Raw genomic sequence first — 52734 nt, 5'->3', positions numbered from 1 at the left:
ACATGCCGACCACCTTCAACTTCTTTCAGAACCCGCAGGATCTGAGTTTCAGTGAAACGCGCTTTCTTCATGATGAGCCTCCGTTGGTTGTATTTTAACCAGAGAACTCCATTACGCGGTAAGACTAAATTCAGGGGGGACTACATAGCGAACGGTATTTGAGACGCCAGTATCTCTTACCGTTGGGATTAACCAGCGGGTAAAGACCACCACCATCGGCCAGTTTGTAGGACTTCTCTTTGGGTTTTGCAGTTTCAACCTGACGAGCAGTCAGCCTCATTGGGGGTACCTCTCAGTAGGGGTACAATTATACCCCCATCCATACCCCCACATTAAGGTTGACCGACGGGGAGTACCATTGAGTTCAATAGACTAATATAATGCTATAACCTCTGATTTATCGAAGAAATTTGAGTTAGGTAGAGTTCAGGGGAGTTGGATTTGGAGCGGGTGAAGGGAATCGAACCCTCGTATGCAGCTTGGGAAGCTGCCGTTCTACCATCTCAACATTGTACATACAACTGTACCTGATGCTGTGATTCTATAGGATAGGAATCATGAAAATCAAGGCAAATCAATACCTTTTTATAAGCAATTCTGGATTATGGATCTTCCAAATTTTCGTACCTAAGTACATGCGCCACATGTTCGATAACAAGCGGGCGTGGCGCAAGTCAACTGGCACAAAAGACATATTGAAAGCTCGCCACTTTAGAAATCATATGCTGATTGAATTCAACAACCTTAAAGAAATGCTGAATCCAGACCGCGAAGACATTCGTATTCAGAACGCTATTACCACGCTACATACAGCCATCAAACAAGCCAAGAATTCGCCTGTAGCAGTCTCACCTGCTCCCATGCTGGCAGCAATTCGCGATGAATACATGCAGGTTTATAGCCAACGTCGGGCGTTTTCAACGTTGAGTAAATCAGCACGGGCAGTTGAGGTATTTTTGCAAAGCATCGGGAAAGTAGATATTGCATTGAACAAGATCGGGCGGCGTACTGTGACGGATTTCATCGAGACACAGCAGCAATCCGCACCACAAACGGTACAAAACTGGCTTACATCCCTGGGCAGTCTCTACGAGTTTGCAAAGCGTCGTGATGATGGAATCCCAGACAGCAATCCCTTTCATGGTCACAACCTGGAAGCACGGCGCACAATCGAAAGCTACCAACCCTTTGAACCTGGACAACTGCAAATCTTAATCAAGGAAGCAGACGAAACGATGAGGGATTTAATTTTGATGGGGCTTTTCTCGGGCTGTCGCCTCGATGAACTGGCAAGCCTGAAACGAGTGGATATTGTCATGGTAGAAAACGTTCGCTGCTTCTTCATCAGTAAAGCAAAAACGGCGGCGGGTGTGCGTCATATCCCTGTCCATTCTCAGTTAATTGGTATCGTGGATAAACTTCTGCGCCAGAACAACGGCGAATACCTTTTTGCACAGTCAAATAAGATAACCCGGAAGGATGGGAAGAAAGGCCCGTGGTTCTCTCAAGCCTTCACACGCTTGCGACGTCAGGCATTACCAGCGGCAACAGATCGGCAATGCTTCCACAGCTTACGTGGGATGTTTATCACTTGTTTAGACCGTGCAGGAGTGCCAGAACAAAGGATCGGAGCCATCACCGGGCACACAGAGCAAAAGGCAAAAACGGAAGCATTTCGCACCTACAGCCAAGGGGCCAGCATGAAAGAACTTTCAGAGTATATTGAAATGATAAATTATAAAATTTAATAAATAATGTCCTCTCTTGAATTGTAGAGAGGATAATTTTTATCTTGTCGTTCTTCTCTTCACAACAATTTCGTTTAAAATACGATTGTTAATTTTTTCTTTCCAAGCAAGCTGCTTATCAGTCAATTTTCTCTTATTCATTGTTTCAACAAGAAATTTATATTCAGACTCATGCAGAAAACCTTTTGTTTGCGCATAACTGATCAATGCTTCGTTAGCATTTGCCTTTCTATTGTCCTTAATTCTCTTTAGACCGTCGAAAAGTGTGCCAGTATCAATATTCATAAAACGGTTGATGCACACGTTACCTACATATGTAGTCTTACCATTTCTCTTATTTTCAATATAACAGTGTTCTTTAATCGACTGGCCACAAGGACAGCTATCCATCTCTTCCGAAACTTCAACGGAATGAAGTTTCCACTCGGTTTTCGCAATTTCGAAATAACTTGATTCGGACAAGGATATAATGTGTTCTTTTAATTTTTCAAAGTTGTGACTTTCCATAAAAGTCTTCCTGAATGATTGAAAAACATACATCTATATAAGCATCACCCACAAAAAAATCAAGGTCATACCTAAGATATTGCAATACCTGATATAAAAAGACCGGATGGTTTCCCATCCGGCTTAGTTTACTTCTTTCAGTTTTTGTTCAGTCGCGTAGTGCAGGATCGCAGCCTCAAGGCCATGCGTCGCCACGCGAGATAAAAATGTGCTGCGGTGTACGCCAAACGCTCTGGCGAGCGCTGACACGTTCAGCAAGTTGGCATCGTCCAACGTCTTAACCTTGACCGACAGCACCGGCGAGTTTCCCACGCCAAGGATTTTCAATTGCATATTTTTACCTCTCCATAATGACGGAGGGGCCGAAGATGGCCCCCAAAACCGTTAGCCCGTGGGTGTCTTATCCCGTTGGGCTGTTATCTCACCTGATTAAGAAGCATCGTTGGTGATGGCTGTCACCAGGTCGGGGCGGAATGCCACAGGGAGCATTGAAAATTCGCTGGAAAGCGTGATATTTCTGTACGCATCGGTGCTGCTATAGATGCGGAAATCCACTACGTCAGCAAATGCCAATTCCAGATTGCGGCTTGTTGGGCCTACCAGGTTGGTAAAAGGCGATGCCTGATCAGCGCTTAACGGCTTCTCGAAGACCGGAACCATGAAGCCCTGATCTGCCCCGATGCCGTAGAAATCGGTATCGGACATTTCGACAACAGTTACGTTATCCAGAACGAAATAGCTGAATGCCGGGTTGATCTCTTTATTGAACACCAGGCCATCAGGATCAAGCACACCATACTGCACAAGCTGGCGAACCGATGGGTTAAAACGCAGCTTCTTGAACAGATTGGAACCCGCGAACAGGTAGATGCCTTTCAGCAGGGAAGCAAGGCCCCCCATGCGGCGCTTCATGGCGCTGACCTCATCGGACAGGGATTCTAACGGATCAGCAGCAACCCCGGTGTAGATGGTTCCGGTGCTCTGGTCGTAACCAAATTCCTCTGACCAATCCAGGATCGGGCCATCAGCGGTGTATTCCATATCGGTGACGCGATGACGGAACAGGCTTTCAGCAAACATGCGTTCACGAGTCGCAGCGAAGCGTTCATAGTGAGCCAGGCTTTTAGCAGTTACAGCGTCCAGGACGTTGGCCTGTAGCGAAGAGCCGATCTTACGGTACGGCTGCACATCAGCAGCAGTGATCACATCCTGGGTAGGGAACAGAGGAAGCTCGATCAGATGGTTAGCTGCTTTTGGCTTCGGTGTGCTTCCCCATTCGCTGGAAAATCGATTTGATGCCGGTGCGATGGTGTCAGCCTGAGCGTTCAGGATGTCCAGACTACTTTTAAACTGGTCAGTAACGTCACGCTGGAAAATGTTCAGGTTGGTTAGGATGCGATTTCGGGCCGGAACGTTAGCAAAGGTCGAACTGTAATCGACGTATGAAAAATCTTTTGTAAGAGCCATGTTGTGATGTCCTTATCGGTAAAATTATTGAGCGTCGGCCTGAGCTACGCGGATATTGCCGGATGCAGTCAGAGCAGCAATTGCAGCAGCGCCTACAGTCGCGCCCATAACGGCGATGACGGTTTCCGGGCGGATGTAGACGCCACGGTCAGCAACAATGATGTTTGCATCTGTACCAGCGCGGTGATGGCTCAGAACCAGTAATGCATCGTTGCCGGAGGTAAATGCGGTGCCATCGGCCTTAATGACCGAACCGGGCTGCACTTCGACGGCCAGGTTTGGGATGTTGACTGTTTTCACTGCAAAATTAGCGTCGGCCTGGTAGGTCACGACATCATTAAAGGTGCGTTGGGATTCGCCCATTTTCATAAAGGTCACTCCATAAAGTTGTTGTTCTGTTGTTCGGTTGTTGGCTTCTGGGCCATATCGTCATTATTGACGGTGTGCAGGTGAAAAAATGCCGTCCCATTGGACGGCATCTCTTTACTGGGTCAGTTCAGCCCGGTAATGCCGGGTTAACCTTTGGTTAACGGCAGTTCATGCCGCTGCATCAGAAAAAAGTAAGGCGGTATCAACCGCCCCGGAGGACAAGGAGAATGTACATCTTTTGTTTTTCTGATCTGGGAAAGGGTGAGCGGCGGCACGTCCATTGAAGGGCAAGGAGTCCCAAACGTGACGCACTCAAGGCCAGTTTGCATCATGACAAGATGGCCCCCTGAGGAGAGGGACGTAGTACGGTTGTTACACCGCTGGCAAACCCCGAACGCAAGGCTAATCACGCTCAGAATTATTCCGTGTTTCAGCAGAGTAAGACGCGGCTGAATGAATAAGCGGCACTGGGAAGCAAGGATGGCCCGTGCGAGGTATCCAGGAGGCCAGCGCCTGAGAGGAAATTACGTAAACATGTCTGTAGTACGCAGTTTGTTGCCATACGCAATAATCACCTTACGTATAATTTTACCATGAAACTATAACTTTAGCAATCAAATTTGCCGTTAGATTTGACGGTACTTAGTTCAGTGATCGCCGTAACAGTCGGCAGAATTGACGGAGGGGCAGAAAGCCCCAGAAAGAGATAGACCTCAGCGTGTTATAGGCTGGAATTTTGTTTCCTGATGATGTCCCGGATTGTCTCTTCTCCGATCACATATTCCCAATCCTCCATTGCTCCATATTCACGCATCCAAGGGGTAATCTCCTCAGCGGTTGCAACCACCTGGCCTTTAAGTTCATCAACGATATAAAACCGTCCAGAGCTTTTAGCGGCCTCGGTGTTAGCTTTGTTCCGCCTGATTGATTTCCCTTGTTTCTTTAAAAACCTTTTCAACCTCAACATAGCAGCATGCTCAGTCATGCTTGCAGCTACTGTCATTGTTTTCTCGATCATAATCCCACCACACTGATAACATAATAAATTGATTATATGATAATGTGATAAGATGATAACAAGGTCAATAATAAAGTTTATTTTTGTAACTGATGGATGATGTCACCGTAGCGGTCTGGGTCAGCCGCTTGGAATGCTCGTGCTGCTTCACGCGCACGGCGGAGCGCTTCCTCATCCATAACATGAGGTGTAAAGGCACCGGCCCCCAAACTCTTCTTGATGCGGTTGGCCTTCTTTTTTTTGCTGGTCACTGGCGCAACTGCGGGCGCTGTTGTTGGTTTCCAATCAGGGTGGCGGGTCAGGTAGTCATCAACAGCGCTTTTTACAGCATCCTGCCGCTGTTCTTCTTCCAGTTGCTCTGGAGTTTTCCCCAGAAGCGCGGCGGCAATGCCTTCTCTGACTTTTTGCAATTTTGTTTTCATTCTTAGGGTTCCTGTACAGGGCCAGCCCGTCACGGGCGCAGCGATACGCCAGCCATGCAACAGGCAGGTAAGATAAAATTTCGAGTAGGGTTAAATGTTGGGTCAATGTGGGACTTTCAGGCCGTCGCGATCTGACTCACGGTTGCGGCCTTGTTCGTGGCCCTGCCTTGCCTGCCTGGTTCTTACTGATGCGTCTTACCGGGTTTATCTGGAACGGTTTAAAACGGCTCGCGGCTTTCCGTTCACACACCAGGCGATACTCCACGTAGAGCGGATCATCATATAGCGGGAACCGTGGAGCCATTGCTGCATCGGTGACGCCGTTCTGCCTGAGTGACATCACCACCCAGTACAGTGACAATCCCAGTGCCGTGCAGATATGTGCGAGCGTCTCACCCTCGTTAAATGAGGTCAGCGCTAAATGGGCATTGGTGTATTCGTTCGTTTTCGCGAATCGGCGGCAAGCCGGGTTATAACTGTTGTCGTACAGTTCCTGGACTTTTTCCAGTGGAAGCCTACAGATCAGCGCAACCCTTCCTGGAAGCATTCCGGCAATGAGGAGATGTTTGCACTTCTGCATGATATCGCCGTTGCGGCAACGCCGTTTATACAGGCGAGTCAGGTCTGGGAGTGGTTCGGGAAGATCTTCTTCTGTTTCGTTCTGGGTGGCGGTCAGTGCCTTGCGTTTCTCAATCAATATGTCCTCTGCAATTTAAAGTTTTTTTCAGCTTCCGTTTCTCTGGTTTTGAGATGTTTACCAATCAGACTGTCAAGGTCATCGCCTGATACACACCACATTACGCCGTATTCGTCCATGCCCTCGCCGTTTCCAAGGTCGAACCAGCAGAGAAGATCATCGAGCGGGGCTATAACACGGCCTGCGGTTTCTTCTGGCTCTCGCTTCTCAGGTGGAAAAGGCCGGTCATTTTTGAAGGTCTTATATTCCTGCTGTGGCTCCTGCGGCGGCTTCACCTCATTATTATCATCGGCACGATCATTGCAGCCGTTGTCGTCATTGGATGCCGCGCTATCGCGCTGTTCAACACTCGCCGGGGCAGGCTTAGAGGCCAGGTCAGAATGCTGGCCTGCGGGCTGGTTAGCGAGCGTATCAGTGGCTGGTGTAGCAGCGGTTTCTGCCTGTGATGCCTGTGGTTCTGCCTGCATTTCGGTGCAGCCCGGTTTAACTTCGTTAACGTCACCAGGTGACGCAGGTTCGGATTTGCCATTTTCCTGTTTATCCTCAGTTTTCGACCCTTGCTGCTTTGATTTTTTTGTCTTTTGACCGCTCACACGCTCATGATCATAAGATGGTTTACCATTAGGCAATTCCTGGAAGATGAATTCCAGATTGTGCGCCACTTCATCAACCGGCTTAACGAAATACTCACAAGAGTGGCCTGATTTCTTCGCCTTAGGTTTGATCCAGTGGATAAGCCCAAGCGCTTTGAGATCCTTTTTGACCTTCTTGAAAGTGGTATTTTTAACATCACACCGAATCTCAAGATTTTTGTCTGAGTCGTAGTAATGACCTGTGGACTTGCCAGCGGCGATATTTTTGGGATTTGTCAGACCACGGAATTGATCTCCCAGATGCGAGTAAACCATCCTGTGGTCATTCGTCATTCTGATCACCTCGCCCGTGTCCTTCACAACAATCTTGTGAGCCGTGAGACGTTTGGCAGTGATAAGGGATGGCTCGGTGATTACATTAGTTTTTTCTACTTCTGTCATTTGGTTCTCCTTCAATGGATTTCTTCAAGTTGATTCGGATGCGTTCTGCCTCGGCATCCACAAGTTTATTGATGAGCGTTGCAACAGGTGTCCCGGTTCTGCGGCACTCGTGCATGATTACGTCCATCGTTGAATTGCTAAACGTCAGTTTCATGGCGTTCCTCCTGTGTGTCAGACATGCGGATTCGATCCTGCTATCGCGGGTAGCGATCAGGATTCCGGCGGCCTTGTGGCCTGCATTTTTGGTTGGTTTGCCCTGTGTGAGGCGATTTGGTTAATTCGGCATTGCGCCGGATGGGTCACACTGTCGTAGCTGTCAGGAAGTTGACCGCAACGCTTTTACCGTGTTGTTCCAGGTTCTCCACACCGTGGGTGGCAACCAGGAACATGATCACCTGCTCGGGCGTCATATCCAGATTGAGTTTTTCACGGTATAGGCGGCGATAGCTCTGGAGCACCGGGGCTAATATCTCAGTCAGTGACTGACCGTCAGCAAACTGCCTGGATAGCGGCTTGAGGATCGTCTTGACTGCACGGGCGCTCTTTGCCTTCTTCTTTTCCTGTTTCAGGATATGAAGTGCAACGACAATCTGCGGGAACTTCGCGTGTGCAGCGTCAGCACCACCACTTCGGCTAATGAAAGACCAGAGCGCGGTTTTGGTGTACGTGCCGTAAAGGATCGCATCTGCGATTTGCTCGCCAGTCATAGTGGCAGGGGTGATGCGTTGGGATTTCGGTTTGTTCATTTGGGTTCTCCGTTGAGTTATTAAAATTTTTCTCGGAGGTTCTTCGTGTAACCCATTTAGTCAGGAGCCATCACCGGGCGGCAATGCACCTTATTTGTTAATAACCATTGTATCAGCAATGCATGCGAATAGCAAGTACAACAAAGGCATGCATTGATTTCGCTATTTTAATATGACACACGTGTGATTTCAATGTCAAGCGCTTTTTAATTAACGCTAAAACGCTCTGTATCGCGAACTGCTACGTCCTGATGTCTATCCGCTACTATCGTATTACACGAGGTGTTACAGCGTCGCCCAGGCCCCTCTCGTTAAGGATTTGATAGTGTTACGTATAGTTGGCACGAGTCTTGCTCGTCACCCCCAACCCACACCCTCGCGCCCGCTTGACTCTCGACCTACGGTCTCGTGACAGTGTTTCCAAATTACTGCGCGGGCTGTCGCCCTTGCTGCCCAAAAGGTGGCTGGCCTCTCCCGGTCAGGGAGAGATTAGCCGGGCACCGCATGGGCGATGGATATCGCGAAGCGTGGAGCGGCTGCGACTGAACAAGGTCAGAAAGAAAGATAGCCATCACAATGGCAATCTAAAGAGGTGTGGATGTTGACCTGTTGTTGAGCCGTTGCGTTCTCTTCCCGGCCAGGGAAGTAGATGGGAAAAGATCTTATTAGGGAGTTATGATCTTATTTTACTTTACGTGCTTATTGGTGGTCGTCTGGCGACCTTACAAACGCATTTCTATGGTCGTCTGGCGACCTTACAAATAGTTATATGGTCGTCTGGCGACCTTACAAAGTTCAAGGGGCATGTCGTTCCGACCCCAGTAATGCTGAAATCTGGCAAGTCAGAATTGCCGCCGAGTCAAAACGTCGTCGTGTTGGTGGCGCATCCGCTGGTGATGTAGAAACAGACGCACGATGTGCTGTCGGACCTCAGGCGATCTTTTCTCAAAATAAATAGCCTGATAATAATAAACAAATGCAAATAAGTCCCCGATATCTCGCCCCATCCGGGCCAGACAGGGACACTCTCCGCGTGTGTGTGGTCAAGTGGCGATCACATCTATGGTGTGTGGTACATGTGGAGGGGCCTGAGAGCCAGCCGGGGCGCATGTTCGTTAAATTTGTCTGCTGATATCGTAGCTTGCCCCTTCAAGGCGGTGCTAAACCGAATCCATTCAATACGCCCCATTTCTCTGAAAAAAATAATTCTTCGCCAAAAAACTGAAACGATGAGAATCGCCTCGCTTTTCAGCCCGATTTTCAGGCACGCGGGACGCGCTCTGGAGGGCGCTGTGATTGTGGTTATCGTGACTCAGGTCGAAAGGGAAAACGTCGTGGTATGCATCTGGTAAAGCGTGAAAGGGCTTGTCGGATGGTGGCGGCTCTGAGGATTTCAGGCAATAAAAAACCCCGCCGGAGCGAGGTCAGAGAGACAAAGTAAAATCGTTGTGTATTTCAGGTTTAGGCAGCAGGTTTTAGACGGTAGAAGGTAGCTCGACTGATTGACAATTCCGCCATCACTTCTTTAATGGTCATGCCTTTTTCGAGCAGCACTTGCACATCTTCAACGGTTGCCTTATTAGGCCTACCGCAATGGATGCCGTCATCCTGGGCACGTTTAATACCAGCGGTTCTACGCTCTGCGATCAAATCTTTTTCTAATGCAGCCAATCCAGCCATCATGGTTAGCATCGCTTTACCAACGGGGGTGGACAGGTCGAACCCTTCACGCAAACTGATAATCTTCACGCCTTTGGACTGGAGAGCCTCCACAGTGGAAAGCACATCAATGGTGTTACGGCCTAAGCGGTCTATACCAACCACAATCAACGTATCGCCTTCGCGAACATAAGCCAGAAGATCACCGAATCCTTTACGCTCTGCCGCCTTCACACTTCCGCTTGTGGCTTCATCGCAGTACCACTTGCTAACCTGGTAACCTGCATCAGCGATCTGTTGCTTTTGGTTCTCTACTGTCTGTTCGTTGGTGGACACACGCACATATCCGATGATTGATGTCATGATAGCTCATTGTCTCAAAAGTAAGTCTCATTAATATAGTATTCTCAAAATACAAAATCAACCTTTTAAGACAACCTCAAGGCGCATTCTTTCGTTAAGTAAAAATGTCTCAAAAGGAAGTCCTTTTAAGACCGTGACGCATGGCTGTTGTGCCGCTGGTGTTGCACTGCACTTGTTACCATTTGGTGTAGGGGGAGATATCATCCTAAGAATCTGGGTAGAAATCGAGAACGGTTCTCTATGGCCTGACCACATAGATATTTTCAAATGATCGGCGATTTTTACGATAGGCCGGGAGCCAACGCCTGACAGATCAGATATATAGCGATTAGGATATTTCCATCAATCGATGTGTATTGGAAAGGGAAAGTGGCTTTCATTACGTAAATGTTGTGCCATGCATACCCCATGGATTATTAATTTGTTTATAATCTGACTAAAACCAAGACAGCAGAAATGAAGTTGCCAAAATCAGATTAAAAAGACCATAGTTGTAACCAAAGATAGGAATAATTCCCATTAAAAACTATCATTCTCCGAGCTGCTATTCACAAAGTATTTTGAAGGTAACTAATGATCGAGTTCATCACAAAACACATAGATACGATAGGTATACTTATCTCTGCTTTTGCAGCGCTACTTACAGCAGTTGCAACTTTCTTTTTATGGAGAGTAACAAGGCTCTTGGCTGACGAGACTAAAAGGATGGTAGACGCCTCAGCACAACCTCATGTGGTTGTAACACTTGAACCAAATCCTTGGGTCGCTTTTTACTTTGATATTAATATAGCTAACACAGGAAATGCTCCGGCCTACAATATTGAAGTTTTATTTGATCCTCCTCTTGTTAATGCGGAACACAGAATAAATAGAGATATACCGTTTAGCAATGTCAGCGTTTTAAAAAATGGGCATTCACTCAACAGCAGTCTTTGCAAATATGAACAAATTAAAGATCAAGTTTATTTAGTCAGTATAAGTTGGTCGAAACATCCTGGTTCTTCTGAAAGAGAAAAGAATGAATACTCTTATGATATGGCATCATTTGAGGGAGTCAGTTATTTAGGAGCAAGAAATCCAATGACGCAAATAGCTGAACAAATGAAAAAACTAAGGGAAGACTGGAGACCTGTATCGCAAGGGAATAAGAAAATAAAATCGGACGTTTACAGCCAAGATGATAGAAACGAAGATTTAAGGTTGAGCGAGGAGCGTTATCGAGAGTTTTTAAGGGAACGTGAACAAAAAAAAGGGAATATTTAAGAAAACATTGTAGTAAACAGGAGGGGGATCCCCCTCCCTTAAAAAGCCTTAACACGTTAGATCTGCTACTTTTTTCGCTGTAACTTGCAACCTAAAACTGGCATTTTCTGCAACATGACCTTCAAGTAGATAGCCATTATTACCTTCATCACTAATTGAAAGGATAAGGTGAAAGTTATTGAGGGGACCGAACACAGATTGAGCATTGGAATTAAACTGTCGTACGCTTAGTTTTATCTGGTTACCTGAAAATTTTCCTTGGTAATAAAACCCAAAATCTCCCCCGTTAACAGCATCGTTGTTGACTGACACAATCCCGGAACCATAATCTTGATTGTTGCTTCTAAAATTAACTGCATACAGTCCGTTTTTCATGATGTCTTCCACCTTAAATAACTATTTAATGTTACTGTTGATCACAAACCACACGGAATTCACTCATTTTCTAAAAGATAGTACTTTAAAAATCCTACCGAAGAGGGTTGTTTTCTCTAATGAATTCAACTCAACTAATTCGACGTTGATTGATGAAAGGCAAACCTCCACTTTCTCCATAGCTTCATTGTGAATAAATTTCAGCCCATTTCCATAATCAGTTGCAATGGCAAGAGTATCTTCCAAGTCCGATAGGTGAGCATCGAGTTTAGTCTCATTATATAAAGCATTTTTCTTGATAATATTTTCAATGATCTGATTGTTATATTTAAAAGAGTCTACCAAACTACGGGCGCTGCTATAAAACGCTACTACAGATCTTAAAGTTTCTTCTTTAACTGTGGTTAGATAAAAAGCATTACTTTCATAGAAGGAGAAATTATTTTGAGTAATAGGAAATATTAAGTTAAATGGTCCACTGCCATCATATTCATCCAGGTGTTTTGCTATTCTGGACTGGTAAACTTCCAAGATCGTTATAATTTCTGTTTTCACCCCGATCAGAACATTACGTCTTTTTTCTTTCGAATCATTTTCATAATTCCTTTCTTGTCGCCTGCCATCAATTACAGTACCCCACAATGTGAACAAGCCACCGATAATTGCACCTATAAGCCCTGAAGTAAACTCGCTTCCCATAGCACCCCCACTTATACATAAATAAATTAACCTAAAAGCCGAGATTCGCATGTTTTGGAATACATCAGCAATTATTTTCCCAAAGTTATCATCTCTGGTCGAAGTTTTACACTGATATGAAATATTGGAGCACTCACTTAGCTAATTATACGGGACACATCACTATGAGCAACCCAAAGTTGCATCTAACAGGCAGTATTACCTTTTCAAACTAAATCCATTTTTACATACTTTACATGTCCAGTTCGGGGGATACATATTGCTGCCAGCCCAATAATTTAAATGTATCACTTTGCCTTCATTCTCATAACATATCGGGCAAAAAGCAGTTGTATCTCCTTCTTTCCAATACAGAAGCCCATCATATTTTAGCTCGTTCTTACCTTGTAACTTATCTTTGAGATCTTGTATCTCTTCGTCCTTACTTAATAAAACCGCTTTAAGACTAACAAATTCACTTTTGACCTCTACAAGGTCGTCAAGCAGGTCAATCAAAGTATTCCGCATTTCAGCAGCCGTAAGCTCATCATCTCCTTTTTTGCGTAGATTACGGACTAAATCAACCGATTTGTTAACAAGCTCAAGAGTACCTGAGATAGCAGCAAGAGAAGCTGGATCAGCCATTTTTACTTCCTTAATGAGTCGATTGGATTGCTCGAAATTATATCAAAAACTTTCATTGATATCAGAACTCAGCCAATTTTTGGTTTTCAAAGCAATAGGCACCATAAAGCGCCGTGTTGGGTATACCAACATAAAGTGCCGTAGGCGTAACATTAAGGGTTTGTCAGTTAACCGCTCTCTTATCGAGTACCGATCATTTATGGCTCGGTGAACACCACGGCAGAGCCAGATCCTTTCCCGATCTGGTTAGGCTTTCCAACATTTGCTCGTTTATCCACTGCAATGTCATCACGACAGGCAGGAATGGGACACCGCGCTAAGTGTGGAACGGTTAAAAGTTTAGGGAGTTTGTCGTGGTGGTGACTGCTTGGTGATGGCTTTTTGTTCTTGTTGTGTTATCGCAGTAAGAACGTGGAACGACTGCCAGCGTGATGATATGCTCCCATAAACCACAGACCAATCACGCGACAGGTGCGGGTGTAGTTCAATGGGTAGTTTAAGTTGTACCGAGAGTATCCGGGCAACGTAACTAACTGATAAATCGTAACTCGTTGATTTATCAGGAGATTGGAGCGGGTGAAGGGAATCGAACCCTCGTATGCAGCTTGGGAAGCTGCCGTTCTACCATTGAACTACACCCGCAGGGGAAGTGCGACTGGCATTATAACCCTCTGCCGTCTGCTGGCAAGGGCTATACCACTAACTGCCTGAGTTTTGAGCACAATCCTTATATTCAGGCGATAAAAAAGGCCGCCTGGTCACTGTACCGAGCGGCCTTTATGCCGTTGTTTACCTCTGTGCCGTCACGACCAGACGACAGCGAGGCACCGTCAACGCGATTATTTCTGCGGACGCAGGGCCGGGAACAGGATAACGTCGCGGATGGTATGGCTATTGGTGAACAGCATAATCATCCGGTCGATACCGATACCCAGGCCGGCGGTCGGCGGCAGGCCGTGTTCCAGGGCGGTGACATAGTCTTCGTCATAAAACATGGCTTCGTCGTCACCGGCGTCTTTGGCCGCAACCTGGTCAGCAAAGCGCTGGGCCTGGTCTTCAGCGTCATTCAGCTCAGAGAAGCCGTTGCCGATTTCACGGCCACCGATAAAGAACTCGAAACGATCGGTAATAAACGGATTATCGTCGTTGCGGCGCGCCAGCGGTGACACTTCAGCCGGGTATTCAATGATAAAGGTCGGCTGAATCAGCTGGCTCTCGGCGGTCTCTTCGAAAATCTCGGTCTGGATACGCCCCAGGCCCCAGCTCTTTTCGATTTTGATGCCCAACGAACTGGCGAGCGCGCTGGCCTGCTGGACATCGTCCAGGTCGGTGACGACCGTTTCAGGACGGTATTTGCAAATGGCTTCTCTCATCGTCATCTTGGCGAACGGCTGACCGAAGTCGAAGGTCTGCTCGCCATACTGAACCACGCTGCTGCCCAGTACCCGCTCGGTCAGGGTGCGGAACAGGTCTTCAGTCAAGACGATAAGGTCGCGGTAATCGGCATAGGCCATATAGAGTTCCATCATGGTGAACTCTGGGTTATGGCGCGGCGAGATACCTTCGTTGCGGAAATTGCGGTTGATTTCAAACACCCGTTCAAAACCGCCGACCACCAGGCGCTTAAGGTACAGTTCCGGCGCGATACGCAGGAACATATCGATATCCAGCGCATTATGGTGGGTGACGAACGGACGGGCCGCCGCGCCGCCGGGGATGCTTTGCATCATCGGCGTTTCCACTTCCATAAAACCGTTATCAACCATAAAACGACGGATTTCAGCCATGATGCGTGAGCGTATCACGAAGGTGTGGCGGGATTCGTCATTGGCGATAAGGTCCAGGTAACGCTGGCGATAGCGAGTTTCCTGATCGGCCAGGCCGTGGAATTTGTCCGGCAACGGGCGCATGGCCTTGGTCAGCAGGCGGATTTCGCTGCAGTGAACCGACAGTTCGCCGGTGCGGGTCTTGAAAAGCTTGCCCTTGGCGCCGAGGATATCGCCCAGATCCCATTTCTTGAACTGGTCGTTATACAAGCCTTCTGCCAGATCATCACGGGCGACATACAGCTGGATTTTGCCGCCCACATCCTGCAGGGTAGCAAATGACGCTTTGCCCATGATGCGGCGGGTCATCATGCGGCCGGCAATGCTGACGTCGATATTCAGCGCTTCCAACTCTTCATTGGTTTTATCGCCATACTCCGCATGCAGCCTGTCGGAAACGGCATCGCGACGAAAATCATTAGGGAACGCAATGCCTTGCTGGCGCAGCAGGGCCAGTTTTTCGCGCCGTGATTTCAGTTCGTTATTTAAATCCAGCGCCTGAGGGGCACCACCCTGTGTTTGTGATTCAGACATCTTGGTTCCTCATAGCCCGGCTTTGAGACTGGCTTCGATAAATTTATCCAGATCGCCATCCAGTACCGCTTGCGTATTACGGGTTTCGACACCGGTGCGCAAGTCTTTGATACGTGAATCGTCCAGGACATAGGAACGGATCTGGCTGCCCCAGCCGATATCCGATTTGGTATCTTCCAGCGCCTGTTTCTCGGCGTTTTTCTTTTGCATCTCAAATTCATAAAGCTTGGCTTTAAGCTGCTTCATCGCCTGATCTTTGTTCTTATGCTGGGAGCGGTCATTCTGGCACTGGGTAACGATATTGGTCGGCAAGTGGGTAATCCGCACCGCGGACTCAGTCCGGTTGACGTGCTGGCCACCGGCACCAGAGGCACGGTAGACGTCGATACGCAGATCGGCCGGGTTGATTTCGATATCAATATCATCATCCACTTCCGGGTAAACAAACGCCGAGCTGAAAGAGGTATGACGGCGGCCGCCGGAGTCAAACGGGCTTTTACGCACCAGGCGATGCACGCCGGTTTCGGTACGCAGCCAGCCAAAAGCGTAATCGCCGATGATCTTGATGGTAACTGACTTGATGCCGGCCACTTCACCGTCGGACTCTTCGATGATTTCGGTCTTGAAGCCCTTGGCTTCAGCCCAGCGCAGGTACATGCGCAGCAGCATGCTGGCCCAGTCCTGCGCTTCAGTGCCGCCGGAACCGGCCTGGATATCCAGGTAGCAATCGGCGCTGTCGTATTCGCCGGCAAACATGCGGCGGAATTCCAGCTGGCCCAGCTTGTTCTCGAGCTGGTCCAGTTCGGCCTGGGTTTCGTTGAAGGTGTCTTCGTCGTCTTCTTCCACCGCCAGTTCCAGCAGGCCGGCGACATCATCCAGGCCCTGAGTCATCTGATCGATGGTATCGACTATCGCTTCCAGGGAAGAACGTTCCTTGCCCAGCGCCTGAGCGCGTTCAGGTTCGTTCCAGACATCAGGCTGTTCAAGCTCGGCGTTTACTTCTTCAAGGCGTTCTTGCTTGAGATCGTAGTCAAAGATACCCCCTCAGAACAGCCGTCCTTTCAGACAGGTCCTGAATACGGTTTTTTACCGGATTAATTTCAAACATGGATTAGTTAGCTCTTAAGAGAGATGGAGTGCGTATGATCCGGCTATTCTAACGGATCCGCAGTCATCTTTGTAGTATCTTGCAATTACTGTGGCCACAGATGCTGGATTAATAATTGCACATTGCGATTGCCGCGGTATTCATTAACGTCCAGCCGATAGGCCAGTTCAACGGTGTTGATACTGTTATCCGGCCAGAGGCGGGTATCGACATTAAAAGCGATACCATCCAGCAGCGGCCCACCGCCCAGGGGTTCAACCATCAGCTTGAGGTGTTTCTCACCCACCAGCTTCTGCTGTAAAACCTTGAATTTGCCGTCAAACAGCGGTTCAGGGAATGCCTGCCCCCAAGGTCCGCCTTCGCGCAGCAGCTCAGCGGTGGCGAGGGACAACTCCATGGCGCTGAGTTGGCCATCGGACCAGATAACCCCGTCCAGCATTGACGGGTCCAGCCATTCGTTGACCAGACTGGCAAAGCGCTGCCTGAAAAGGTCGAACTGGCCTGGTTCCAGGGTGAGTCCGGCTGCCATCGCGTGGCCGCCAAATTTTTGCATCATGCCGGGGTATAGGGTATCCAGCCGCTCCAGCAAATCGCGCATATGCAGCCCGGCAATCGAGCGACCGGAGCCTTTGAGCAGCCCATCCCCTGCCGGAGCGAAAGCGATAACCGGTCGATGAAAGCGCTCTTTGATGCGCGAGGCCAGAATCCCCACGACGCCCTGATGCCACTGGTCATGGTAGATAGCCAGGCCATAGGGCATTTCTGCCCGGGTTTGCTCCATACTGCTGCATAGCGCCAGGGCTTCGGCTTCCATACCCTGTTCGATTTCCCGGCGAGTCTGGTTCAAGGCATCCAGTTCAGCGGCCAGCATTCTGGCTTCCGCCTGGTTATCGGTCAGCAACAGCGACACGCCGACCGACATGTCATCCAGCCTGCCGGCCGCATTCAGGCGCGGCCCCAGGGCAAAACCCAGATCTGAGGAACCCAGGCGCGAAATATCGCGGTTTGCCACTTCGGCCAGCGCGCGGATACCGGGCCGGCAGTAGCCGGCGCGGATACGGCTGATGCCCTGATGGACCAGAATACGGTTATTGGCGTCCAGCGGGACCACATCAGCCACCGTGCCCAGCGCCACCAGATCGAGCAGATTGGCAAGTTTGGGCGGCTGAAGGCCTTGCTCGGCAAACCAGCCGCTGGCCGATAGCTTTGCCCGCAAGGCCAGCATTAGATAGAAAGCCACGCCGACGCCGGCCAGGGACTTTGATGCAAATTCACAGCCAACCAGATTGGGGTTAACAATCGCATCCGCCGCCGGCAGGGTTTCGCCAGGCAGATGGTGGTCGGTCACCAGCACCGGGATACCCTTCTGGTGCGCCAGATCCACGCCGGCATGGGAGGAGATGCCGTTGTCGACGGTGACGATCATCTGGGCGCCGCGGGCAGCGGCCTGCTCAACGACTTCCGGACTCAGACCGTAGCCATCTTCGAACCGGTTTGGCACCAGAAAATCGACCTGCCGCGCCCCCATCTGACGCAGCGCCAGCACCATAAGCGAGGTACTGGTAGCGCCATCAGCGTCAAAGTCGCCGACGACCATCAGCCGGCGATTATCCGCCAGCGCGCCGACCAGCAACGCCACCGCGTCATCAATGCCGTTCAGGTCACGGTAATTGAGCAACCCGCTGACGCTACGCTCAAGCTCGGCGGGGCTGGTTATGCCGCGCTGGGCGTAGAGCCGTTTCAGCAGCGGATGAATCTCCCCGGCAATAACAGCCGTGTCGCCGGCTGGTCGGCGGCGTAATTCGGTTATGATTTTCACGGCTTTCCTTAGTCGCCGGTGACGTCACCCGTCGCTTGCTGAGCAAGCATGGCCGACAGTTCTTTCGGACTCTGATAACCCGGGATCAGGGTGCCGTCTTCCAGCAGCATGGCCGGTGTGCCCTGGATACCGTACTGTACGCCGAGGGTGTAATGTTTGCTGATGTCAGTTTTACAGGTGGCGGCAGATATCGCATCGCCCTGCATGGCTTTATCAAAAGCTTGATTCCGATTGGCGGTACACCAGATTGAGGTCATGTCTTTTTCCGCCTGAGAATTAAGTCCCTGACGCGGGAAAGCAAGATAGCGAAGGGTGATGCCCAGTTTATTGTATTCGTCTATCTGCTCATGAAGCTTGTGGCAATAGCCGCAGGTGATATCGGTGAAGACGGTAACCACATGCTTTTCCTGCGGCGCTTTATAGATAATCATCTCGTTTTGCAGCGCGTTCAGCCGCTTGGCCAGCAACTGATTGGTGGTATTGACCGGATGGTTGCCGGCGACGTCGAACATCGGTCCCTGGATGATATGCCGTCCGTCATCAGAAACGTACAGCACACCGCTGTCGGTCAGGACGGTTTTCAAACCGGCCACGGGTGAAGGCTGGATATCGACATGATGGACGCCGAGTCGGTCGAGTGAATGAGAAATGGCTGCATCATCGGCATGGGTCAGGCTTGAAAATGCCAGCGCAGCGAAAGAGAGCAGTACCAGGGTTTTGTTCATTTTAAAAATCCTTATTTCTGAGCCCGGGTAAGGGTAAAGTCATTGCAGACACCGTCAGTCCGCGCCAGTGCGATGCTGTTTATGCGCGGGGATGATGCTGCTGATGTAAGAGTTTCAGTCGTTCGGTGGCCACGTGGGTGTAGATTTGCGTGGTGGAGAGATCGCTGTGTCCCAGCAAAAGCTGTACCACACGTAAATCGGCTCCGTGATTCAACAGATGAGTCGCAAAAGCATGACGCAACACATGCGGAGATAAACGCTCGCTGTCGATGCCGGCAAGGATCGCATAATGCTTGATACGATGCCAGAAGGTCTGTCGGGTCATTTGCCGGCTTCGGTTACTGGGGAACAGCACATCCAGGCTTTGCCCGTTCATCAACCACGGGCGGCCGTGTTCCAGATAATACTCTATCCAGTACACCGCCTCCTCGCCGAGGGGGACCAGCCGCTCCTTATTGCCCTTGCCGATAACCCTCACCACTCCCTGGCGCAGGCTGACGTCGCTCAGGGTCAATCCGACCAGCTCAGAAACGCGCAGTCCGGTGGCATACAGCAGTTCAAGCATCGCCTTATCGCGCAGTTCAATGGGCTGGTCGATGGCGGGGGCTTCCAGCAGGGCGCTTACCTGGGATTCGCTCAGGTCTTTAGGCAGCCGCTGGGGCAGTTTAGGCGCAGCCAGGCCGGCGCAAGGATCATCATCCCGTTGCTTTTCCCGATAAAGATATAAAAAAAAGCGGCGCATGGCGCTGAGCAGGCGCGCAGAACTTGTGGCCTTGAAGCCTTTATCCAGCCTCTCGGCCAGGAAAGCCTGTAAATCCGCAGCCCCGGCATGGATAAAATCAACCTGGTTGCGCTTTAGCCATTCAGCAAGGGTCTGAAGATCCTGCCGATAGGCCGATAACGTGTTCTCAGCCAGGTTGCGCTCAAGCCATAACGCGTCGAGAAATTGCTCTATGAATGCATGATCCTGCTGCTGCATGTGTTCCCCGTTCTGGTTTATCGCCAGTGTCATTATGCCTGATGAAGCGACAAATCTGGTACACTTGATGTCATCAGGTTGCCAGGAAGAGTATGAGTAAAAATGAAAGTCGGTTTGTTTTATGGATCCAGTACCTGCTATACCGAAATGGCCGCCGAGAAAATCCGCGATATTCTCGGAGAGGAATGGGTTGAGCTGCACAATATCAAAGACGTCTCCCCCACGCTATTTGAACAGTATAACGTACTGATTCTGGGGATTCCTACCTGGGATTTCGGCGAGATACAGGAAGATTGGGATGCGGTCTGGTCGACCCTTTCCGGGCTGGACCTCTCAGGTAAAATCATTGCCCTCTACGGTATGGGCGATCAGTTGGGCTATGGCGAGTGGTTTCTGGATGCCCTGGGCTATCTGCATGATGTGCTCAAACCCAGCGGAGCGCAGTTTATCGGCTACTGGCCTACCGCCGGCTATGAATTTACCAGCCCCAAGGCGGTGACGCCGGACGGTAAGCATTTCGTCGGGCTGGCGCTGGACGAAGTCAACCAGTACGATTTGAGTGATGAAAGGCTGCAGCAATGGTGTGAGCAGATCCTAACCGAAATGGCGGAACTGCTCTAGGTTGAAATGAAAACCGTGCGGCTCAGTCCAGGTCTGAGGTCCTGGTCGGCTGGTTTAGCAGGATATGCCGCAGGCTGCGCCACTCCTCTTTGTCCATGCTGTCTGCCGCCAGCCACAGGCGGCGTTTCTTGCCGCTATCGACCTGACGCAGCGACAGCAGCATACCGCCTTTAAGCATCCAGGCCTGACGGGTCAGCCCCCACTCCTGACCATGCCAGTTGAGTCTCCTTTCACCGGTTAATATCAGCTCGCCGCGACAGGCCATGATGCTCCGCTGACTGCGGATGCATTCAAATACCACCAGCAGCACCAGTGTCAGCCAGAGCGGGCCGTAGTTTTCCGGCCACGGGGACAGCAGGATTAGCAACAGCAGGATGCCGTGGGCTGCCAGCGAAAAAATCTGACTGCGCCAGGAAACGCGCAGGTCACATCGCCAGAGGGCCACGGGCTTTATTTCGCTGTTGTATCAGGTTGATCATTTTCTTCAGTCCGTCATCGGCAGGTTCGCCGTGGTTCATCAGCCAGTTGAACAAATCCGGGTCGTCGCACTCCAGCAGGCGGATAAACAGTTTTTTGTCTTCGGTGCAAAGACCATCATAGTCATGGTCGAAAAAAGGCATTATCGAAATATCCAATTCGCGCATTCCGCGGCGGCAGGCCCAGTGAACACGCGCTTTATTATCGATATCCATAGTGATCCTTTACTCGGTAACCTTAAAGAATGGGGCACAGTTTACCGTGTTTTACTCGGGTTTATTATATAAAAGGACACATTTCGACATGTTCTGCCGCGGGGTTTGACGGATAAGGGCACAAATGAACACATAACGACCACAATAACCGCTTGCAAACCCGGAAGGGTCTTTTACCATTAGGTTATTGTTTTTCCTCTACACAGGAATACCTCATGTCGTCACCCGTCGCTATTGAAAGCGGTTTACCCAAGCCCGCAGCCGAACTTCCCCTGACGTTGATTTCGCTCGATGATTGGGCCCTGGTCACCGCCAGCGGTGCGGAAGCGGTCAAATATCTCCAGGGCCAGCTTACCTGCGATGTAGCCGCCATCGGCGATCATCAGCATGTGATTGCCGCGCATTGCGACGCCAAAGGCAAAATGTGGAGTACCTTGCGTCTGTTTCATCACCAGGGCGCTATGGCCTATATTGAACGCCGGGCGCTCAGAGAGACGCAGCTTACTGAAATCAAAAAGTATGCCGTCTTCTCTAAAATCACCTTTACCGCCGACGATAATCATTTGCTGATTGGCGTCGCCGGTCAGCAGGCCCGCCAGGCATTGAGGGAAGTGTTCCAGACCTTGCCCGATGCGCTTAATCAGGTTGTCGAGCAGCAGGACACCACCCTGCTCCATTTTAGCCATCCGGCTGAGCGTTTTTTACTGGTCACCACCCCAGCGCGTTTGGAAACTCTGCAGGCTGCCCTGGCGGGTAAGGCTGCCGAGGCCGATAGCCGTCAATGGCTGGCGCTGGACATCGAGGCTGGCCTGCCGGTCATCGACAGCGTGAACAGCGTGCAGTTCATCCCCCAGGCCACCAATCTTCAGGCGCTGGAAGGAATAAGCTTTAGCAAAGGCTGCTATGCCGGCCAGGAAATGGTGGCCCGGGCAAAGTACCGCGGCGCCAACAAGCGAGCCCTTTACTGGCTGGCGGGCACCGCCCATCGCCTGCCTGAAGCTGGAGAGGACCTGGAATTGCAGTTAGGGGAAAACTGGCGCCGGACCGGTACCATCCTGGCCGCCTGCCGGCTGGCCGATGACCGCGTCTGGCTGCAGGCGGTACTCAATAACGATCTTGAGGCCGGCAGCAGGCTACGGGTCAAGGATGATGTAGCCGGCGCGCTGACTATCCAGCCGCTGCCTTACCTGCTGGACTGAAGGCAGGCTGATGTGAGAATGCAGCCTGACACTATGGCAGGCTGGTTCATGAATGCAGCGTTGTGCCAAGGCGGCTGATCCTTGAATGCAGCCTTGTGCCAGGGCGGCTGGTTCATGAATGCAGCCTGACACTATGGCAGCTTTGGCCCATAACGCAGCCTGATCCCTGCCTTTATGGCGGGGATCACCTCAAACGTACAGATAAATAGACAGAAAATGGCACAGACTGCCGCCAAGCACAAAGCCGTGCCAGATGGCATGATTATAGGGTATCCGTTCGCAGACATAGAACACCACGCCCAAGGTATAAATAATCCCCCCCGCCGCCAGCAAGGCAATCCCACCTGCAGGCAGGCGCAGCGCTAGCTGGTAGATGACCACCAGCGACAGCCAGCCCATCCCGACATAGGTTATCAGCGACAGGACCTTGAACCGATGGGAAAACAGCAATTTGAATACCACTCCCAGCAGCGCCATCCCCCAAATGACCCACATCAGCCCTTTTGCCAGCGGCGAGTTCAGGCCCACCAGCAGAAACGGCGTGTAGGTGCCGGCGATCAGCAGATAAATAGCGCAGTGATCCAGTTTTTTCAGCCATCGCTTGGCCGGTGGATGTCCGATGGCATGGTACAGGGTTGATGCCAGATACAGCAGAATAATGCTGCCGCCATAGAGGCTGTAGCTGGTAATGGCGGTGATACTTGCGCCGGTCTCGCCGGCCTGATCCAGCATCAACACCAGGCCGATGATGCCCAGCACTACCCCGATACCGTGGCTGATGCTATTAGCGATTTCTTCAGCCAGCGTATAACTGTTAGCTAATAGTTTGTCAGACATTAAAATAATTTCCTCAAATTTATCAACCTTAAATTGCAACGCACAGTCAACAGCTACTCTAACCCGCACCAGGTTCAGTGTACATCTGTAAGCTTAAATTTAATGTGAGCGGTTATGTTTAAAGCATCGGCGATTAAACATTCGAAAAGCAGCGGCAGATGGCTTAAAATAGCCCACTTTAATGGAGTTAGGCGGAGGAAACATGGCCGAGAAATTACCTGCACTGGCATTTGGGGAATTAACCGATGTCGTAAGATTCCTGATGGAAATCGACAAGCTGAAAAGCATCCAGCGCCGCACCAAAGTGCTCGGCACCGATCGCCAGGAAAATACCGCTGAACATAGCTGGCATTTCGCGGTGGCGGTTATGGCATTGGCCCCCTATGCCGGTGACCAGGTTGATATATTCAAAGTACTGAAAATGGCCGTTATCCACGATATCGTCGAGATAGATGCGGGTGATGTGCTGGTATACGATTTGGTTGCCCGCCAGGCGATACACAGCGAAGAAGAAGCGGCGGCGATAAGGTTGTTCGGCATGCTGCCGGATGCCCAGGGGAAAGAATTTCATCATCTCTGGCACGAGTACGAAGCCGGCGAAAGCGCCGAAGCTCAATTTGCCTTGATGATTGACCGCCTGATGCCGGTACTGATGAACCTGCATAACCAGGGGCAAAGCTGGGTTGAAAACGGCATCCGCCTGGAACAGGTGCTGTCGCGCAATGCGTTTATCGCCGATGTTTACCCGGCGCTATGGGATCACTTGAAAAACCACCTGGACAAGGCTCACCAGAGCGGCTGGCTGAAATAAGCCCGCCTTTGAGCAGTTGTTCGCTATGGCACTATCACGTCGCGATTAGGGTGTACTTTACATCATTCCGTTTAGTGGCTTTGAAGCACTTTTAGTGATGAATTTCTGAGTGCTTGCCAGCAATACTGCCTGATGAATACCTCCGGATGATATGCTTGCACAGGTGTTGATAATGACACTGCCAGCCCGGCATGCCTGCTAAGCCGGACTGACAGCCTGCCCCCTTCTGCTACTGATAATCGCTAACCGGCACGCAGGCGCAGAACACATTGCGGTCGCCGTAGACATCATCCAGCCGTTTTACCGTTGGCCAGTATTTGTCACCGAAACCGGCCGGGAATGCGGCAATTTCGCGGCTGTATGGATGAGACCACTCTCCGGCCAGTTCGGCCTGGGTATGCGGCGCATTGACCAGCGGGTTATCCTCGGCGGGCCATTCACCCTTAGCCACCTGCTGGATTTCCGCCCGGATGGCCAGCATCGCGTCGATAAAGCGATCCAGCTCAGTCTGGCTTTCGGATTCAGTCGGCTCCACCATCAGGGTGCCGGCCACCGGGAAAGACATGGTCGGGGCATGGAAACCGTAATCAATCAGCCGCTTGGCGATATCCATTTCACTGATGCCGCTCATCTCCTTAAGCTCACGAATATCCAGGATACATTCATGAGCCACCCGGCCATCGCGCCCGGTATACAGCACCGGGTAAGACGACTGCAGACGGCTGGCGATATAGTTGGCATTCAGAATCGCCACCTGGCTGGCCCGTTTCAGGCCCTGGGCTCCCATCATGCGGATGTACATCCAGCTTATCGGCAGGATCGATGCGCTGCCGAACGGCGCGGCTGAAACCGCCCCCTGCCGGGTCAGGATATCGTCGATCTGCACCACTGCATGGCCCGGCACAAAAGGTGCCAGATGGGCTTTTACGCCAATCGGCCCCATGCCCGGTCCGCCGCCGCCGTGCGGGATACAAAACGTTTTGTGCAGATTCAGGTGGGACACGTCGGCACCGATATAGCCGGGAGAGGTAATTCCCACCTGAGCATTCATATTGGCCCCGTCCAGATACACTTGACCGCCGTACTGATGGACTATCTGGCAGACTTCCCGGATGGTCTCTTCATAAACGCCGTGGGTGGAAGGATAAGTCACCATGATGCAGGAGAGCTTATCCCCTGCCTGCTCGGCCTTCTGACGCAGATCATGCAGATCAATATTGCCGTTTTTATCGCAGGCCACCACCAGCACCGACATCCCCGCCATCTGGGCGGAAGCCGGGTTGGTGCCATGGGCGGAACTCGGAATCAGGCAGATGGTGCGCTCAGCATCATTGCGGCTTTCGTGATAGCGGCGAATCGCCAGCAGACCGGCATATTCCCCCTGGGCGCCAGAGTTAGGCTGCATGCAAAGCGCGTCATAACCGGTCAGTTGAACCAACCAGCGTGACAGCTGACTGATCATCTGCTGATAGCCAGCCGCCTGTTCGGCCGGGCAGAATGGGTGCAGCTCGGCAAACTCGGGCCAGGTAATAGGGATCATCTCGGCCGCGGCGTTCAATTTCATGGTGCATGAACCCAAGGGGATCATCGCCTGGTTCAGCGCCAGGTCTTTGCGCTCCAGCTTGTGCATGTAGCGCATCATCTCGGTTTCGCTATGATAGCGGTTAAACACCGGGTGACTCAGGATCGGGCTTTGGCGCAGCAGTTCAGCCGGAATAATCGGCTGGACAGCGGCATCCAGGTCGTCGATAGCCAATGGCTGATCGCTGCCGGTAAGGAGGGCGAACAACTGGGCGATATCTTCACGACCGGTGGTTTCATCAAGCGTCATGCCTACCGCGCCGTGGATATCGCTGCGCAGGTTGATGCCCGCGGCCAGAGCCCGGTTCAATACCGCGGCCTTGTCGGCGACCTCGACGGTCAGCGTATCGAACCAGGTGGCGTGGCGCAGCCTCAGTCCAGCCGCTGTCAGGCCGGCGGCCAGGACAGCGGTCAGCCGATGAATGCGGCCGGCAATGCGTTTAAGGCCGGCCGGACCATGGTATACCGCATACAGCCCGGCGATATTGGCCAACAACACCTGTGAGGTACAGATATTGGAGTTGGCCTTTTCGCGGCGGATATGCTGCTCGCGGGTCTGCATGGCCATACGCAAGGCGGTGTTGCCGGCGGCGTCTTTGGACACACCGATGATGCGGCCAGGCATCGAACGCTTGACTTCATCCCGGGCGGCAAAGAAGGCCGCATGAGGGCCGCCGTAGCCCATAGGCACGCCGAAACGCTGGGAGGAACCGAATACCACATCGGCCCCCTGCTCGCCTGGCGCCGCCAGCCACACCAGCGCCATGATGTCGGCCGCCAGGCAACTGATGATTTTGCGGGCCTTGAGCTCGGCAAACAGGGAACGGTAGTCATGGAGCTCGCCGGTGGTGCCGACCTGTTGCAGCAGCACGCCGAAGACGTCCCGATGCTCAAGCACCTTTTCGGCTTTATCGATAATCAATTCAAAACCAAAGGTGCCGGCCCGAGTACGCACCACGTCCAGCGTCTGGGGATGAATATCATCAGCCACGAAAAAACGGTTGGCCTGCTTGAGCTTGCTGGCGCGCTTGGCCAGGGACATGGCTTCTGCCGCAGCGGTGGCTTCATCCAGCAAGGATGCCGAGGCGATATCAAGCCCGGTCAGGTCGAGGGTCAGTTGCTGGAAGTTGAGCAGCGCTTCCAGCCGGCCCTGGGAAACCTCGGGCTGATAAGGGGTATAGGCAGTGTACCAGCCCGGATTTTCCAGCATATTGCGCAGGATCACCGGTGGCGTGATGACCGCGCTGTAACCCATGCCGATGTAATTCCTGAAACGCTGGTTCTGGCCGGCAATGGCCTTCAGCTCTGCCAGGGCCTGGGATTCAGTCGCCGCATCACCCACTGCAGGCGGTTCGGCCAGCTGAATGTCGGCGGGGACGATTTGTCCGATTAGCGCATCAAGGGTAGCGGCGCCGACGGCTGAAAGCATATGCGCCTGCTGCTGCGCTGATGGGCCGATATGACGCTCGGTAAACGCGTCATGATGTTCAAGCTGGCTGAGAGTCTGGGTCATTGACAACAATTCCTGCATCGGGCATGGGAAACAATATAGGGTGACCGGCGTCCCGGACTTTACCGCCCGGGACAGACCGTTTTAATGATCTTCTTCGTCTAGGGTGGCCAGGTAGCCTTCGGCATCCAGCAGTTCAGCGAGTTCGGTTTCATCGCCTGCTTTAATGCGAAACAGCCAGCCATCGGTGTAAGGCGCGCTGTTGACCAGTTCAGGCGAGCCGTCCAGATCTTCGTTTATCGCCACGATTTCGCCGCTTATCGGCGCGTAGATATCGGAAGCGGCCTTAACAGATTCGGCTACCGCGCAGTCATCACCGGCGGAGAAGGCAGTGCCGACCTCAGGCAGATCGAGGAATACCATGTCGCCCAGCAGTTCCTGGGCATGTTCGGTAATCCCGACGCTGTAAACGCCATTGCCTTCGGCCAGTACCCATTCATGGGACGCGGTGTATTTCAATTCTGTCGGCACATTGCTGCTCATCGCCATTCTCACCTATTGCAAAGTTAATTATTGTGCGACCGGTTTTCCGGCGCGGACAAAACCAGGTTTGGTCACCTTGACCGGCATCTGCCGATTACGGATGGTTACTATCGCTTCGCTGCCGATGCCGGCTGGCACACGGGCAAGGCCGATGCTGAATCCAAGCGTCGGGGAAAAAGACCCGCTGGTGATAACGCCTTCATGCCTATTACCGTCTGCATCGGAAAAATGCACCGGCAACCCTTGGCGCAGTACCCCCTTCTCAGTCAGTATCAGACCGACCAGTTGTTCGCCGCTACCGGCGCTACGCTGCACTTCGAGCGCTGCACGGCCGATAAAGTCACGGTCTTCCGGCTGCCAGCTGATGGTCCAACCCATATTGGCCGCCAGAGGAGAGATGCCTTCGTCCATTTCCTGTCCGTACAGATTCATTCCGGCTTCAAGGCGCAGGGTATCCCGCGCCCCCAGGCCACAGGGCTTGACGCCGGCAGCCAGCAACCGCTGCCAGAAATCGGCGGCAGCGTTCGCCGGCAGAGCGATTTCAAAGCCTGCTTCGCCGGTGTAGCCGGTAGTGGCAATAAACAGATCCCCTGCCTGGACGCCGAAGAAAGGTTTCATACCTTCCACCGCCGTCCGTTGTTCAGCGCTAAACAGCGTCTTGGCGCGCGACTGGGCCTGAGGCCCCTGTACCGCGAGCAGCGCCAGATCATCGCGAACGGTAATATCGACCAGGAAAGGTTGGGCATGGCGGGTTATCCAGTCGACGTCTTTTTCACGCGTGGCGGAGTTGACCACCAGGCGGAATTCGGTGTCGGCCAGGTAGTACACAATCAAATCATCGATTACGCCGCCGGAAGCATTAAGCATTCCGCTGTACAGCGCCTTGCCGGGCTGGGTCAGTCTGGCGACGTCGTTCGCCAGCAGATAGCGCAAGAAGTCACGGGTACGTGGCCCCTTGAGATCAATGATGGTCATGTGGGAGACATCGAACATGCCGGCATCGCGGCGGACCTGATGATGTTCTTCCAACTGGGATCCGTAGTGCAGTGGCATCATCCAACCGTGGAAATCCACCATTTTGGCGCCACTGGCAATATGCTTTTCATACAGCGGGGTCTGCTGTGTCATCTTTGCTCTCTTATTCCAGATAAGACGATAACTCACCGATTCAGCGTTGCGGCGCAGACCACAATCAGGCGGGTGTAAGCTTGGAAACCCGATCAGGGCGGCGGCTCGAGCCCCGGATGCGGCGCGCACGCAAACGATACCTTTTTGCCAGAAGTTATCACCTATGCATAGGTATAACCATAAATAAAATTATCATCGACCCAGGCGCTGTTTGTCGAGAGAACAATGGCACATCAGGTGTTTTATGCTGGCAAAACCCCTTTTACAGAGCATAATCAAGCAATGAACCATCTTAACAGTGAAGCTTGATCACAAAAATCGCCACTTTTCATGTTTTTAACATAGTGGGGTTTTTCTTCAGATTAGAAAATGTAATCCAAAAATAGAGGTGAAATTAGAATTAATCAGTCAAAGCGGCGGGCTCTTCCAGCCACTCCGGCAGATCATTGAGACCCATGGCCTGCCGGATAAAACGCGGCTTGGCCCCGGGCAGCGTATCGGCCAGCCGTAAACCGGCATCCCGCACCCATTTTTTCACCGGATGGCTGCCGGCAAACAATTCACGAAAACCCTGCATGCCGGCCAGTAGTGTGGCGGCGCTGTATTTGCGCCGGCGCTCATAGCGCCTGAGCCAGGGGTAATGTCCAATGTCTTTGCCGGCTGTTTGCAGCCGCCGCAGTTCGCCGATAAGCTCCGCCACATCCATAAAACCCAGGTTTACCCCCTGGCCCGCCAGCGGATGGACCGTATGAGCGGCGTCGCCGACCAGCACCAGCCGATGCGCAGCAAAATCACGGGCATAGCGGCCGGTCAGCGGAAATGTCAGCCGTTCACTCTCAAGCTTGCACAGCCCGAGAGCCAGGTTGAAATGGATCGCCAACTGGGCGTTGAACCGGTCTTCGGGCAGGGCCGACATCTGCTCAGCCATCAGCGGCGGCAACGACCAGACGATAGAGCTGAGATGAGGGTCGCCAAGCGGCAGAAAGGCCAGAATGCCCTCGCCATGAAACACCTGACGGGCGATCGACTGATGAGGCAGTTCGGTACGTATCGTCGCGACCAGCGCATGATGCTGGTAATCCCAGAACGTCAGTGGAATATGGGCATACTGCCGCAGCCAGGAATTGGCGCCATCGGCACCCACCACCAGCCGGGCGGTGAGCATCCGGCTATCATCCAGGGTGATGAAGGCCTCGTTTTCGCCCCAGGCGATCTTACTGATTACGGCGGGAGTGATCAGCGTCACCTCCGGCAGTTGGCTGGCCCGGCGCCACAGCGCCTGGAGAATAATTGGATTTTCAACGATATGCCCAAGCTGAGCATAACCGAGCTGATGGCCATCAAAGGCGATTTTGCCAAAGCTGTCCTGGTCCCAGACCTCCATCCCTTGATAAGGGCTGGCGCCGAGGGCGACAATATCATCCCACACCTGCAGACGCTGCAGCAGACGCTGGCTGGCGGCATTGATGGCAGAGACACGCAGCGCCGGCGTGTCGCCCGGTGCGATTGGGGCCTGCGCTTGCGGCTCAATGACCGCGACCCGCAATCCGGTACCCTGTAACCCGCAGGCCAGGGCCAGTCCGACCATCCCGCCACCGTTAATTACCACATCGTATGCTTGCATCGTTATTTCTGTCCTTACTTGCGGGCCGGCGCTAACGCGAGACCCATCCCAGAGTTTGCCGCGCCAGGGCGTCACGCAGCGACGACGAATTGGCCATGGTCATCAGGCCCAGATTGCGCGCCGCTACCAGCGGCATATGGTCGTTGGCAAACAGATGAATCAAGCCATCGGTGATGCCGACGGTGGCTCGCTTGTCCGCCAGCCGCCGCTGCTGATAGCGCTGCAATACCGGGAAGAAGCCCGGATCGCCGCCCTGGTTTACCACGTCGGCCACCGTCTCGGCCAGGGTCATCACATCGCGCAGGCCGAGGTTGAAGCCCTGGCCGGCGATGGGATGCAGCGTCTGGGCGGCGTTGCCCACCAGCGCCAGGCGATGGCTGATACAGCGATCGGCGGTGCGCAGATAAAGCGGATAATACTGGCGCTGGCCGACGGCGGTAATCTGGCCCAGCCGCCAGCCGAATGCCAACTGCAGGGCGGCGATAAACCGCTGGTCATCCCATTGGCTCAGTTCCTGCTGAAGTTTATTGTCCAGGCACCACACCAGCGAACTTCGTCCATTCGACATCGGCAGCAGCGCCAGGGGACCCTGCGAGGTAAAGCGTTCAAACGCCTGTCCCTGGTGAGGCAGCGCAGTCGTCACGTTGGCAATCACCGCCACCTGACGGTAGTCCTGCTGGCTCCACTGAATGCCGCACTGGCTTGCCACCGCCGAATGAGAACCGTCGGCGGCGATAACCAAATCGGCGGCCAGTTGCTCACCGTTATCCAGCGTGACCATCGCTGACTGCTGATGGCGCACGATGCCGCGTTGCCTGGCCGGGCAATGCAGCCTGACGCCCGGCGCTTTAGCCAGTAGTGAAAACAGGCGCTGACCGGCATCATGCAGCTCGACGACATAGCCCAACGCCGGCACCCGATAGTCGCGGGCAGCAAGATTGACTTTACCTGCATGCCCCTGGTCACTCACCTGCACTTGGGTGATCGACGTAGCGCAGGATCCCAGCGCCGGCCAGATGCCGATATCGGTTAATTGCTGACTGGTGCCGTAAGCCATGGCGATCGCCCTGGCGTCAAAGCCAGGATGTCGGCGACCCGACGGCTGTTCGGCTTCGATTAAATCTATCTGCAGCCGTCCGCCGGTAAGCCTGGACAGCGCCAGCGCGAGTGTGGCGCCGGCCATGCCGCCACCGATAATAATCACAGACATATGTTAATCTGCCGCCGCCATCAGTGCCTCAATGGCATCCGCATCCTTTACCACCGACGCCGTCAGGTTTTCACTGCCCGCCTCGGTAATCAGGATATTGTCTTCGATACGGATACCGATGCCGCGGTAGGACAGCGGCAAATCGGCCTCGTTAGGGATATACAGCCCGGGTTCGATAGTCAGCACCATGCCCGGCTCCAGGATACGTCCGCGCTCGGCGCAACCATAGTCCCCGACATCATGAACATCCAGTCCGAGCCAGTGGCTCAAGCCGTGCATATAGAAACGCCGGTGGGCCTGTTCACTGATGAGCTGGTCTACGTCGCCTTCAAGGATGCCCAGCCGCACCAGACCGGTGACCATGATGCGCACCACTTCGGCATTGACCTCCCTGATACTGGTGCCCGGCCCGAACAGCTTGTGGGCGGTGTCCAGACAATCAAGAACAATATCGTACACTTCCCGCTGTTCGGCGCTGAATTTGCCATTTACCGGAAAGGTACGCGTGATGTCGCCGGCGTAGTTATGGTATTCGCAGCCGGCATCTATCAGTACCAGCGAGCCGTCCTGCATCACCGATTCATTTTCGGTGTAATGCAGAATACAGCCATTTTCGCCGCTGCCGACGATGGTATTGTAGGAAGGCCAGCGGGCACCGTGCTGATTGAATTCATGTAAAATTTCGCCTTCGAGCTGGTATTCATACATGCCGGGGCGACAGGCACGCATAGCGCGTGTGTGCCCCAAAGCAGTGATTTCGCAGGCCTGGCGCATTACCGCTATTTCTTCAACTGATTTGTAAAGACGCAGCTCGTGCACCCAGGGGCGCCAGTCGACCACTGCAGATGGCGCCTGCAGGCTCTGGCGCTTGCCGCGGCGCAGTTTGTCCAGCGCCTCGAACAGAAGTTTATCGGCATAAGGATATTCACCCTGGGCATGGTAAACCACATCAAGGCCATTAAGTAGCAGATGCAGTTGATCATCGATTTCATCCCATGGCAGCGCGCGATCAACCGCAAGCCTGGCCGGTGCGGCATCCTGCCCCAGACGGCGTCCAAACCAGATCTCTGCCGTCAGATCGCGAACACGGTTAAAAAGGACGCTGTGGTGATGATTTTCATCGCTTTTGATCAGAATAAGCGCCGCTTCGGGTTCGTTGAAACCAGTGAAATACCAGAGGTCACTGCTTTGGCGATAAGGATATTCACTGTCGGCGTTACGCTGAGCCTCGGGGGCGGCGAAAATAATCGCGGCGCTGCCCGGTGCCATTTTTGCCAGTAATGCCTGACGACGGCGTAAATATTCTTGCTGGGTCATCACTTTCTCCCGCTCGCGTTAATAATAATCAATCCGGCACCCTCTCCGTGATGCCGGCATCCCTGGAATACCTGCAATGGCTGCAGCACCTGCAATGGCTGCAATGTCTGCAATGCCTGCAGCACCTGAAATGCCTGTAATGCCTGCAGCACCTGCAGCACCTGCAATGCCTTTAATGCCTGCAGCACCTGCAATGCCTGCAGCGCCTTTAATGTCGGCAATGGCTGTAATGTCTGTTGCCGGTATCGTTCGTTGCATTGACAATGCATCGTGACAAGCCGCCATCCGGGCAACGCTCGTGCAGGGTGAAAAGGCACTCAGTGTAGGATCGGTTTAGGCGTTTCATCCTGCCCGGCCGGAGGCTGGTGGTTGAATTCAGTATGGCAAAGCATCGCCGCCATGCGCACATATTCAATCACTTCCTCCAGCGACTGGGCCAGCTCTTCCTGGTCTTCGTCTTCGTCGTAGCCCAGTTGGCCGATATTGCGCAGATCTTCAATCGCCTCGCGCAGTTCGCCTTTGGTTTTGCCCAACTGGGGCTGCACCACGCCGAGCCCCAGCAGGAAGTGATTCACCCAGCCGGCCAGCGCATCGACACGGCTGAATACGCTGCTGTTCTCATCGTCGGGCAGTAACAGGCGAAACAGGAACCCCTGGTCTTCGAGCGACGCGGCGGTCGCTTCATGCAGCTCGCGCAGCGGATCGGCCAGGGTCTGGGAAAACGCCAGCCCTTCGTTGGTCAGCTCATGCACCAGCGTTTGCCAACGCACGCCCTCATCGCCGCCGCCGCACAGCATACCGCTGATTAAACCGTGCATCTCGGCCGGGGTCAGCGCCACTGCCTGCTGATGGAGCAATTGGTTCAGTTTTTCATAGTCTGGAAATGTATTTTGCATAGACATACGCTTTCATCGTCGTTGGCAGGGTAAGTTCGTGTTATGCTACCACCAAGGTCCGTAGCTATACCAGAAAGGGCTTGTAACTTCTGTTTTAGTTAGATTATAGTGGCGCCCGCTTTGCGCCCCGCAATGGTGAAGCGGGTGTGTCAGGCGTTGGCGCGGTAACATTGCAGGAAGGTGGTATGTCCGCACAACCGGTAGATATTCAAATTTTTGGCCGTACATTAAGGGTTAACTGCCCACCGGAACAACAGGAAGCGTTGAACCAGGCAGCAGAAGATCTCAATCAACGGTTGCAAGATCTTAAAGTTCGCACTAGAGTCACCAATACAGAACAGCTAGTTTTCATCGCGGCATTGAATGTGTGTCACGAACTTGCGCAAGAAAGGTTGAAAACGCGCGACTATGCAGCCAATATGGAACAGCGAATCCGATTGCTGCAGCAGACGATAGAACAGGCACTGGTTGAACAGGGCCGTATATCGGAACGCCCGGGGACGCAGTTCGAATGACAGCCGCCGCCGGTCAGAATCCGGTTAGCTGAACTTACAAAATTTCTCTGAGATGTTCGCCAGCGGGCCAGTCCCCTGAGCCGATATTTAATACCACAAGAATGTGGCAATCCGTAACTGGTGCGCATGCTCGGTCCGTCCGAGAAGCCTTAAGGTTATGATGCTACGTTCACCTTGAACCAAGGGTTCAAGGGTTACAGCCTGCGACGGCATCTCGGAGATCCCCCTCTTTAACACCAGCCACCCTATATCCGTTCTATGGAAAAGTCACTTCAGCGCCAATCCATACGTAATGATGTCCGTAAAAAAAGACGTGCTCTTACTCCTGCTCAGCAGCAGCAATATGCCCTGACCATCAGCCAACGCGTCATGACCCATCCCCGCGTAATGGATGCCGCGCAGCTGGCGATTTTTCTGTCTTTTGACGGCGAACTGGATACCGGGCCGCTTATCGCAGCGCTGCGGTTGGCCGGCAAACAGGTTTATTTGCCGGTGCTGCACCCGTTTACCCCCGGCCACCTGCTGTTTTTGCGCTACGATAGCCACACGCCGATGGTAACCAACCGGCTGCATATCCGCGAGCCCAGGCTGGATGTTACCCGACTGCTGCCGATAGAACGGCTGGATATTCTGTTTACTCCCCTGGTGGCATTTGACGATACCGGCCAGCGTCTGGGGATGGGCGGCGGGTTTTATGATCGTACCCTCATGCACTGGCATCGGCGGCTGGATGGCCCACTGGCCATCGGCCTGGCCCACGACTGCCAGCAGGTAGACGCCATTCCGGCCGAACGCTGGGATATCCCACTGCAGGAAATTATTACGCCTTCCCACCACTGGCGCTGGTAAGTGCGGTTGCCGGATCGGAAGTGGTGGCATCCAGGCATTCCTGTCGACGAAAACACCCCTGGCGGTGGTCCTGTATTATGCCGACCGCCTGCATCCAGGCAAAGGTAATGGTCGGCCCGACAAATTTGAAGCCGCGGCGTTTCAGTTCTTTTGACACTGTCGCCGACAGCAGCGACTGGGAATCATTGCCGGTCCCTTGCACCGGCTGACCATCGGTAAACGACCAGCAAAAATCGGAAAACCCTTCACCCTGCTGCTGCATAGCCAGATATATCTGCGCCCCTTTGATCGTTGCTTCGATCTTGGCCCGGGCGCGGACGATACCGGCGTTACCCATCAGACGAGTAATATCTGCAGCTTGAAACTCGGCAACCCGCTCAGGAACGAAGCCGGCAAAAGCCTCTCGGAACGCTTCCCGCTTACGCAGGATGATTTCCCACGACAGGCCAGCCTGAAACCCCTCCAGCAACAGTGTCTCCCACAGCAGACGGGGATCTTTTACCGGCACTCCCCACTCATTGTCGTGATACTCCCTCATCATCAATGAGCTTTGGGCCCAGGTACAGCGCTGTTTATGCAGATGCGTCATCGCTATTATCCCTTACAAAGTAACCTCTGCCGGCAGTGTACCTTCCAATGCTGAATAGTCAGCCACTATTTCGCATTGCCGTCAGGTGAAGTGCCCGGCTATCAATCGTGATAGACCTGACTTCGCCCACCATCAATAAGAATGTCGGTCGCATTGATAAACCGCGCCTCGTCCGAGGCCAGGAACAGCGCGGTATAGGCCACTTCTTCAGGCTCCCCGATTCGTTTACAGGGCAACAGATCCTGCTGCTTTTGGCGCTCGGCCTGCGGGTCTGGGCAACTGGCCAGCCAGGCTTCGGCTGATGGTGTCAAAATAAGCCCGGGGGAGATGCTGTTGATGCGTATCCCTTGGCCGGCATATTCCACACCCAGTGAGCGGGTCAGGCCAATCAAACCATGTTTGGCCACCGGATAGGGAAAGGCGCCGGGAATGATTTTATGTCCGTGCACCGAAGCGACATTGACGATATTGCCATAGCGACGCCTCAGCATGCCCGGTATAACGGCACGTATCAGGTTATAAGGGCCCTGCAGGTTGACGTTCATGCAGCGCTGCCATTCTTCCTCCGCCAGCGCCAGCGCATCGCGAAACACATTGATGCCGGCACAGTTGACCAGGATATCAATCTGGCCAAAGGTGTCTTCCACCTGGTTAATGGCCTGCTGCACCTGCTTTCTGTCCGTGACATCCGCCACACAGGCAATACCGTGTTGGCCGGTTTGCTGCTGCAGTTGGCGGGCAAGCGGCCCGGTGGCCTCAGTGGTCAAATCAAGCAGCGCCACCCGAGCCCCTTCGCGGGCGAACAGCCGGGCGATAGCGCTGCCGATGCCGCTGCCGGCACCGGTAACCACGGCGGTTTTCTGTTGTAAACGTTGCGACATATTCGCTTCCTTATGATGATGGCAAGAATAGCCAGTCGGCAATCTGCCAACGCTTATCGCCGCGGACCACCTCAATCAGCGGCCAGGCGTCGCATCGGGTAAGCCATTCCACCCCTTTATCGGTCAGTAGGGTCGTGTCTTCGCTTTTGACGCCGCTCAAGGTGGGGTTCCATGCCTGGGCCGTGTCGGCCATTACGGCACCTGAGGTTTCACCGGTGACTATCCAGTCGCGACAGTCATAACCGGCCGGCCCTCCCTGATGATGGCTGCGCCAACCCTCGGGCCAGCCGTGCCGTTGATAAGCTTGCTGGATATCGGCGAAGACCTCCTGCCAGCGTCTACCGACAGCGGTGGCCATTAAGATATCGGCATGAATTTCTGCCAGGGTAAGTATGCGCTGACGCAAATCAGCGGCCGGTTGGCCCAGATGCACCATACGCGTCAGGCTGACGTTAAGTCCTGCGCGCTCGGCACCCAGCGTCATCATCAGCTGTTTCTCCAAACGCTTGGCGCCAGGCACCGGATGTTTATAGGCGGCAATGCGCTCATCGGCGGCAATCAAGGTACACACCGGTCGAATACCCCGTTCGAGGCAGTTTTTGACAATTTCAGCTTCAACCGCCCGCTCCGTGACACCGGCACGCAATTGGCGGGCAACCTGCTCGACAATGCCGGCAGCCTCCCGTCCCAACGCCCGAAATCGCTGTTTCTCAGCGTCATTCAAGCCCTGGCGCAGTTGCACCATCGGCTGCTGTATATCTTGGGTCGAGGGGAATGGCATGTCGCTGCCGATGATGCCGGGACTGGCGTTCGCAAGTACCGTTTCCAACGATTGGTACCAGGGATAGCTTTGAACCTCGCAGGTAAAAGGCATCGGTTCTTCGGCCAGGATACGCGGCAGCTCGTTTTCGGGCGCCAGCAACAGTACGCTGGTCGGCGTAATCAGCAGGCTGGCCACGCCGATCTGTGCGCGCTCGACCACATAATAGCTGCCCCCTTCGGTCAGCCAGGCGATATTGTCGCGTCGGGTCAGCAACAGGGCGTCCAACCGCCAGTCGGCCAATATCCGCTGAAGACGCTCCAGTTTCTCAGTCATGCGGTTATCTCCGCTGCCGCCGCGTGCACGCTTACCTGCTCCTGGCCCATGATAAGACTGGCTGCCCGGTGGGCGACCGCCATCACCACTGCATTGGTATTGCCGCTGATGATATTCGGCATCATTGACGCATCGACCACTCGCAGGTGCTTGACTCCCCTGACGCGCAAATCGGATGTCAGTACCGCCAAGGGATCGTCCCGATGCCCCATACGGCAGGTTCCTACCGGGTGATAACCGGTTTTCACCATTCTTTTACAGTGTTCGGTAATTGCCTGATCGGAGGTGACGTCGTTGCCTGGGAAGATTTCGGCATCGATCATCTGGTTGATCGGCTGCGCGCCTATCACGCTGCGGGCGAAGCGGAACCCGGCCAGCGTTCGAGCCACATCATCAGGATGGCCAAAGATCTGCGTGTCGATCGCCGGCAGGTCGCCGGCATTGGCCGATCGCAGCGTAACCCGACCGGTGGCTTTCGGCCGCAGCAGCAGCGAGTTCACCGTGACGCCATGACCGGGATCGGCGCCCATCACATCGCGGTCAAGATAGACGGTAGGGACGCAAAACATTTGTATGGTCGGCGTGGCGCTAAAGTCCAGCGGATCAAAAAAGGCGCAGGTTTCGACGCCAGTGGTCGTTACCGGGCCGGTTTTGAACAGCAGATACTGCAACCCGGCCTTTACCATCGGCCAGCCGCGGTCCTGACCGTAGTAACCATACGCGCCGCGCGTGGTTGCCACTACCGGCACTTCATAATGGTCCTGCAGGTTTTGTCCCACGCCCGGCAAGTGCTGTCGCAGGGTGATGCCGTGTTCGGCCAGATGCTCTTTCGGGCCGATGCCCGACAGCATCAGCAATTTTGGCGTCTGGTATGCGCCGGCGGCCAGAATGATCTCTTTGGTCGCTTCGGCACGGTGAATGTCGCCGTTACGGCTGTAGCGCACCCCCTTGACCACGTTGCCCTCAAACAGCAATTCCTGCACCCGGGCCTGGGTTTCAATCACCAGTCGTGGATCTTGGCGCAGCGGGTTGATAAAAGCATCCACCACGCTACAGCGTTTACGGGTCTGCCAGTCAATAGTGTGCTGCATAAAGCCGACGCCAAACGGATTGCCGGTGTTGAAATCCGGCGTATAAGGAATGCCCAGCGCCTGCATGGTTTTGACATAAGCGCGGCTAAGCGGGCTAAAATGTCCCAGATGCGACACTTTCATCGGGCCGCCCACGCCGTGATAAGGGGCGCCCAAATGGTCGTTATCCTCAATGGCGGTGTAGTGCGGCAGCAGTGAGTCCCATGACCAATCGCAGCCTTCCCCGCCCAAGGCCTGGTTCCAGTCGTCATAATCCTGGCGGTGACCCCGCATATACACCATCGCATTAACGGTTGACCCCCCGCCCAGCACTTTTGCCTGCGGCACGATAACACCGCGCCCGTTCAGCTGTGGCTGCGGTTCAGTCTGGTGCATGGTCAAGAATTTATCGCTGGCCAGATACTTCATGTAGCCCGCCGGCATCTTCAAAACCGGATGATATTCATCACTGCCGGCTTCCAGCAGCAGTACCCTGGCACCGGCTTCTTTGACCAAGCGAGCCGCCACAATACACCCGGCACTGCCACCGCCCACCACGATGTAATCGAAACTTTTCATTGTTATCCCTTTATTCCAATGTGACCGAATCCAGTCTGCGCAGCTTTTTTGCCGCCGGGTTGTTTTGTTCCCCCGGGTCGAGCGGGCTAAGCAGGAAGAACCAGGACACCAGCGCACTGACCAGATAGAGCAAGGCGTAGCACCAGACCACGCCATCGGTGCCGAACAGCGTATTCAACCCGCCGTACAGTGCCGGCCCAAAGAAGGTGGACAGCCCGGCCGCAAAGCAGTAAATAGCCATTGAGTTGCCTTTATCCTTAGGCTGGCACAGCGATGAGAACAGGGCGGCGGCGGGCACATAGCCGCAAAGCGTAATACCGTACAGGCAGGCACAAATAACGCTGAGAATGAAACTGCCGCCGCTCCACTGCGGCACGAAATACATCAGCAGCATCGAAATCCCGGATCCGATACCGCCAAACAGGGTCAGCACTTTACGCCAGCCGATGCGGTCGCTTATTTTGCCGACTATCGGGTTAAAGCTCATCCCTACCAGGCCCATGATGGTAATCAGGCTCAGATACTCGGTCTGGGTAAAACCGATGCGCTCGATGAAAAAGCCCGGCAAGAAAATAAAAAAGCCAAAGTACGGCGTGGTATTGATGATGCGCACCACGGCAGCGGCGGCGATGCGCGGCTCGCGCCAGAGAATATCGATGCCGCCCATCAGCGTGCGCCAGGTGCCTTGACTACGCTGCTGCTCATCCAGCAACGAGCGGTAGCCACTGCGTTCCTTCACCGCCACCAGCATGACAACCAGCCCCATAACCACCAGGCCCAGCGAAAGCCAGAAGGTGCCATATTCGCCGATAAGCTTTATGGAGAAGATGGCCACTAACGATCCCAGCGTCGGCAGCCCGCCGGTGAAGGCCAGCCAGAACCAGCCGGTGGCAGAGCCACGCATATCCGCAGGCGCCGCAGACTGGATCCATACCAGAAAAGCGTAGGCGAACATGGGATAGGCAATGCCGCGTAGTCCATAGGTCAGGGCAACGGCCAGCACGCTTTTCGACGGCAGGGCAATGGCCAGGAACAGGATTTCAAATACAATCCATATCAGGCCACCCGCCAGCATCACCCGGCGAGGACCAATCAGCGTCGATAGTGATCCGGCAAGCCATGAGCCCAGCGTCACTGTGACGCCGTAAAAAGCGATAACCGTCGCGGCAATGTCCAGCGTGAAACCGTTATTGCTCAGATAGGGCGCCAGATAATTCGACTCGACGCCGTCGCCAATCATGAACAGCAATACTGCGATGTAACCCCAGGCCAGGGCAGGAGGAATGCCCAACCGGATAAGTAAGGGATGTGCTGCCGGTGATGTTGTTTTTGTCATAGCAGATGATTCCATTTAGTAGGATTGTGTTGTACTACAGCAGGTAAATAAAACGTTCTCCCGGCATCAGCAGATGAAATTTTTTACCGGGATAACGGGTCAGCATGTCATCGACAAACCAGGCTGGATTCTCGCTGTTACAGCTGAACAGGTCATAATGGCAGGGCAGCAATAAGTCACTGCCGATACTATGATGCAGGTCGGCCGCATCGCGAAAACTCATATTGGGCATAATGCCGCGCGCCCGACGGGCAACATCACCGCCGTTGATGGGCAGCACGGCGATATCAGGCCGTAGGGACTGCATCTGCGCCTGTAATTCCGGCGTCACCAGCGTGTCGCCGCTGTGCCACAAACTAACGTCACCGCAGCTAATGTGATAGCCGAGAAAACGATCATGGCCCTCTTCGTCCCGTTGGTAATCGGAGTGCGCCGCGGCAATTGGCAGGATATGAAACTCGCCTGCCTGGATTGCCTGCCCGGTTTTTGCCGGCTGAACCTGATGGGCGAAGGGCGCGTTTTCTCGCTGCAGCCGTCGGGCATCCTGCGCCGGTATCCAGAACGGCAATGTCGGGGCGGCCAAGGCTAAGGGTGCGAGCGTTGCCGTATCCATATGATCATCGTGAAAGTGCGTGATAAGTATGGCATCGCAGTTGGCCAGCGCCTCAGGCGGCAGCACCGGGGGAAAGCGGCGAACAAATTCGCTAGCGGGACAGGTTCGTTCAATGGCATCGCTCAGGTAAGGATCGATCGCCAGCAGGTCGCCGTGATGGTTTTTAATGATCATGCCTGCCTGCCCCAGGCTCCAGATTGCCAGCCCCTGTTCCGGAACCCGCGTCGTCGCCAGTTCGCTTGCCAATTGCTGGGGTTGTCGCAGTTTAAATGCCATGATATTTCCTCTTGCCGGGATGAAGCAGGACTCTAAAGCAACCCTGCAGGTCATGCTGGAGGTGGCATCACACTACTTAGTTAACAGTGTTTAGTGATATTGTTGTCATTGAGTTAATTTTTTTAGCGGGGGACAGGTGAAATTAGTCGGCCTAAATAATTTTCAGGTGCGTAAACATAATAAATCGTTGTTTATGAATCTGATGTGGCGGCATAAGCAACTGAGCAAATCCAGATTGGCGCAATTGACCGGCCTGACCATCCCTGCCACCAGCAAAATTCTGCAAGAGCTGATGGATGATGGGAAAATAGACCATTCCGCAACGGCGCTAAGCCATCGGGGACATAACAGCGGCAGTTTCCAGCTGCCGGTGACCGGCCCCTGGACGCTGTGCATCTGCGTGACGCCCACTCGCATTGAATATCAGCTGGCAGACGCGCAGCTGGTAGCCCGGGGAGAATGTGAGCAATGGATTATCAGCGTCGCCACGCCTCAAGCGCTGCTGGCGCAGATTGAAGCCCTGTGGCGGCACATCTGCCAGCAGTGGCCAAAACAGCGGATAAACCTGGCATTGGCGGTGCATGGTCAGGTGGATCCGGTGACCGGTGTTTCACAGCATATGCCCCAGGCCGCCTGGAAAGCGCCGGTGGAGCTGAAATACCTGCTGGAAGAACGGCTGGCGACTGAGGTGCGGATCGATAATGACTGCGTGATGTTGGCGCTGGCGGAAAAGTGGATCAACAGCCATCTGCAGCGTGAATTTTGCGTGATCAATATGGATTACGGCATAGGATCTTCATTCGTGATTAACGGTGAGATCTTTCGCGGTAATTTATACGGCAGTGGACAGATCGGCCATACCATTGTCGATCCCCATGGCGCGCGGTGCAGCTGTGGCCGTCAGGGCTGTCTGGAGACGGTCGCCTCGCTCAGCGCCCTGAAGCAGGCGGCGCAGTTGAAAAACCCCGAGTTACCGCCGGCGACCAACCGGCAGCTGTTTGCCGCCTGGCAGACCGGTGAACCGTGGATCCAGGACTGGGTGGATCATGCAGCCCAGGCCATTGGCATGAGCCTGTATAATTTTCTGAATACCTTGAATATCAACCAAATCTGGCTCTATGGGCGCAGTTGCGCCTTTGGTGAAAGCTGGCGGCAGACCATCATCCAGCAAATCGATTTTAATCCTTTTGACCCGCGCGACGGCCTGAAAAGCAGAGCGACGAATGTGCATTTTGGCCAATTGGACCGAGCCAGCCAGTTGCTGGGCATTGGCTATCTTTATGTTGAAAACGACCAACAGGCCGGCTGATGCAATGCCAGTGGTGTTGAATGGTCGGGATCGGAAGTGCAGCCAAGGGTTGCTGGCGGGTATCAATACCGGCGCAGCCTCCCAGGGCCGCCGGTACTGTTTTTTCGCCCAGGACCGACTCAGTACAGCAGGCGCGCCCGGATAGTGCCCGGGATCGCTTTGAGCAACTGCAGAGCCGTGTTCTGCTCGTCGGTTTCGACATCAATCACCACATAGCCAATCTGCGGCGTAGTCTGCAAATACTGGGCAGCAATGTTAATGCTCTGCTCGGCAAAAATCTGGTTGATGCGGGTCAACACTCCGGGACGGTTTTCATGGATATGCAGCAGGCGGCTGACGGTTTCGCCATGCTCCGGCAATGAAACCTCTGGAAAGTTGACTGCCGACAGGGTCGAGCCGTTATCGGAATACTTAATCAGCTTGCCCGCCACTTCAACACCAATATTTTCCTGCGCTTCCTGAGTTGAACCGCCGATATGCGGCGTCAGGATCACATTATCAAACTCGCACAGCGGTGAAGTGAAAGGATCGCTATTGGTCGCCGGCTCCTGCGGGAACACATCTACGGCGGCACCGGAAAGTTTCTTACTGGTCAGGGCATCGCATAGGGCTGGAATATCCACCACGGTGCCGCGCGAGGCATTGATAAACAGGCTGCCCGGTTTCATCTGCTCGAACTCCGCCTTGCCCATCATGTTACGGGTAGATAACGTATCCGGCACGTGCAGGCTTATCACATCGCTGTCATTGAGCAGTTCGTTCAGAGAGTCCACTTGATGCGCGTTGCCCAGCGTCAGTTTGCTTTCGATGTCGTAGAAATGCACCTGCATGCCCAGGCCCTCAGCCAGAATACCTAACTGGGTGCCGATATGGCCGTAGCCGATGATGCCCAGGCGTTTGCCACGGGCTTCATAGCTGCCGTTGGCCTGTTTGTTCCACAGGCCGCGATGGGCTTTGGCGTTGGCTTCTGGAATACCGCGCATCATCAGCAGCATTTCACCCAGGACCATTTCAGCCACTGAACGGGTGTTGGAAAAAGGCGCATTGAAAACCGGCACGCCGCGCTTCTGGGCGGCGTCGAGATCAACCTGGTTGGTACCGATACAGAAACAGCCGACCGCGACCAGTTTCTCGGCGGCGGCGAATACCTCTTCCGACAGCTGGGTGCGGGAGCGGATGCCGACAAAATGGGCATCCCGGATGGAAGCCTTTAGCGATTCGCTGTCCAATGCGCCTTTATGGAACTCAATATTGGTATAACCGGCGCGTTTAAGGTTATCCAGCGCAGTCTGGTGCACACCTTCCACCAGCAAGAATTTGATTTTATCTTTTTCCAGCGATACTTTTGCCATTTCCCGACCCTTTTCAGTACACCAAGTGCGGCTGCACATCGCAGCACCCCGACAAAATAACAAAAAAACCCCGTCGGGCAATACAGGTTAACCGGGTGATCACAGCATAACAGGCAGGCATAAGAGGACGTTATGGACAAATCCTCTATCAGAAAGGTAAAGCGTCACATATAACACAGACGTAATGCATTAATCTGATATTTATTACTGAATTTGAGCAGGAAAAAAAAAGATGCTATGTAACAAGAATTAACATATCCGGCATCCCCTCACTGCAAAGATGCCGGTGCCATTAACCTGGCTTTAGCGCTCCCCCTATCGCCGTCGCCGGTCAGCCTTAAGCGATACCGCGGTTGGGCTATTTTTCGCCGATGACTCGTACACCGTCTGCACTGCCGATAAGCGCGATGTCGGCACCGCGGCGGGCAAACAGGCCGACGGTGACCACGCCTGGAATGGCATTGATTTTGTTTTCCAAATCAACCGGGTCGATAATACGCAGATTGCGTACATCGAGGATAAGATTGCCGTTGTCGGTCACTACGCCCTGGCGATACTCCGGCAAGCCGCCGAGCTTGACCAGTTGCCGGGCGACGTAGGCGCGCGCCATCGGGATGACTTCAACCGGTAACGGGAATTCGCCGAGGATATCCACCTGCTTGGAGGCATCGGCGATGCAGATGAATTTATCGGCCACCGCGGCGATGATTTTTTCCCGGGTCAGCGCGGCGCCGCCGCCTTTGATCATCTGCATATGACCATTGATTTCATCGGCGCCGTCGACATAGATAGCCAGCGAGTCGACCTGGTTAAGACTGAACAGGGGAATACCATAGCCGCGCAGCTTTTCGGATGAAGCATCCGAACTGGATACCGCGCCTTCAATCTGATGCTTTACCGTCGCCAGCGCATCAATAAAATGCGCGGCGGTTGAACCGGTACCCACGCCGACAATGGTTCCCGGCTGCACATATTTGAGCGCCGCCCAGCCAACCGCCTTTTTTAATTCATCCTGCGTCATGATTGTTTTGTGCCTATGAACATCCAAAAGTGAGCGGCAGTATAAAACAATGCCGCGGTGAATTGCGTGAATTCGACCACATAGGCCTCAGTTACCGGCCGCCAGCCACAGTGAGACTTTAACGCTGTAATAGTGTAAAACTATGACATTGTGCATGGCTACTACCACGTTAGGGGATGATGAATGAAACGCCCGGATTATCGGACGCTGCAGGCGCTGGACGCCGTCATACGGGAACGGGGCTTTGAACGTGCCGCTCAAAAACTTTGCATCACCCAATCGGCGGTGTCCCAGCGCATCAAGCAGTTGGAAAATCTGTTCGGTCAACCCCTGCTGGTCAGGACCATCCCTCCCCGTCCGACCGAGCAGGGACAAAAGCTGCTGGCGCTGCTGCACCAGGTCGAGCTGCTGGAAGATGAATGGCTCGGCAATGATAACGGCAGCGATACGCCACTGCTGCTGTCGTTGGCGGTCAACGCTGACAGCCTGGCGACCTGGCTGCTGCCGGCGTTGAAGCCGGTACTGACCGACTCGCCGATTCGGCTTAATCTGCAGGTCGAAGACGAAACCCGTACCCAGGAACGTCTCAGGCGCGGTGAAGTCGTCGGTGCGGTCAGTATCCAGCCGCAGCCCCTGCCCAGTTGTCTGGTGGATCGCCTGGGCGCACTGGATTACCTGTTTGTGGCTTCCCGCCCGTTTGCCGAACGGTATTTCCCCAATGGCGTAACCCGTGGCGCTCTGCTCAAGGCGCCGGCGGTGGCCTTTGATCACCTGGATGATATGCACCAGGCTTTCTTGCAGCAGAATTTCGATTTACCGCCGGGCAGCGTGCCCTGCCACATCGTCAACTCGTCGGAAGCCTTCGTCCAGCTGGCCCGTCAGGGCACTACCTGCTGTATGATCCCGCATCTGCAGATCGAACCCGAGCTGGATCAGGGGGATCTTATCGATCTCACGCCAGGACTCTATCAGCGACGGATGCTCTACTGGCATCGCTTTGCGCCCGAAAGCCGGATGATGCGTAAAGTGACCGACGCCCTGCTGGATCACGGCCGGCGTGTCTTGCGGCAGGACTAGGCAAAGCCAGCTAAGCCCGCTCTTCCTGCGGCTTTGAGGCTGAAACTGTCGCAGCAGCCAGAACGTGAAATGCTTTGCTGATCGCGGTCAGGCCGGCAGCACTCTTTTTGCAAAGGAATCAAAATGATTTCAGGAACGCTGCCAGGCCGGCAGCGATCCCGTTACAAAGGCAGGTTTACTGGGCGCGTTTCAGTTCAAATACCACATCAACCTGATCATCAAAATGAATGGTCTGCTGGGCATAGGTCTGAGCGGCATCGGTCTGCGCCGCCGCATCGGCGGTCTTGAACATCCTCATCGCCGGCATCGGCTGATAGTTAGCTACGTGGTAGCGGACGCTGTATACCGGGCCGAGGGTGGATTGGAACCCTTCAGCCAGGGAACGAGCCTGGGCGGTGGCATTATTCATCGCTTCTTTACGTGCTTTGTCCCGATACTCCTCAGGATTGGCTACCCCCAAATCGACAGACCTGATTTCATTCAGTCCGGACTTGAGGGCGCCATCAAGCAAATCGTTCAGCTTATCCAGCTGGCGCACGGTTACCTGGACCTGGCGGACGGCTTTGTAGCCCTTGAGCACCGATTCACCGGTTTTCAGGTAGTCATATTCCGGCTGGGTGCGCAGATTGGCCGCATTAATGTCTTTTTTCTCGATGCCATTTTTATTGAGGAAATCGAAATATTGCGCCACCCGGGTGTCAGCCTGTTTCTTGGCGTCGGCGGCATCCTTGGCAGAGATGGTCACCTCTATCGATAAGGTGGCGATATCAGGAGTCGCTTCAACGCTGGACGTACCGGAAGTCACCACATGCGGCCCTTCAGGCAATTCAGCGGCTGATGCCTGAGCCGGCAGTGCGCTCAATCCTATGATGGCGGTCAACGCCAATGCTTTTACCTTCACGGTTCCTCCTGATGAGATAAGTGCTTGCTATGGCAACGCGGGTTATCATTACCTATTTTAGGGCCGATTCAATAATACTTGCAGTTATTTACCCTGAGTATTCGGCCCTGATGCAGCATATCTTGTCAGTGGGGCAATAACCTATAGGATTAATACCGAATGTTATGCGCAGCGCTACAGCAGGCGTTGAAAAAGCGGCATCTGCCAACCCTGCATCGCCAGCTTAAGCGCCACCAGCCACATAATGATGCCGACCACCGGCTGAATGATCCGCTGCACTCGGTTCTGGTTCAACCAGGGCGACAGCCTGGCTGAAAGCAGCGCCAGTCCATAAAACCAGACCACCGATGCTCCCACGCTGCCTGCGGCGAACCACTGCCTTGCCTGCGGTTCCATCTGCCCGCCGACGCTGCCCAGAATCACCAGGGTATCCAGATAAACATGCGGATTAAGCCAGGTCACCGCCAGCATAGTCATGATCACCCGTTGCCGGTTCAGCGGCTTCAATGCCGGCATAGCCCCGCTCTGTTCCCTGCCTTGCCAGGCATAGCTTATCGCCCCATAACCATACCAGCCGAGAAATGCCACCCCCACGCCGGTAATGACCAGCAGCAATGCGGGCTGGGTTGCCAACAGCGTACTGCCGCCGAATACTCCGGCGCAGATCAGCAACAGATCGCTCAGCAGGCATAAGCCAGCGGTCATCAGATGATACTGCCGACGGATGCCCTGGTTCATTACCAGCACATTCTGCGGCCCCAACGGCACTATCATCGCCAGCCCCAAGCCAAAACCCTGCACAAACACCGACCACATCATTATTTGCCCCGCCACTATCAGATAAGACTATTCTAGCGAGCTGTGATTATCAGATATAATGGATAATTTTAATCCCATATCAGAAAAACTAATAATCAGTTCAGGGCATAAAAAAACCCGCCGTGAGGCGGGAGAGACAAAAATAATCATCAGAAGAGGTTCGAACGATAGGTTACCGATTACAGGCTCTTTTTATCATCAACCAATGGCTGATTTTCCTCTGCCCGATCGTCTTGCTGTTTGGCTTCCTGACGCGCCTGTTCGAACAGATGCACATCCATCTGCGGGTAAGGAATGCCGATTTGGTGTTCATCCAGCACCCGTTTGAAGCTTTCCAACAGATCGAAGGTCGCATTCTGTAAATCACTTCTCGGTACCCAGGCTCGAACCATAAAGTCCAGCGATGAAGCCCCCAAGGCATTCAGGCGCACCACGATGCCCTTCTCCTTGATGACGCTTTCATGGGCCTCAATGATGCCGGTCAGCAGCGATTTAACGTTATCGATGTCGGCGTCATAGCTGACACCGATAATAAGGTCGATCAGCCGATCGGGTTCACGAGAGAAGTTGGTGATATTGCCGGACAATATTTTACTGTTGGGCACCACGATCATTTTACCGTCAAAGGTTCTGAGGGTGGTCGAGAATATCTGCACCACCAAGACCGTCCCGGCGGTACCGCCGAAATCAACATACTCACCGGCGCGAAAATGCCGGAAGGTCACCAGCAGCACGCCGGCGGCAAAATTGGACAGCGAGCCCTGCAGAGCCAGGCCAATGGCCAGACCGGCAGCACCGATAACCGCGATTACCGAGGCGGTCTGCACGCCGATGCGTCCCAGCGCGGCGATAATGGTGAAAATGATAATGGCATAGCGAACGATAGCCGAAATAAAATCTGCCACCGTAACGTCGATATGGCGGGCTCTCATCACTTTGTTGACGGTCTTTGAAATGACCTTGGCAATCAGCATACCGATCGTGAGGATGATGATTGCGGCGACGATGTTTACCGCATAATGCACCAACAGCTGTTGGTTATTGATAAGCCAGCTCCCGGCGTTATTGATTTTGTCGACTACATTCAAATCTTCCATCTTTTTCCCTTACTGGTGTTTAATCCAACCGCCAGCCTATACCGCCAGCAATAACAACAACGTCTTTTAAGCGTAACCAACAAATCTTTACCTGCCAACTTAGGCGGGCGATTTTGATTGGGATGATTCTGATATTGTTCAGAATAATGCTTTCTTATAACGAACAAAGGCCTCCCGGAGGAGGCCTTTGAATCACACCTGACAGCGATGTGAGGGCAGGATTACAGTACGTCGACAGCGTTCAGTTCACGGAACGCCTGTTCCAGGCGAGTCACCATGGATGCCTGACCGGCACGTAGCCAGACACGCGGGTCGTAATATTTTTTGTTAGGCTTGTCGTCGCCTTCCGGGTTACCCAACTGCGCCTGCAGGTAGCCTTCGTTCTTTTTGTAATAATTCAGAATGCCTTCCCAAGTGGACCACTGGGTATCGGTATCGATGTTCATTTTGATAACACCGTAGCCGACGGCTTCTTTGATTTCAGCCGCGCTGGAGCCTGAACCACCGTGGAACACGAAGTCCAGGGAGTTAGCGGGCAGGCCGAATTTCTCACAGACATACTGCTGGGAGTTATCAAGAATTTTCGGCGTCAGTTGAACATTGCCGGGCTTGTAGACGCCATGAACGTTACCGAAGGCAGCAGCGATGGTAAAGCGCGGGCTGATGGCGTTCAGTTTTTCATAAGCATAGGCCACGTCTTCCGGCTGGGTGTAGAGGGAAGAGTTATCCAGATGGCTGTTGTCCACGCCGTCTTCTTCACCACCGGTACAGCCCAGCTCGATTTCCAGGGTCATATTCAGTTTGGCCATCCGCGCCAGGTACTTGCCGCTGATGTCGATGTTCTCTTCCAGCGGTTCTTCGGACAGGTCGATCATATGGGAGGAGAACAGTGGCTTACCGGTAGCGGCAAAATGTTTTTCACCGGCATCCAGCAGTCCATCAAGCCAGGGCAGCAGTTTTTTGGCGCAATGGTCAGTGTGCAGGATAACCGGCACGCCGTAATGTTCAGCCATGTGATGGACATGCAGCGCGCCGGAAATAGCGCCCAGGATCGCCGCGGTCTGACCTTCGGCTTTCAGGCCCTTGCCGGCGATAAATGCAGCGCCGCCATTGGAGAACTGAATGATAATCGGGGCGCGCACTTTAGCGGCGGTTTCCAGCGCAGCGTTGATCGAATCAGTACCTACGCAGTTAACGGCGGGCAGAGCAAAGTGATTCTCTTTTGCTACCGCAAATACTTTTTGTACATCATCACCGGTAACGACACCTGGTTTCACGAAATCGAAAATCTTAGACATATTGCTTTGTCCTGTTTTGTGGGCCATGGATTGAAACTCGTCAATTACCGTTGCCTGGCCGCATTCGCAACGGTGGTCGCGGGCATCCCAGGGATGCCCGCCGCTGAAGATGTTATTGCTTGGCGCGTGATTCAAGCATCACGACAGCGGGCAATTGCTTACCTTCGACAAATTCCAGGAAGGCGCCACCACCGGTAGAAATATAGGAGATTTTGTCAGCAATGCCGAACAAATCGATGGCCGCCAGCGTATCACCGCCGCCAGCGATAGAGAAAGCGTCGCTTTCGGCAATCGCTCTGGCGACGATTTCGGTGCCCTTACGGAAGTTCGGGAACTCGAATACGCCGACCGGTCCATTCCACAGAATGGTTTTAGCGTCTTTAAGAATAGCGGCCAAGCGCTCGGCTGAAACATCGCCCAGGTCAAGAATCTGTTCGTCATCCTTGATGTCGGTAGCCGATTTCAGCGTGGCGGCCGCGGTTTCCGAGAACTCGGTGGCGACACGAACGTCGGTCGGCACAGGGATGTCACAGGTTTCCAGCAGTTTTTTCGCTTCAGGGATAAGATCCGCTTCGTAGAGGGATTTACCGACATTGTGGCCCTGAGCGGCAACGAAGGTGTTGGCGATGCCGCCGCCGACTATCAGTTGGTCAGCGATTTTAGACAACGAGTCCAGCACGGTCAGCTTGGTCGATACTTTAGAACCACCGACGATGGCCACCATCGGACGGGCCGGATTGCCAAGGGCTTTGCCCAGTGCTTCCAGTTCGTCGGACAGCAGCGGGCCGGCACAGGCTATCGGGGCGAATTTGCCCACGCCGTGGGTAGAAGCCTGAGCGCGGTGAGCGGTGCCAAAGGCATCCATCACGTAGACATCGCACAGGGCGGCATATTTTTTAGACAGGGCTTCGTCGTCTTTCTTTTCGCCCTTGTTGAAGCGAACGTTTTCCAGCACCACCAATTCGCCTTCGGCGATATCCACCCCGTCGAGGTAATTCTTTTCAAGGCGCACAGGTGAGGACAGCTTTTCTTTAAGATAATTTACTACCGGCAGCAGGGAGTACTCTTCGTTGTACTCGCCTTCGGTCGGACGGCCAAGATGCGATGTTACCATTACGCGGGCGCCCTGCTTCAGCGCGGCCTCTATGGTGGGCAGCGAAGCGCGGATTCGCGCATCGGACGTCACTTTCCCATCTTTGACCGGTACGTTTAAATCAGAACGGATAAAAACGCGCTTACCCGCCAGATCCAGATCAGTCATCTTGATTACAGCCATGGTGAACCCTCATGTTGATGCTTGTAAATTGCCCGAGCGGCAGGAGGTGCATTTCCTTGCCGGACCAGAAGCCATCTGCGTCCTCGCCCTGAAGAGCCAGGACTGCAATATCGTTACGCCCGCTGTTAAGCATTTCCTTGCGGGCGCTTTGATCAATAAGTCGCCTGGGGCTGTAGCCCGAGGGCGGGGCGGAGCATGATAAAAACCATGCCGAACCTGATTTGATTCTTCAGGTTCAACTATATCATGAAATGGGCAGCTTGCTGCCTTTTGCGATAACCCGCTGATGGTTATCAGAATAACCGGAACCTGCGTCTGCGGCTATCATCCGGCTCTTAACAGCGCGGGGCTCGCCATCAGGGACAATGCCGTGGGCAAACATCACTGACGGGGTGCCGTGCGCAGAGGTGGTCGGCGCTATGCGCACCCCAATGCCTATGAAGCGCTGTCGCCGGTACGGCGGAAAACATCAGACTGAAACGCTTCAGCTAGAATAATCAAAAACGCGTCGCGCAGGAATAAAAATGCTGATTTTGTGATATAGGTTGGATTTTTGTCGCTAATCTCTACCTGGCCGGCATTTCATCACAGGTCTTTATTCCTTCTATTCCTAGGGGTTGCAAGATAAAAGGATTAATTATTCCAGCGGTGGCGCATTCGCTGCCACCGATCCGGTAACAGGTTACCCAGCGCCGCGTCTCGTTACCCAGGCGCGGCGTGGCTTCCGGCGCCGCCTCAGCCCAGCAGGCCGCGGGCTTTTTCCAGTACGTTGTCGGCGGTAAAGCCGAACAGCGTGAACAGCTCCTCAGCCGGCGCCGACTCGCCAAAGCCGGTCATGCCGATGATAGCCCCGTTCAGGCCGACATACTTGTACCAGTAGTCCGCTATC

53 protein-coding genes, 1 tRNA gene, 1 other RNA gene and 1 pseudogene are annotated in these 52734 nt (G+C 53.6%); 10 read left to right on the top strand and 46 right to left on the bottom strand.

Annotated elements, in window-relative coordinates; translation table 11 throughout:
* Nucleotides 1-145: 145 nt before the first annotated feature.
* Nucleotides 146-280: pseudogene (locus EDC52_RS18840) on the bottom strand (Arm DNA-binding domain-containing protein); the annotation flags it as partial.
* 277 nt (nucleotides 281-557) lie between these two features.
* Here EDC52_RS18840 and EDC52_RS18830 point away from each other — a divergent pair.
* Nucleotides 558-1748, top strand: coding sequence for a tyrosine-type recombinase/integrase (locus EDC52_RS18830; RefSeq protein ID WP_131867756.1), 1191 nt, complete (start codon nucleotides 558-560; stop codon nucleotides 1746-1748).
* A 39-nt stretch (nucleotides 1749-1787) separates the two neighbouring features.
* Here the strand turns inward: EDC52_RS18830 and EDC52_RS18825 are convergent, their stop codons facing one another.
* The 11 genes from EDC52_RS18825 to EDC52_RS18780 all read right to left on the bottom strand — a co-directional run bounded on the left by EDC52_RS18825 (nucleotide 1788) and on the right by EDC52_RS18780 (nucleotide 10030).
* On the bottom strand, nucleotides 1788-2255 hold the full coding sequence (locus EDC52_RS18825; protein WP_131867754.1) for a hypothetical protein: 468 nt from the start codon (nucleotides 2253-2255) through the stop codon (nucleotides 1788-1790).
* A gap of 123 nt (nucleotides 2256-2378) precedes the next feature.
* Entirely contained in the window at nucleotides 2379-2588 is a 210-nt protein-coding gene (locus EDC52_RS18820) for a hypothetical protein (protein WP_131867752.1), read from the bottom strand.
* 96 nt (nucleotides 2589-2684) lie between these two features.
* The gene (locus EDC52_RS18815) at nucleotides 2685-3722 is read right to left on the bottom strand and encodes a major capsid protein (RefSeq protein WP_131867750.1); all 1038 of its coding nucleotides are present in this window, start codon (nucleotides 3720-3722) and stop codon (nucleotides 2685-2687) included.
* Between the two features lie 24 nt (nucleotides 3723-3746).
* Nucleotides 3747-4091 carry a hypothetical protein gene (locus EDC52_RS18810; protein WP_131867748.1) on the bottom strand — a complete coding sequence of 115 codons (345 nt, stop codon included), beginning with the start codon at nucleotides 4089-4091 and terminating at the stop codon, nucleotides 3747-3749.
* A 721-nt stretch (nucleotides 4092-4812) separates the two neighbouring features.
* Nucleotides 4813-5109, bottom strand: coding sequence for a hypothetical protein (locus tag EDC52_RS18805; protein WP_047665926.1), 297 nt, complete (start codon nucleotides 5107-5109; stop codon nucleotides 4813-4815).
* Between the two features lie 77 nt (nucleotides 5110-5186).
* Nucleotides 5187-5531 (bottom strand): hypothetical protein, encoded by a 345-nt coding sequence (locus tag EDC52_RS18800; protein ID WP_131867746.1) that lies wholly within the window; start codon nucleotides 5529-5531, stop codon nucleotides 5187-5189.
* Nucleotides 5532-5667: 136 nt separating this feature from the next.
* Nucleotides 5668-6228: a hypothetical protein gene (locus EDC52_RS18795; RefSeq protein WP_131867744.1), complete on the bottom strand. Its 561-nt coding sequence runs from the start codon at nucleotides 6226-6228 to the stop codon at nucleotides 5668-5670.
* Nucleotides 6225-7262 (bottom strand): DUF6945 domain-containing protein, encoded by a 1038-nt coding sequence (locus EDC52_RS18790; protein WP_131867742.1) that lies wholly within the window; start codon nucleotides 7260-7262, stop codon nucleotides 6225-6227. Before EDC52_RS18790 ends, EDC52_RS18795 begins: the two co-directional genes overlap by 4 nt.
* On the bottom strand, nucleotides 7240-7416 hold the full coding sequence (locus tag EDC52_RS19920) for a hypothetical protein (protein WP_165911767.1): 177 nt from the start codon (nucleotides 7414-7416) through the stop codon (nucleotides 7240-7242). The genes EDC52_RS18790 and EDC52_RS19920 overlap by 23 nt, the downstream gene beginning before the upstream one ends.
* A 145-nt stretch (nucleotides 7417-7561) precedes the next feature.
* The gene (locus tag EDC52_RS18785; RefSeq protein WP_131867740.1) at nucleotides 7562-8008 is read right to left on the bottom strand and encodes a hypothetical protein; all 447 of its coding nucleotides are present in this window, start codon (nucleotides 8006-8008) and stop codon (nucleotides 7562-7564) included.
* Nucleotides 8009-9469: 1461 nt separating this feature from the next.
* Nucleotides 9470-10030, bottom strand: a complete 561-nt coding sequence (locus EDC52_RS18780; RefSeq protein ID WP_131867738.1) for a recombinase family protein — start codon at nucleotides 10028-10030, stop codon at nucleotides 9470-9472.
* A 573-nt stretch (nucleotides 10031-10603) separates the two neighbouring features.
* Between EDC52_RS18780 and EDC52_RS18775 the strand changes: the two genes are divergently transcribed.
* Nucleotides 10604-11293 (top strand): hypothetical protein, encoded by a 690-nt coding sequence (locus tag EDC52_RS18775; protein WP_131867736.1) that lies wholly within the window; start codon nucleotides 10604-10606, stop codon nucleotides 11291-11293.
* 48 nt (nucleotides 11294-11341) lie between these two features.
* On the opposite strand, the gene EDC52_RS18770 is transcribed toward EDC52_RS18775, so the two are convergent.
* The 9 genes from EDC52_RS18770 to xerD form a co-directional block, all read right to left on the bottom strand.
* Nucleotides 11342-11668, bottom strand: coding sequence for a GrlR family regulatory protein (locus EDC52_RS18770; protein WP_131867734.1), 327 nt, complete (start codon nucleotides 11666-11668; stop codon nucleotides 11342-11344).
* A 63-nt stretch (nucleotides 11669-11731) separates the two neighbouring features.
* Nucleotides 11732-12367, bottom strand: a complete 636-nt coding sequence (locus tag EDC52_RS18765; protein WP_131867732.1) for a hypothetical protein — start codon at nucleotides 12365-12367, stop codon at nucleotides 11732-11734.
* A gap of 198 nt (nucleotides 12368-12565) precedes the next feature.
* Nucleotides 12566-12991, bottom strand: coding sequence for an RING finger protein (locus EDC52_RS18760; RefSeq protein WP_131867730.1), 426 nt, complete (start codon nucleotides 12989-12991; stop codon nucleotides 12566-12568).
* Between the two features lie 568 nt (nucleotides 12992-13559).
* Nucleotides 13560-13633, bottom strand: a tRNA-Gly gene (locus EDC52_RS18755).
* Nucleotides 13634-13830: 197 nt separating this feature from the next.
* Nucleotides 13831-15351, bottom strand: coding sequence for a lysine--tRNA ligase (lysS, locus tag EDC52_RS18750; protein ID WP_131867728.1), 1521 nt, complete (start codon nucleotides 15349-15351; stop codon nucleotides 13831-13833).
* A 9-nt stretch (nucleotides 15352-15360) separates the two neighbouring features.
* Nucleotides 15361-16459, bottom strand: a protein-coding gene (gene prfB, locus EDC52_RS18745; RefSeq protein WP_131867726.1) for a peptide chain release factor 2 whose coding sequence is annotated in 2 segments (ribosomal slippage) — nucleotides 15361-16383 and nucleotides 16385-16459 — 1098 coding nt in all. Because the reading frame shifts where the segments join, the coding sequence is not laid out codon by codon here.
* A gap of 85 nt (nucleotides 16460-16544) precedes the next feature.
* Nucleotides 16545-18278 carry a single-stranded-DNA-specific exonuclease RecJ gene (gene recJ / locus EDC52_RS18740; RefSeq protein ID WP_131867724.1) on the bottom strand — a complete coding sequence of 578 codons (1734 nt, stop codon included), beginning with the start codon at nucleotides 18276-18278 and terminating at the stop codon, nucleotides 16545-16547.
* An 8-nt stretch (nucleotides 18279-18286) separates the two neighbouring features.
* Nucleotides 18287-19003 (bottom strand): bifunctional protein-disulfide isomerase/oxidoreductase DsbC, encoded by a 717-nt coding sequence (gene dsbC / locus EDC52_RS18735; protein ID WP_131867722.1) that lies wholly within the window; start codon nucleotides 19001-19003, stop codon nucleotides 18287-18289.
* A gap of 79 nt (nucleotides 19004-19082) precedes the next feature.
* Nucleotides 19083-19982 (bottom strand): site-specific tyrosine recombinase XerD, encoded by a 900-nt coding sequence (gene xerD / locus EDC52_RS18730; protein WP_131867760.1) that lies wholly within the window; start codon nucleotides 19980-19982, stop codon nucleotides 19083-19085.
* A gap of 102 nt (nucleotides 19983-20084) precedes the next feature.
* Between xerD and fldB the strand changes: the two genes are divergently transcribed.
* The gene (gene fldB, locus EDC52_RS18725) at nucleotides 20085-20603 is read left to right on the top strand and encodes a flavodoxin FldB (RefSeq protein WP_131867720.1); all 519 of its coding nucleotides are present in this window, start codon (nucleotides 20085-20087) and stop codon (nucleotides 20601-20603) included.
* Nucleotides 20604-20625: 22 nt separating this feature from the next.
* Here the strand turns inward: fldB and EDC52_RS18720 are convergent, their stop codons facing one another.
* Nucleotides 20626-21048 (bottom strand): protein YgfX, encoded by a 423-nt coding sequence (locus EDC52_RS18720; protein WP_131867718.1) that lies wholly within the window; start codon nucleotides 21046-21048, stop codon nucleotides 20626-20628.
* On the bottom strand, nucleotides 21029-21295 hold the full coding sequence (gene sdhE / locus EDC52_RS18715; RefSeq protein WP_131867716.1) for an FAD assembly factor SdhE: 267 nt from the start codon (nucleotides 21293-21295) through the stop codon (nucleotides 21029-21031). Before sdhE ends, EDC52_RS18720 begins: the two co-directional genes overlap by 20 nt.
* Before the next feature lie 215 nt (nucleotides 21296-21510).
* On the opposite strand from sdhE, the gene ygfZ reads away from it, so the two are divergent.
* Nucleotides 21511-22494: a tRNA-modifying protein YgfZ gene (gene ygfZ, locus EDC52_RS18710; RefSeq protein WP_131867714.1), complete on the top strand. Its 984-nt coding sequence runs from the start codon at nucleotides 21511-21513 to the stop codon at nucleotides 22492-22494.
* A 189-nt stretch (nucleotides 22495-22683) separates the two neighbouring features.
* On the opposite strand, the gene trhA is transcribed toward ygfZ, so the two are convergent.
* Complete coding sequence (gene trhA, locus EDC52_RS18705) at nucleotides 22684-23331, bottom strand: PAQR family membrane homeostasis protein TrhA (RefSeq protein ID WP_131867712.1); 648 nt, start codon at nucleotides 23329-23331, stop codon at nucleotides 22684-22686.
* A gap of 202 nt (nucleotides 23332-23533) precedes the next feature.
* On the opposite strand from trhA, the gene EDC52_RS18700 reads away from it, so the two are divergent.
* A complete protein-coding gene (locus tag EDC52_RS18700) occupies nucleotides 23534-24142 on the top strand; it encodes an HD domain-containing protein (RefSeq protein ID WP_131867710.1) in 609 nt (202 codons plus the stop codon).
* 229 nt (nucleotides 24143-24371) lie between these two features.
* On the opposite strand, the gene gcvP is transcribed toward EDC52_RS18700, so the two are convergent.
* The 8 genes from gcvP to EDC52_RS18660 form a co-directional block, all read right to left on the bottom strand.
* A complete protein-coding gene (gcvP, locus tag EDC52_RS18695) occupies nucleotides 24372-27236 on the bottom strand; it encodes an aminomethyl-transferring glycine dehydrogenase (RefSeq protein ID WP_131867708.1) in 2865 nt (954 codons plus the stop codon).
* Between the two features lie 81 nt (nucleotides 27237-27317).
* A complete protein-coding gene (gene gcvH, locus EDC52_RS18690) occupies nucleotides 27318-27716 on the bottom strand; it encodes a glycine cleavage system protein GcvH (protein ID WP_131867706.1) in 399 nt (132 codons plus the stop codon).
* A gap of 27 nt (nucleotides 27717-27743) precedes the next feature.
* Complete coding sequence (gcvT, locus tag EDC52_RS18685; protein WP_131867704.1) at nucleotides 27744-28844, bottom strand: glycine cleavage system aminomethyltransferase GcvT; 1101 nt, start codon at nucleotides 28842-28844, stop codon at nucleotides 27744-27746.
* Nucleotides 28845-29244: 400 nt separating this feature from the next.
* On the bottom strand, nucleotides 29245-30468 hold the full coding sequence (ubiI, locus tag EDC52_RS18680) for an FAD-dependent 2-octaprenylphenol hydroxylase (protein WP_131867702.1): 1224 nt from the start codon (nucleotides 30466-30468) through the stop codon (nucleotides 29245-29247).
* Between the two features lie 31 nt (nucleotides 30469-30499).
* Nucleotides 30500-31678 carry a 2-octaprenyl-6-methoxyphenyl hydroxylase gene (gene ubiH / locus EDC52_RS18675; protein ID WP_131867700.1) on the bottom strand — a complete coding sequence of 393 codons (1179 nt, stop codon included), beginning with the start codon at nucleotides 31676-31678 and terminating at the stop codon, nucleotides 30500-30502.
* A 3-nt stretch (nucleotides 31679-31681) separates the two neighbouring features.
* Nucleotides 31682-32995: a Xaa-Pro aminopeptidase gene (gene pepP / locus EDC52_RS18670; RefSeq protein WP_131867698.1), complete on the bottom strand. Its 1314-nt coding sequence runs from the start codon at nucleotides 32993-32995 to the stop codon at nucleotides 31682-31684.
* Nucleotides 32995-33264: a hypothetical protein gene (locus tag EDC52_RS19915; protein WP_165911766.1), complete on the bottom strand. Its 270-nt coding sequence runs from the start codon at nucleotides 33262-33264 to the stop codon at nucleotides 32995-32997. The genes pepP and EDC52_RS19915 overlap by 1 nt, the downstream gene beginning before the upstream one ends.
* Before the next feature lie 48 nt (nucleotides 33265-33312).
* Nucleotides 33313-33897 (bottom strand): YecA/YgfB family protein, encoded by a 585-nt coding sequence (locus EDC52_RS18660; protein WP_131867694.1) that lies wholly within the window; start codon nucleotides 33895-33897, stop codon nucleotides 33313-33315.
* Nucleotides 33898-34076: 179 nt separating this feature from the next.
* Between EDC52_RS18660 and zapA the strand changes: the two genes are divergently transcribed.
* The 3 genes from zapA (at nucleotide 34077) to EDC52_RS18645 (ending at nucleotide 35255) form a co-directional block, all read left to right on the top strand.
* Nucleotides 34077-34406 (top strand): cell division protein ZapA, encoded by a 330-nt coding sequence (gene zapA / locus EDC52_RS18655; protein WP_131867692.1) that lies wholly within the window; start codon nucleotides 34077-34079, stop codon nucleotides 34404-34406.
* A 41-nt stretch (nucleotides 34407-34447) separates the two neighbouring features.
* Nucleotides 34448-34631, top strand: a non-coding RNA gene (ssrS, locus tag EDC52_RS18650) — 6S RNA.
* Nucleotides 34632-34664: 33 nt separating this feature from the next.
* A complete protein-coding gene (locus EDC52_RS18645) occupies nucleotides 34665-35255 on the top strand; it encodes a 5-formyltetrahydrofolate cyclo-ligase (RefSeq protein ID WP_131867689.1) in 591 nt (196 codons plus the stop codon).
* Here EDC52_RS18645 and EDC52_RS18640 read toward each other — a convergent pair.
* From EDC52_RS18640 to EDC52_RS18615, 6 genes are all read right to left on the bottom strand, one after another.
* Nucleotides 35227-35844: a DNA-3-methyladenine glycosylase I gene (locus EDC52_RS18640; RefSeq protein WP_131867687.1), complete on the bottom strand. Its 618-nt coding sequence runs from the start codon at nucleotides 35842-35844 to the stop codon at nucleotides 35227-35229. The two genes, EDC52_RS18645 and EDC52_RS18640, sit on opposite strands and share 29 nt — an antisense overlap.
* Nucleotides 35845-35945: 101 nt before the next feature.
* Nucleotides 35946-36725, bottom strand: a complete 780-nt coding sequence (locus tag EDC52_RS18635) for an SDR family oxidoreductase (protein ID WP_131867685.1) — start codon at nucleotides 36723-36725, stop codon at nucleotides 35946-35948.
* Between the two features lie 10 nt (nucleotides 36726-36735).
* Nucleotides 36736-37821 (bottom strand): M24 family metallopeptidase, encoded by a 1086-nt coding sequence (locus tag EDC52_RS18630; RefSeq protein ID WP_131867683.1) that lies wholly within the window; start codon nucleotides 37819-37821, stop codon nucleotides 36736-36738.
* Nucleotides 37818-39470 carry a GMC family oxidoreductase gene (locus tag EDC52_RS18625; RefSeq protein WP_131867681.1) on the bottom strand — a complete coding sequence of 551 codons (1653 nt, stop codon included), beginning with the start codon at nucleotides 39468-39470 and terminating at the stop codon, nucleotides 37818-37820. Before EDC52_RS18625 ends, EDC52_RS18630 begins: the two co-directional genes overlap by 4 nt.
* Nucleotides 39471-39480: 10 nt before the next feature.
* Nucleotides 39481-40806, bottom strand: a complete 1326-nt coding sequence (locus EDC52_RS18620) for an MFS transporter (protein ID WP_165911765.1) — start codon at nucleotides 40804-40806, stop codon at nucleotides 39481-39483.
* 34 nt (nucleotides 40807-40840) lie between these two features.
* Nucleotides 40841-41695: an MBL fold metallo-hydrolase gene (locus EDC52_RS18615; RefSeq protein WP_165911764.1), complete on the bottom strand. Its 855-nt coding sequence runs from the start codon at nucleotides 41693-41695 to the stop codon at nucleotides 40841-40843.
* A gap of 193 nt (nucleotides 41696-41888) precedes the next feature.
* Between EDC52_RS18615 and EDC52_RS18610 the strand changes: the two genes are divergently transcribed.
* Nucleotides 41889-43004: an ROK family protein gene (locus EDC52_RS18610; protein ID WP_407924238.1), complete on the top strand. Its 1116-nt coding sequence runs from the start codon at nucleotides 41889-41891 to the stop codon at nucleotides 43002-43004.
* 119 nt (nucleotides 43005-43123) lie between these two features.
* Here the strand turns inward: EDC52_RS18610 and serA are convergent, their stop codons facing one another.
* The gene (gene serA, locus EDC52_RS18605; RefSeq protein ID WP_131867673.1) at nucleotides 43124-44356 is read right to left on the bottom strand and encodes a phosphoglycerate dehydrogenase; all 1233 of its coding nucleotides are present in this window, start codon (nucleotides 44354-44356) and stop codon (nucleotides 43124-43126) included.
* A 358-nt stretch (nucleotides 44357-44714) separates the two neighbouring features.
* The gene (gene rpiA / locus EDC52_RS18600; RefSeq protein WP_131867671.1) at nucleotides 44715-45377 is read right to left on the bottom strand and encodes a ribose-5-phosphate isomerase RpiA; all 663 of its coding nucleotides are present in this window, start codon (nucleotides 45375-45377) and stop codon (nucleotides 44715-44717) included.
* Between the two features lie 183 nt (nucleotides 45378-45560).
* Between rpiA and EDC52_RS18595 the strand changes: the two genes are divergently transcribed.
* Nucleotides 45561-46454 (top strand): LysR family transcriptional regulator ArgP, encoded by an 894-nt coding sequence (locus tag EDC52_RS18595; protein ID WP_131867669.1) that lies wholly within the window; start codon nucleotides 45561-45563, stop codon nucleotides 46452-46454.
* A 175-nt stretch (nucleotides 46455-46629) separates the two neighbouring features.
* Here EDC52_RS18595 and EDC52_RS18590 read toward each other — a convergent pair whose 3' ends face one another.
* From EDC52_RS18590 to EDC52_RS20485, 6 genes are all read right to left on the bottom strand, one after another.
* Nucleotides 46630-47355: an oxidative stress defense protein gene (locus EDC52_RS18590; RefSeq protein WP_131867667.1), complete on the bottom strand. Its 726-nt coding sequence runs from the start codon at nucleotides 47353-47355 to the stop codon at nucleotides 46630-46632.
* 174 nt (nucleotides 47356-47529) lie between these two features.
* Nucleotides 47530-48171, bottom strand: a complete 642-nt coding sequence (locus tag EDC52_RS18585; RefSeq protein WP_131867758.1) for a LysE family transporter — start codon at nucleotides 48169-48171, stop codon at nucleotides 47530-47532.
* Between the two features lie 182 nt (nucleotides 48172-48353).
* Nucleotides 48354-49271: a small-conductance mechanosensitive channel MscS gene (gene mscS / locus EDC52_RS18580; RefSeq protein ID WP_131867665.1), complete on the bottom strand. Its 918-nt coding sequence runs from the start codon at nucleotides 49269-49271 to the stop codon at nucleotides 48354-48356.
* 221 nt (nucleotides 49272-49492) lie between these two features.
* Nucleotides 49493-50569, bottom strand: a complete 1077-nt coding sequence (fbaA, locus tag EDC52_RS18575; RefSeq protein ID WP_131867663.1) for a class II fructose-bisphosphate aldolase — start codon at nucleotides 50567-50569, stop codon at nucleotides 49493-49495.
* A 112-nt stretch (nucleotides 50570-50681) separates the two neighbouring features.
* Complete coding sequence (gene pgk, locus EDC52_RS18570; protein ID WP_131867661.1) at nucleotides 50682-51845, bottom strand: phosphoglycerate kinase; 1164 nt, start codon at nucleotides 51843-51845, stop codon at nucleotides 50682-50684.
* A gap of 735 nt (nucleotides 51846-52580) precedes the next feature.
* On the bottom strand, nucleotides 52581-52734 hold a 154-nt coding region (locus EDC52_RS20485), incomplete at its 5' end, for a transketolase-like TK C-terminal-containing protein (protein WP_131867659.1).

It is taken from the genome of Biostraticola tofi, assembly GCF_004343195.1.
Taxonomy (GTDB): Bacteria; Pseudomonadota; Gammaproteobacteria; order Enterobacterales; family Enterobacteriaceae; genus Biostraticola; species Biostraticola tofi.
This window is presented reverse-complemented; position numbering and strand designations above follow the sequence as displayed.

Coding starts and splice junctions, on each gene's coding strand:
- EDC52_RS18830 (WP_131867756.1), top strand. CDS start 558: ATGAAAATCAAGGCAAATCAATACCTTTTTATAAGCAATTCTGGATTA.
- EDC52_RS18825 (WP_131867754.1), bottom strand. CDS start 2,255: ATGGAAAGTCACAACTTTGAAAAATTAAAAGAACACATTATATCCTTG.
- EDC52_RS18820 (WP_131867752.1), bottom strand. CDS start 2,588: ATGCAATTGAAAATCCTTGGCGTGGGAAACTCGCCGGTGCTGTCGGTC.
- EDC52_RS18815 (WP_131867750.1), bottom strand. CDS start 3,722: ATGGCTCTTACAAAAGATTTTTCATACGTCGATTACAGTTCGACCTTT.
- EDC52_RS18810 (WP_131867748.1), bottom strand. CDS start 4,091: ATGAAAATGGGCGAATCCCAACGCACCTTTAATGATGTCGTGACCTAC.
- EDC52_RS18805 (WP_047665926.1), bottom strand. CDS start 5,109: ATGATCGAGAAAACAATGACAGTAGCTGCAAGCATGACTGAGCATGCT.
- EDC52_RS18800 (WP_131867746.1), bottom strand. CDS start 5,531: ATGAAAACAAAATTGCAAAAAGTCAGAGAAGGCATTGCCGCCGCGCTT.
- EDC52_RS18790 (WP_131867742.1), bottom strand. CDS start 7,262: ATGACAGAAGTAGAAAAAACTAATGTAATCACCGAGCCATCCCTTATC.
- EDC52_RS19920 (WP_165911767.1), bottom strand. CDS start 7,416: ATGAAACTGACGTTTAGCAATTCAACGATGGACGTAATCATGCACGAG.
- EDC52_RS18785 (WP_131867740.1), bottom strand. CDS start 8,008: ATGAACAAACCGAAATCCCAACGCATCACCCCTGCCACTATGACTGGC.
- EDC52_RS18780 (WP_131867738.1), bottom strand. CDS start 10,030: ATGACATCAATCATCGGATATGTGCGTGTGTCCACCAACGAACAGACA.
- EDC52_RS18775 (WP_131867736.1), top strand. CDS start 10,604: ATGATCGAGTTCATCACAAAACACATAGATACGATAGGTATACTTATC.
- EDC52_RS18770 (WP_131867734.1), bottom strand. CDS start 11,668: ATGAAAAACGGACTGTATGCAGTTAATTTTAGAAGCAACAATCAAGAT.
- EDC52_RS18765 (WP_131867732.1), bottom strand. CDS start 12,367: ATGGGAAGCGAGTTTACTTCAGGGCTTATAGGTGCAATTATCGGTGGC.
- EDC52_RS18760 (WP_131867730.1), bottom strand. CDS start 12,991: ATGGCTGATCCAGCTTCTCTTGCTGCTATCTCAGGTACTCTTGAGCTT.
- lysS (WP_131867728.1), bottom strand. CDS start 15,351: ATGTCTGAATCACAAACACAGGGTGGTGCCCCTCAGGCGCTGGATTTA.
- dsbC (WP_131867722.1), bottom strand. CDS start 19,003: ATGAACAAAACCCTGGTACTGCTCTCTTTCGCTGCGCTGGCATTTTCA.
- xerD (WP_131867760.1), bottom strand. CDS start 19,982: ATGCAGCAGCAGGATCATGCATTCATAGAGCAATTTCTCGACGCGTTA.
- fldB (WP_131867720.1), top strand. CDS start 20,085: ATGAAAGTCGGTTTGTTTTATGGATCCAGTACCTGCTATACCGAAATG.
- sdhE (WP_131867716.1), bottom strand. CDS start 21,295: ATGGATATCGATAATAAAGCGCGTGTTCACTGGGCCTGCCGCCGCGGA.
- ygfZ (WP_131867714.1), top strand. CDS start 21,511: ATGTCGTCACCCGTCGCTATTGAAAGCGGTTTACCCAAGCCCGCAGCC.
- trhA (WP_131867712.1), bottom strand. CDS start 23,331: ATGTCTGACAAACTATTAGCTAACAGTTATACGCTGGCTGAAGAAATC.
- EDC52_RS18700 (WP_131867710.1), top strand. CDS start 23,534: ATGGCCGAGAAATTACCTGCACTGGCATTTGGGGAATTAACCGATGTC.
- gcvP (WP_131867708.1), bottom strand. CDS start 27,236: ATGACCCAGACTCTCAGCCAGCTTGAACATCATGACGCGTTTACCGAG.
- gcvH (WP_131867706.1), bottom strand. CDS start 27,716: ATGAGCAGCAATGTGCCGACAGAATTGAAATACACCGCGTCCCATGAA.
- gcvT (WP_131867704.1), bottom strand. CDS start 28,844: ATGACACAGCAGACCCCGCTGTATGAAAAGCATATTGCCAGTGGCGCC.
- ubiI (WP_131867702.1), bottom strand. CDS start 30,468: ATGCAAGCATACGATGTGGTAATTAACGGTGGCGGGATGGTCGGACTG.
- ubiH (WP_131867700.1), bottom strand. CDS start 31,678: ATGTCTGTGATTATTATCGGTGGCGGCATGGCCGGCGCCACACTCGCG.
- pepP (WP_131867698.1), bottom strand. CDS start 32,995: ATGACCCAGCAAGAATATTTACGCCGTCGTCAGGCATTACTGGCAAAA.
- EDC52_RS19915 (WP_165911766.1), bottom strand. CDS start 33,264: ATGCATTGTCAATGCAACGAACGATACCGGCAACAGACATTACAGCCA.
- EDC52_RS18660 (WP_131867694.1), bottom strand. CDS start 33,897: ATGTCTATGCAAAATACATTTCCAGACTATGAAAAACTGAACCAATTG.
- zapA (WP_131867692.1), top strand. CDS start 34,077: ATGTCCGCACAACCGGTAGATATTCAAATTTTTGGCCGTACATTAAGG.
- EDC52_RS18645 (WP_131867689.1), top strand. CDS start 34,665: ATGGAAAAGTCACTTCAGCGCCAATCCATACGTAATGATGTCCGTAAA.
- EDC52_RS18640 (WP_131867687.1), bottom strand. CDS start 35,844: ATGACGCATCTGCATAAACAGCGCTGTACCTGGGCCCAAAGCTCATTG.
- EDC52_RS18635 (WP_131867685.1), bottom strand. CDS start 36,725: ATGTCGCAACGTTTACAACAGAAAACCGCCGTGGTTACCGGTGCCGGC.
- EDC52_RS18630 (WP_131867683.1), bottom strand. CDS start 37,821: ATGACTGAGAAACTGGAGCGTCTTCAGCGGATATTGGCCGACTGGCGG.
- EDC52_RS18625 (WP_131867681.1), bottom strand. CDS start 39,470: ATGAAAAGTTTCGATTACATCGTGGTGGGCGGTGGCAGTGCCGGGTGT.
- EDC52_RS18620 (WP_165911765.1), bottom strand. CDS start 40,806: ATGACAAAAACAACATCACCGGCAGCACATCCCTTACTTATCCGGTTG.
- EDC52_RS18615 (WP_165911764.1), bottom strand. CDS start 41,695: ATGGCATTTAAACTGCGACAACCCCAGCAATTGGCAAGCGAACTGGCG.
- EDC52_RS18610 (WP_407924238.1), top strand. CDS start 41,889: ATGAATCTGATGTGGCGGCATAAGCAACTGAGCAAATCCAGATTGGCG.
- serA (WP_131867673.1), bottom strand. CDS start 44,356: ATGGCAAAAGTATCGCTGGAAAAAGATAAAATCAAATTCTTGCTGGTG.
- rpiA (WP_131867671.1), bottom strand. CDS start 45,377: ATGACGCAGGATGAATTAAAAAAGGCGGTTGGCTGGGCGGCGCTCAAA.
- EDC52_RS18595 (WP_131867669.1), top strand. CDS start 45,561: ATGAAACGCCCGGATTATCGGACGCTGCAGGCGCTGGACGCCGTCATA.
- EDC52_RS18585 (WP_131867758.1), bottom strand. CDS start 48,171: ATGTGGTCGGTGTTTGTGCAGGGTTTTGGCTTGGGGCTGGCGATGATA.
- mscS (WP_131867665.1), bottom strand. CDS start 49,271: ATGGAAGATTTGAATGTAGTCGACAAAATCAATAACGCCGGGAGCTGG.
- fbaA (WP_131867663.1), bottom strand. CDS start 50,569: ATGTCTAAGATTTTCGATTTCGTGAAACCAGGTGTCGTTACCGGTGAT.
- pgk (WP_131867661.1), bottom strand. CDS start 51,845: ATGGCTGTAATCAAGATGACTGATCTGGATCTGGCGGGTAAGCGCGTT.